This is a genomic window from Aquabacterium sp. (genome assembly GCF_035476535.1).
Taxonomy (GTDB): Bacteria; Pseudomonadota; Gammaproteobacteria; order Burkholderiales; family Burkholderiaceae_C; genus Pseudaquabacterium.
On record NZ_DATILJ010000092.1, the window covers coordinates 1 to 46,263 of the forward strand.

Consider the following 46,263-nt stretch of genomic DNA (forward strand, 5'->3'; position numbering starts at 1 on the left):
TGCTCGAGGATGAAGATCCGGCAGCGCAGCGCCAGCATGTCGTAGACGCCGTCGACGCCGAGTTCGGCGAAGCGCTGCCAGGTCCAGGCCAGTATTTCGCCGCCGGGCCGCCCCAAGGCGAAAGCTCCCCCTCGGGGGGGCGACGCCGCAGGCGTCTTGGGGGTCAGCATCTCAAACCAGCTTGACCAGCTGCTTGCCGAAGTTGCGGCCCTTCAGCAGGCCGATGAAGGCCTCGGGCGCACTGGCCAGGCCCTCGGCGATCGTCTCGCGGTACTTCAGTTGGCCGGTGGCCACCAGCGTGCCGAGTTCGCCCAGTGCATCGGGCCAGACCTCCATGTGCTCGCTGACGATGAAGCCCTCGAGCTTCATGCGGTTCACCAGCAGCAACTGCGGCGCGGCCATCGGGATCGGTGCGCCGTCGTAGCCGCTGATCATGCCGCACAGCGCAATGCGCGAGAACGCATTGGCGTTCTGCATCACCGCATCGAGGATCACGCCGCCGACGTTCTCGAAATAGCCGTCGATGCCCTTCGGGCAGGCCGCCTTCAGCGCCGCCGACAGCTCCTTCAGCCCGGCAAACGCCTTGTAGTCGACACAGGCATCGAAGCCCAGTTCTTCGACCACCTGGCGGCACTTGTCCGGCCCGCCAGCGATGCCGACCACGCGCGCGCCGCGCACCTTGGCCAGCTGGCCCACCGCGCCGCCCACGGCGCCGCTGGCGGCACTGACCACCACCGTCTCGCCGGCCTTCGGGTTGATCAGTTTCACCAGCCCGTACCAGGCCGTGACGCCGGGCATGCCCACCGCGCCCAGGTAGGCCGGCAGCGGGATCTTCGCGGTGTCCACCTTGCGCAGCACGCCGCGCTGCGTGGCGTCGACCACCGCATATTCCTGCCAGCCGCCCATGCCGACCACCTTGTCGCCGGGCTGGAACTGGCCGTTCTTCGAGTCCACGATCTCGCCGACCGTGCCGCCCTGCATCACTGCATTCAGCGGCTGAGGCTGCGCGTAGCTCTTGCTGTCGTTCATGCGGCCGCGCATATAGGGGTCCAGGCTCAGGTAGTGGTTGCGCACCAGCACCTGGCCATCGGTGAGCACCGGCACCGGTGCCTCGACCAGCGTGAAGTTGTCGGCCCGGGCTTCGGCCGCGGGGCGGGAGGTCAGCAGGATCTGCCGGTTGACGAAGGTACTCATGTCATGTCTTTCAAAAGTGAGGAACCAGGCCTGCGCGTCAGGCCTTCATGCGCGAGCGGATGAAGATCAGCACCACGCCGGCCACCGCCGCGCCGCCGCCACCGGTCACCATGGACCAGCCCAGCGCAAAATTCAAGTCTTCGACCGCCACGCCCAGCACCAGCACCAGCAGACCGCCGTAGATCAGGATCCAGACCCAGCGTTCGATGCGGTCGGTGTCGGCGGAGGACATCAGAACCACGCATCCTGCATGTCTCGGCAAGTCGGGTTTCGACTCGCCACAACACCGAGCCAGGCCTCGGCCTTGGGCAGTTCGTAGTCGAAGAAATAACGACAGGCCTGCAGCTTGCCCTGGTGGAAGTTCACATCGGCCGCCAGCCGCTGCTGCGAGACCAGCGCCACGTCCAGCCAGACCCAGGCCAGCACCACGTGACCGAAGGCTTGCAGGTAGGGCGTGGCGTTGGCCAGCGCGTCTTCCGGTACCCCCGTGGACCACGCCGACTTGGTGGCCGCGCCCAGGCGCTGCAGGGCGCCGGCCAGCGCATGGCCGTGTTCGGCGAGGCCCGCCACCTGGCCGGCGCGCTGGATCGTGTCGCTCACTTTGGTGGCCAGCAATTTCAGTCCGGCGCCGCCGTCCATCACCACCTTGCGGCCCAGCAGGTCCATGCCCTGGATGCCGTGCGTGCCTTCGTGGATCATGTTCAGCCGGTTGTCGCGCCAGTACTGCTCGACCGGAAAATCGCGCGTGTAGCCGTAGCCGCCATGCACCTGGATCGCCAGGCTGTTGGCTTCCAGGCACCACTCGCTGGGCCAGCTCTTGGCGATCGGTGTCAGCACCTCCAGCAGCAACGCGGCTTCACTGGCAGCGCCTGCCGCACCAGTGTGCTGCTCGTCGACCAGCCGGGCGCTGTACAGCTCCAGCGCCAGTGCGCCTTCGGCATAGGCCTTCTGGGCCAGCAGCATGCGCTTGACGTCGGCGTGTTCAATGATCGGCACCTGCGCCTGCGCCGGGTCTTTACCCGAAGGTCCGAGCGGCCGGCCCTGCGGCCGCTGCCGCGCATAGGCCAGCGAGGCCTCATAACCCGCCATGCCCAGCATCGTCGCCGCCATGCCGACGCCGATGCGCGCCTCGTTCATCATGTGGAACATGCAGCGCAGGCCTTCGCCGGGCCGCCCGACCAGGTAGCCGATGGCGCCGCCCTGCCCCTGCGGCTTGTAGCGCCCTTCGCCGAAGTTCAGCAGCGTATTGGTCGTGCCGCGCCAGCCGCACTTGTGGTTCAGGCCGGCCAGTGCCACGTCGTTGCGTTCGCCGGTCAGCTCGCCCTGGGCGTCGACGCAATGCTTGGGCACGATGAACAGCGAGATGCCCTTGGTGCCCGGCACAGCCTTGCCATCGGCTCCCGGAATCTTGGCCAGCACCAGGTGGATGATGTTCTGCGTCAGCTCATGCTCGCCCGACGAGATCCACATCTTGTTGCCGCGCAGCCGGAAGCGCGGGCCCAGCGGGTCGGCCTCGGACCCCTGGCCATCGGGCGTGGCGCGGGTGGCCACGTCGGACAGGCTGGAGCCGGCCTGCGGCTCGGACAGGCACATGGTGCCGGACCAGCGGCCGGAGAACTCGTTCAGCGCGAAGACCTGCTTCTGCGTCGCCGTGCCATGGGCCATCAGCAGGTTGGCGTTGCCCACCGTCAGCAGCCCGCTGCTGATGCTGACCGAGGCCTTGGCGAAGAAGGCATTCGCCGCCGCTTCCAGCGTGTAGGGCAGCTGCATGCCGCCGATCTCGTAGTCCTGTGCCGCGCTGAGCATGCCGGATTCGGCATAGGCGTCCCAGGCCGCCTGGGTGGCCGCCGGCAGGATCACGCGCTCGCCATCGAAACGCGGCTCCTCGGTGTCGACCAGGCGGTTGAAGGGCGCGAACTTGTCGCGCGCAATGCGTTCGCAGGTGTCCAGCACCTGGCCGAAGGTCTCGGCACTGTGGTCCGAAAAACGCGGGCGACCGGTCAGCGCGGCCGCGTTCAGCCAGTCGTTCAGCAGGAAATCGATGGTTTGTCGCATGGGTGGGTCGTCTCAATCAGGCAGCGGCTGGAAAAGTGCCCGCATGCCTGCTGCTTCAGGTGGCGTCCGCGGGTACAGGCGGCGCCTCGCCCAGCTTGGCGATGGTGCCCTGCGCGATGGCGATCAGCTTCTCGTTGCCGTCCTTCACCGCAAAGACTTCGCAACGCGCCACCGTCTGCGTGCGGGCCACATGGGCGGCAGCGGCGCGTGCGATGAAACGCTCGCCGATGGCCGGCCGCAGGTAGTTGATCTTGAATTCCGAGGTCACCACCGGCACCCGCATCGCCGTGCCGCCGGCATAGGTCAAGGCGTTGTCGGCCAGGTAGCTGATCACGCCGCCATGCGCGAATCCATGCTGCTGCTGGATCTCCTCGCTCATCGGCACCATCAGCTCGCAATAGCCGGGCTTCAGCGCCAGCAGTTGCGCCCCCAGCAGCACCGAGAACGGCTGCTTGGCCAGCACCTCGCGGCCCAGGTCGAGAAAGCGTTGCTGCTCTTCCGGTGTCATGTTCACCCCCGCTTGCCGCGCTGCCAGGCCACGGCCTACAGCACCTCGAACACACCGGCCGCGCCCATGCCGCCGCCGATGCACATCGTCACGCAGACCTTCTTCGCGCCGCGCCGCTTGCCTTCGATCAGCGCATGGCCGGTCAGCCGCTGGCCACTGACGCCGTAGGGGTGACCCACAGCGATGGCGCCGCCGTTGACGTTGAGCTTGTCCATCGGAATACCGAGCTTGTCGGCACAGTACAGCACCTGCACTGCAAAAGCTTCGTTCAGCTCCCACAGGTCGATGTCGGCCACCGTCAGGCCCAGGCGCTTCAACACCTTGGGCACCGCGAAGACCGGGCCGATGCCCATCTCGTCCGGCTCGCAGCCGGCCACCGCGAAGCCGAGGAAGCGGCCGATGGGCTTCAGATTCTTCTGCTGCGCATAGGTATCGCTGACCAGCACGCAGGCACCGCCGCCATCGCTGAACTGGCTGGCATTGCCGGCCGTCACCACACCGCCGGGCATGGCCGAGCGAATGCCCATGATGCCTTCGTAGGTGGTACCGGGCCGCAAGCCTTCATCGGCACTGACGGTGACTTCCTTGCTGCGCAGGCCCAGCTGCGCATCGGCCACGCCGGCGACCACCGTGATCGGTGCGATCTCGTCCTTGAACAGACCTGCTTCCTGCGCCGCGCAGGCCTTCTGCTGGCTGGCCGCGCCGTAGCGGTCCATGCGCTCCTTGTCGATGCTGTAGCGCTTGGCCACGTTCTCGGCGGTCTGCAGCATGTTCCAGTAGATCTCGGGCTTGGACTTCTGCAGCGCAGGGTCCATCATCATGTGGGTGTTCATTTCCTGCTGCACGCAGGAGATGCTTTCAACACCGCCGGCCACATAGGCATCGCCCTCGCCGGCGATGATGCGTTGCGCGGCCATCGCGATGGTCTGCAGGCCGCTGGAGCAGAAGCGGTTGATCGTGACCCCGCTGACCGTGATCGGCAGCCCGGCGCGCAGCGCAATCTGGCGCGCGATGTTCGCGCCGGTGGCGCCTTCGGGATTGGCGCAGCCCATCAGCACGTCCTCGATCGCGCCGGGGTCGATGCCGGCGCGCTGCACCGCATGCTGCACCGCGTGGCCGCCCAGCGTGGCGCCATGCGTCATGTTGAAAGCGCCCTTCCAGCTCTTGGCGAGCGGGGTGCGGGCGGTGGAGATGATGACGGCGTTGCTCATGCGAGGCTCCTTCGGTGGAAATCAGTGGGAAATCGGGATCAGCCGCCCGCGCTTTGCTGCACGAGGCGGTGGTAGAAGCGGATCAGATCGGCCAGGTTGGCCAGCGAGATGCGTTCGTTCGTGCCATGAAAGCGCGACAGGTCTTCGGCCTTGGCGCGGATCGGCGAGAAGCGGTAGACGTTGTCGGTGAAAGATTCGAAGTGGCGCGCGTCGGTGGCACCCAGCATCAGGCCCGGCGCGACCAAGGTGCCGGGGAACAGCTCACGCACCGTGCGATTGATGGTCTGGTAGCTGGCCGAGTTAGCCGACGACACGCGCGAGGCCGGGAAGCCCCCCGGCAGTTCGGTCACCACGATGGCCGGATCGTCTATCGCCTGTTTGACGTGGCGGATGACGTCGTCCTTGCTGGTGCCGGGCAGCAGCCGGAAGTTCACCGTGGCCTCGGCGCGGCCGGGCAGCACGTTCTCCTTGTTGCCGGCGTTCATCAAGGTCAGCGCGGTGGTCGTGCGCAGCATCGCGTTGGTGCTCTGGCCCTTCTCGAGCTGGCGCATCAGCAGCGGCTCGAACAGCCAGCGGTTGGTCAGCGCCACGCGGCTGAAGCCTTCGAACTCCGGGCCCACGGCATCGAACATCTGGGCGGCCACGCCGGTCAGCGAGGCCGGCATCGGTGCCGCATCGACCCGCTGCATCGCCTGGCTCAGCTGCGCAATCGCCGAGCGGCCGGGCGCCGGCGGCATCGATGAATGGCCGGGCGTGGCCTTGGCCTGCAGCAGCAGCGAGACCGAACCCTTCTCGGCCAGGCCGACCAGAGCGGCCGGCGCCTTCAGTCCGGGCATGATGCCCTCGGTGATCAGCAGGCCCTCGTCGATCGCAAAGTCGAGCTTGACGCCGCGTTGCTGCAGCAGCTTGGCGATCTGCAGCGCACCGCGCTCGCCGCCCACTTCTTCGTCGGCACCGAACACCAGGTAGACGGTGCGCCTGGGCTTGAAGCCGCTGGCGACGAGTTTTTCGACCGCTTCCAGCTCGGCGATCAGGTTGGCCTTGTCGTCCCAGGAGCCGCGGCCCCAGACATAGCCCTCGCGCACCGTGCCGGACCAGGGTTCGGCCAGCCAATCGCCTTCGGTGCCCGGCGCGATCGGCACCACGTCCTGGTGCGCCATCAGCGCGATCGGCTTCAGGCTGGCGTCGCTGCCTTGCCAGGTGTAGAGCAGGCTCAGTTCGCCGATCAGCTCGCGCTTCAGCGCGGCATGCAGCTTCGGGTAGGTGGTCGTCATGTGCGCGTGCAGCGCCTGGAACTGGTCGGCGTTCAGCTTGGCGTCGGTGTACGACGACACGGTGCGCGCGCGGATGGCCACGGCCAGCGATTCGCCCGCCGCGCGTTCGTCCACCGCCACGCCTTGCACAGCCGGTACCTGCAGCTGGCGCGAACCCTGGCGCCAGGTGTTGATCGCCACCGCGATGGCCAGCACGCCCACCAGAGCGATCAGGCCCAGCAGCAGGCGCTTGAGCATTGCGGCCCTCAGTTCACCACGGCCGAGCTGGCCGACTTGTAGACGCTCTGCTTCACGTTGCCGAACACGCGCCGCACCAGCGGCTCGAACTCGCTGATCGGCAGCGCCTCGCCCCGCGGGTCGAAAGCTGGGTTGTCGTACAGCGCGCAGAACTCTTCCGTCCTCGCAAAGTGAGCGTGGCCGCGAAACTGCTCGCGCAGGTCTCGCTCCAGGCCGATGTGGTGGAAGAAGTAGTAGCCCTGGAAGATGCCGTGATGCTGCACCATCCAGAGGTTGGCTTCGCTGACGAAGGGCTTGAGGATGGCCGCGGCGATATCGAAGTGGTTGAAGCTGCCCAGCGTGTCGCCGATGTCGTGCAGCAGCGCGCAGACCACGTACTCCTCGTCGCGCCCGTCCTTCCAGGCCCGCGTGGCGGTCTGCAGCGAATGCTGGTAGCGGTCGACCGGAAAGCCGCCGTAGTCGCCGTCCAGCAGCTTCAGGTGCGCCAGCACACGCTCGGGCAGCTTCTGCGCGAAGGGCATGAACTCCCCGCCGATGAGTTTCCAATCCTCGGCGGTGGACTCTTCCATCCGCGTGAACCCTGCCCGTGCGTTCATGGCCGCTCCTTTTGCAAATCAGGTAAAGGTCTTGCCTTCGGCCGCCAGCTTGGCCAGCAGCGGTGCCGGCTGCCAGAAGCTGGCATCGTCGTTCGGGTTCGCGGCAAATCGCTTCATGGTCTGCACCACGTTGTACAGGCCGACCTGGTCGGCGTAGCACAGCGGGCCGCCCCGGTGCAGCGGGAAGCCGTAGCCGGTGAGGTAGACCATGTCGATGTCGCTGGCCTTGTTGGCGATGCCTTCTTCAAGAATCTTGGCGGCCTCGTTGACCAGCGAGAACACCAGGCGATGCACGATTTCTTCATCGCCGATCTTGCGCGGCGTGATGCCCATTTCCTTGCGGTAGTCGGCAATCATCTGGTTGACCTTGTCCGACGGGATCGCATCGCGCTTGCCGGCCTGGTAGTCGTACCAACCGGCTTGCGTCTTCTGGCCGTAGCGGCCCAACTCGCACAGCAGGTCGGCCGTCTTGCTGTAGCGCAGGCCGGGTTGCTCGACCGCGCGGCGCTTGCGGATGGCCCAGCCGATGTCGTTGCCGGCCAGGTCGCCCATGCGGAACGGGCCCATCGCAAAGCCGAATTTCTCGACTGCCTTGTCCACCTGCGCCGGCGTGCAGCCTTCGTCCAGCAGGAAGCCGGCCTGGCGGCTGTACTGCTCGATCATGCGGTTGCCGATGAAGCCGTCGCAGACGCCGGAGACCACCGCCGTCTTCTTGATCTTCTTGGCGGTGCCCATCACCGTGGCCAGCACGTCCTTGGCGGTGGCCTTGCCGCGCACCACCTCGAGCAGCTTCATCACGTTGGCCGGGCTGAAGAAGTGCATGCCGACCACATCCTGCGGGCGCTTCGTGAAGGCCGCGATCTTGTCGACATCCAGCGTCGAGGTGTTGGACGCCAGGATTGCGCCGGGCTTGGCCACGCCATCGAGCTTCTTGAACACGGTTTCCTTGACACCGAGTTCCTCGAACACCGCTTCGATGATCAGGTCGGCATCCTTCAGGTCGTCATAGCTCAGCGTGCTGCTCAGCAGGCCCATGCGCTGGTCGAACTTGTCGGTCTTCAGCTTGCCCTTCTTGACCTGGGCCTCGTAGTTCTTGCGGATCACGCCGATGCCGCGATCCAGCGCGTCCTGCTTCATCTCGAGGATGGTCACCGGCACGCCGGCGTTGAGGAAGTTCATCGAAATGCCGCCGCCCATGGTGCCGGCGCCGATCACGGCCACCTTGCGGATTTCGCGCACCGGCGTGCTCTCCGGCACATCAGGAATCTTGCTGGCGGCGCGTTCGCCCAGGAAGGCATGGCGCAGCGCCTTGGATTCGGGCGTGAACATCAGCGCCATGAAGATCTCACGCTCGCCGGCCATGCCCTCATCGAACTTGCGCGTTAGCGAATACTCGACGGCATCGATGCACTTGCCTGGCGCCGGGAAGTTCTTGGCCATGCCCTTGACCATGTTGCGCGCGAACTGCAGGTAGGCGTCGGGGTTCGGGTGCGAAACCTTCAAGTCGCGCACCAGCGTCGGCAGCGGCTTGGCGGCAATCTCGTTGGCGAAGGCGATGGCACCGGCCAGCAGATCGCCGTCGATGAGCTTGTCGAACAGCTTCTGGCCGGGTTGCGAGGCCAGCAGCTCACTCTTCACCGGCTCGCCGCTGACGATCATGTTCAGCGCGGTTTCCAGGCCCAGCACACGCGGCAGGCGCTGCGTGCCGCCGGCACCGGGGATCAGGCCGATCTTCACCTCGGGCAGCGCGATCTGCGCGCCCGGCGCGGTGACGCGGTAGTGGCAGCCCAGCGCCAGTTCCAGCCCGCCGCCCATGCACACCGTGTGCACGGCCGCGACGAGGGGCTTGCTGCACAACTCGGCGGCGCGGATCAGCGTCAGCAGATTCGGTTCGGCAATCGCCTTGGGCGAACCGAACTCGCGGATGTCGGCGCCGCCCGAGAAGGCCTTGCCGGCGCCGGTCAGCACGATGGCCTTGACGCCGGCATCGGCCTGCGCACGCTCCAGCCCATCGGCAATGGCGCACCGGGTGTCGAAGCCCAAGCCGTTGACCGGCGGGTTGTTCATCGTGATGACGGCAATGCCGTCGCGGATGTCGTAGCTGGCGCTCATGAGGGATCCCTTTCAGCGGGCGAGAGGAAGAGAAGGAAGAGACGGAAAAAGCACGATCGTTCGATTCTAGGGATCTCCCATCGTCGGTGGATGTCCCTGGAGCGACAAGGCGACGAGCACTAGTGGAAACCCTAGACACCAGCCGACGCCGGCCAGTGGCGGAAGCTCATCTTCCACCCGCCATCCCCTGTCAAGGGCTTGCCCCATGGCCGGGCTTTGCAACGAACCGATACGATGCCCGAAATATCGTACAAAAGGGATGGAGGGGCGATGTCTCAGTTCGAACGACTGTCTCGCCTGAAGGCCCTGCTCAGCACGGGCAGGGCGGTGGCCAGCGTCAAGCTGCAGCAGACGCTTGGCATCTCCCCGGCCACATTGAAGCGCAACATCGCTCACCTGCGCGACCGCATGAACGCGCCGCTGGTCTTCGACCGCCTGCTGAACACCAGTCTCTCGACGGTCCAAAAGTGGGAGATCGGCCAGAAGCGTCCTACGGGCACGGCCTTGAAGCTGCTGCATCTGGTGCAGAAACGCGGTCTGGAAGTCATCGCCTGACCGCGCGGCAGCCGCTCAACCGCCCTTCTTCGCCTGCCCCTCGACATGCGCGCGCAGACGCTCTTCCTGCTCACGAAGCTCGGGCGTGAACTCGGCGCCGAAGTCCTCGGCCTCGAACACCGGGCGGATCTCGATCTCGGACTCGCTTTCCATCGGGTTCGGGCAGCGCCGCACCCATTCGACGGCTTCGTCCATCGACCGCACCTGCCACAGCCAGAAGCCGGCGACCAGTTCTCCGGTCTCGGCGAACGGCCCGTCGACCACGGTTCGCTGCGGGCCCGAAAAACGCACGCGCTTGCCGCGTGCGCTCGGGTGCAGGCCTTCGCCGGCGAGCATCACGCCGGCTTTCACCAGTTCCTCGTTGAATCGGCCCATCGCGGCCATCAGCTCGGTGCCCGGCATCTGGCCGGCCTCGGACTCGCGGCTTGCCTTGACCATCACCATCACTCGCATGTCGGTTCTCCTGTGGGTGGTTGGAACTGCATCTTCAGGCAGCTCTGACACCACGACGAACGGGCTCGCGGCAAATCGACATGCAGCAGGTCGACCCACGCCCCGGCTGCCGGAGGCGGGCGCCATCCTCGGCGACCTGCTCCGGGCCTGTGTGCTGGCGGCTTGACAATGGCCAATGAAGACCCCGTCCCGTATCGAACCCTTGCCCCGATTCCACGTGCGCCTCGGCGGTGTGCTGTACCTGGCCATCATCGGACTTGGCCTGTTCGGGGAGATGTACGTCAGGGGCACGCTGGTCGTGCCGGGTGACGCGGCGGCCACCGCCGGCAAGTTGCTGCAGTCGCAGCCGCTCTGGCGCGCCGGCGTGGCCGGCGACCTGCTGATGCAGGTGCTGGACCTGCCGGTAATGCTGATCCTGTACCTGCTGCTCAGGCCGGTCAGCCGGCCGCTGGCGCTGCTGGCCACCTTGGTCAACCTGGTTCAGACGGCGGTGCTGGCCCTGAACAAGCTCAGCCTGCTGCTGCCGCTGTTGCTGCTGGGAGATGCGACCTACCTGAAGGCATTTCCGGCGGAACAGCTGCAGGCGCTGGCCTACCTGGCCATCCAGCTGCACGGCTTCGGCTTCGGCATCGGGCTGATCTTCTTCGGCGCGGCCTGCCTGATTCGCGGCTACCTGATCTTCGTCTCCGGCTACCTGCCGAGAGTCCTGGGGCTGATGATGCTGGCCGCCGGGTTGAGCTACCTGGTCAACAGCTTCGCGCTGCTGCTGGCGCCGGCCTGGGCGGCTGCCTTGTTCCCCGCCGTGCTGGTGCCGGCCTTCGTCGGCGAGTTGTCGCTGTGCCTGTGGATGATCGCCAAGGGCGGGAGCACGCCAAAGCCGGCCCGCCTCACCGCGCCGGGGCCTTGATCAGGCGGTCGTGCATGCGCTCAGCCCGGCCGCAGCAGCTCGCGCAACTCGTCCGGCCGCAGCGGTGCGCTGCTGTCCTGGCCTTCGAGGATGCCGTCGGCCAATGAGCGCTTGTCGTGGTGCAGCGCGACGATCTGCTCTTCGATTGAGCCGGCGGTGACCAGGCGGTACACGGTGACCGGTCGCTGCTGGCCGATGCGGTGCGCGCGGCCCATGGCCTGGTCCTCGGCGGCGGGGTTCCACCAGGGGTCGACGATCAGCACGTAGTCGGCTGCCGTCAGGTTCAGGCCGAAGCCGCCGGCCTTCAAGGAGATCAGGAACAGGTCGCCCTCGCCGCGCTGGAAAGCGGCCACACGCTTGCTGCGCTCGGCCGACGGCGTGCTGCCGTCGAGGTACTGGTAGGCAATGCCCACCGATTGCAGGCGCTCGGCCAGCAGGGCCAGGAAGTCGGTGAACTGGCTGAACACCAGCGCCTTGTGGCGGTTGGCCACCAACTCGGCCGCGAGTTGTTCGAACTCCTGCACCTTGGCGCCGACCAGGCCCAACTCGGGCGCCACCAGGCGCGGGTCGCAGGCGGCGCGGCGCAGCCGGGTCAGCTCGGCCAGCACATGGAAGGCAGCCTGGCCTTCGCCGACGTCGCTGGCCAGTTCGGCCACCCGCTCCATCGCATTGCGGCGCGACGCTTCGAGGAAGGCGCGCTCTTCCGGCCCGGGCTCGATGCGGTGGATGATCTCGGTGCGTGGCGGCAGATCGGGCAACACCTGGGCCTTGGTCCGCCGCAGCAGGAAGGGCGAGACCAGGCGGCGCAGCCGCAGCCGCGCGGCTTCGTCGCGGCCGCGCTCAATGGGGTTGGCAAAGCGGTCGCCGAACTGGCCGGCCGAGCCCAGCAACCCCGGGTTCAGCAGGTTCATGATCGACCACAGATCGGCCAGGCGGTTTTCCACCGGCGTGCCGGTGAGCGCCAGCCGGAACCCGGCCTGGAAACTGGCCACTGACTTGGCGCGTTTGGTGGCCGCGTTCTTCAGCGCCTGGGCTTCGTCGAGCACCAGCGTGGTCCAGTCGACCTCCGCGAAGGCATCGCCATCGATCTGCGCCAGCGCATAGGAGGCGATCACCAGTTCGCCCGGCCCGACCGATTTCAGCAGCTGCGCCCGTTCGCCCTCGCCGTACAGATGCACACGCAGGCTGGGGGCGAAGCGCTCGGCCTCGGCGACCCAGTTGCCGCACACGGAGGTCGGCGCAATCACCAGCTGCGGCCCGGCTTCGGCGCGCGAGAGCAGCAGCGCCAGCGTCTGCACGGTCTTGCCCAGGCCCATGTCGTCAGCCAGGCAGGCGCCCAGGCCGGCATGGGCCAAGCGCGCCATCCACGCAAAACCTTCGGCCTGGTAGCCACGCAGCTGGGCCTGCAGGGTGGCCGGCGGCTCGGGCTGCAGCGCGGCAGCCTGTTCCAGCAGCGCCTGGCGCTGCGCCCAGGTCTTGTCGCCGGCGAGTGCACTGCCTTCCAGCGTCTCGGCCAGCCAGGCCGCCGCAGCGGCCGGCAGCCGGAACTGCTTCTTGTCGACCTGCCCCATGGCCTGCAGATCGGCCAGCTGCTGGCGCAGCTGTTCGGACAGCGCCAGGTATTCCCCCTCGCCGAGCGCGACGAAGCGCCCTTGCTTCGATTCATGCACCAGCTGCATCAGGCGCTGCAGGCCCAGCACACGCTGCTCGTCGATGCGCAGTTCGCCTTCCACCGCGAACCAGTCCGCACCGCTGGACACCGCAACGTTCAAGCCCTGCGACACCGCCGAGATCACGCGCAGCGGCTTGCCGCGCGGCCAATCGACGCTGGCCACGCCGGGCAACTGCGGCAGGCGCTCGACCACCGCCAGCGCGGCTTCGGGATCGTCGAGCCGCCAGCTGGCTTCGGCCTCGTCGCCCCCGGCCAGGAAGGGCAATGCCTCGAACACCGATTGCAGGTGGGCCACTTCGACCGCCAGGTCGCGCTCGGTCGACAGGTTCAGGCCCTGGTGCAAGGTCAACAGCCGCTCGCGACCCTGGCCCGGCGTCAACAGTGGACCGAAGCTGCCGAAGGGCTGCACCAGCAGGCGCAGCTGCAGGCCGTCACCACTCGGGCTGAGCTGCGCACGCAGGCGCGGCTCGCTGGGCACGGCCTGGCCGGCATCGGCATCACTGTGCAGCTGGAAGTGGCCGGCCAGCACGCGCAAGGCGGCATCGAGCTCGGCCTTGGCATCCACCGGCACCGACCACTGCTTGGCCACCAGTTCCGCCACCCGCCGCTGCGCCGGGCTGATGCGGATCAGCCGCGCCCGGTCCGGCGCTTCGCGCACGATGCGCAGGCTATTGCGGCGTTCGGCTTCGGCGCTGGGGTCGGTGCTGGTGAAACGCTCACCGACCTCGGGTGGACGCTTGGCCTGCAGCGCATCGGCCAGCTTGAAGACGAAGCTCTCGCTGCCATCGGCCGCGCGCTGGCGCTGCACCTCCAGCACCGGCAGCGATTCACGCAGGTCCACCGCCTGCTCGGGCGCATCGGCCAGCACCACCGCGGGATGGCCGATCAAGGCCATCGCGGCACTGGCCACATCGATGGCCAGCTGCGATGGTGCCCAGCGGCTGGCGTCGATGCAGCGGGCCACTGCGGCGTCGCGCGCATCGAGCTGGGCGCTCTTCTTCACGCGCGACAGCGTCACCGGCTTGGGCTTGCCCAGGCCCCGCGCACCGGCCGTGCGCTCCCAGGGTTCGACCTCGACCGGGCGGCCTTCCGCATCGAGGGTGACTCGCCATTGCAGCGTGGCTGGCGCCAGGGCCTGCGCCGCGGCCGGCTTGGTCGGGCCCAGCGCCTCGATCGCCGCCAGCGCATCGCGCCAGGCCTCACGCGCCTGCCCGTAGAAGTGAGCGGCCCAGGGAGCCCCGTCGCCGGCGGCGCGCGGCGGCACGCTGCGGCCCAGGCGCTCGCAGGCCTGGCGCACCAGGTCGGCCTTCCACGGCAGTCCGGCGACATGCAGCGCGCGCACGACGGCATTGACCTCGGCATCGCTCCAGCCGCCGGGCGTGTGACCGACCCAGGCCGCCAGGATCAGGCGGTCGGCGTTGTCGTCGACATCGTCGCGCGGGCGCCAGCCATGCACCGGATTGAAGGCGCCGGGCAGCACGGTCTCGTCACCCAGGCGCGCCGCGACGGCATGCGCCCACAGGCCCCAGCCCTGCTCCGGCGCGGGCTTGCGCGAGCCTGATTCGGCGATGGCGAACTTCATCGCCTGCGTCCACGCCACCGGCTCGGGCTGGGCCAGCAGGCTCAGCGGGTACCACTGCATCAGGCTGGACGGCGCGATGCCGCGCTTGAGATGCAAGGTCTTGGCCGCGTCTTTCAGGACCAAGGCAAACGCCGCCGAGGCTTCCAACCAACGAGCGCCATGGGCCAACTGCGCGGCACGCAGCAGGCCCGGGCCGACGCCGGACAGGCCCGCCAGCGCCGCGTCGCAGCCGGCCGGGTCGCCGCGCTGCAGCCGGCTCTCGGCGATGCTCAGGCGCAGCGTGGGCGAGATGCCGGACGGCGCGCCGGCCACCTTGGCGTCCAGCCAGGCCAGCAGCGGCTGCCACAGCGGTGCATCGCCCTGCCACTGCGGCACGAAGTTCTGCAGCAGGCTGTCGCGCAGCTCGGGCTCGATGCGCTCGAACAGCGCCGGCATGAACGGCGTGTTCAAGGCCTCGGCCATCACCTGCACGCCGGCAGCCGGGCCCATACCGCGCCGCAGCACGCGCCGGAAGACATCGCTGCCCAGGCCGCCGTAGATCACCAGCCGCGCAAACGCCACCATCTCGCGCGGGTGCAGGAAATCCGGCACCGGGGCTTCGTCCGCATGCGCGCTGTAGGTGGTGGAGGCGCGCGCCCAGGCGTCCCAGGCCTGGGCGGCATCTGGGGCGGCCAGCAGGCCGGGCAGCGCTGCGCGGCGCTGGGCCTCAGGCACGTCGATGCCGATGCCGGGTGTGTCGACCAGGCGGCCCGCGGCGCGCAAGACCTTCAGGCCGGCATCGATGTCGGCGGGCGTGAAGTAGTGACCGTGCGTCGTGCGGCATTCGCGCAAGCGCAGGTAGCGTTGCAGCCAGGCCTTGCCACGCGGGCAGCCGGCCAGGCACAGCGCATCGAACAAGGCCTGCAGGTCGGCCTCGCCCAGCGCGGCGGCGGGCTCGGCCACCGGCGGCAAGGTGTCAGCCGAGAGATCGACCGGCACCGGCGCCTGCGCTGCCCGCACGGGCCGCAGCGTGCGCAGGTCGATGGCCTCGCCGCGGTGGTTGACGAACTGGGGCGGCTGAGGCGGAGTCTTCGGTGGGCGGGCCATGGCAGGTCGGTGCGGAAGCCGCCGATTATCGGCAAGGCTTCAGTGCCGACCCGGGCCCTGCGTTACACCTCCAGCCATTCCTTGCGGATGTAGGCGTTGGTCTTCAGTTCGGCCGGCGTGCCTTCGAAGACGATCTGGCCATGGCCCATCACCAGGCAGCGCTCGGACACTTCCAGCGCGATGGTCAGCTTCTGCTCGACCAGCAGCACCGAGACGCCGCGGCGCTTGAGCTCCCGCAGGTACTCGGCCACCAGCTCGACGATCTTCGGCGCCAGGCCCTCGGTGGGCTCGTCGATCATGATCAGGTCGGGGTCACCCATCAGCGTACGGCACAGTGTCAGCATCTGCTGCTCGCCGCCGGACAACACACCGGCCTCGGTGTGCTGGCGCTCCTTCAGGCGCGGGAACATCTTGTACATGTCGTCGAAGCTCCAGCGCGGCTTCGTTTTCCCACGCTTTTCGCCGAGCATCAGGTTCTGGTGCACGGTGAGCTTCGGAAAGATGTCGCGGTTCTCCGGCACGTAGCCGATGCCCAGATGCGCAATCTCGTAGGCCTGGTGGCCCAGGATGGGCTTGTCGCGCCAAGTGATCTGCCCCGAGCCTTCGACCAGGCCCATGATCGTCTTCACCGTGGTCGAGCGACCCGAGCCGTTGCGGCCCAGCAGCGCGATGATCTCGCCCGGCTTCACCTCGAAGCTGACGCCGTGCAGCACATGGCTCTTGCCGTAGAACGCGTGGAGGTCCTGCAACTTCAGCATGTCAGTGCCCCGCCGCTTGTTCGGCCGCTTGTTCTGCCGCCTGCTCAGCGGCCTGCTGGTCAGCCAGCACCGAGCCGAGGTAGGCCTCTTGCACACGCGGATTGGCACGCACCGCCTCCGGCACGTCGTAGGCAATGACCTCGCCATACACCAGGACGGCGATCTTGTCGGCCAGGCCGAAGACCACCCCCATGTCGTGCTCCACCGTCAGCAAGGTCTTGCCCTTCGTGACATCGAGGATCAGCTGGATGAAGCGCTTGGTTTCGCTCTTGCTCATGCCGGCCGTCGGTTCATCGAGCAGGATCACGCTGGAGCCGCCAGCGATGGTGATGCCGATTTCCAGCGCGCGCTGTTCGGCATAGGTCAGGTTCATCGCCAGGTGGTCGCGCCGGCGATCGAGCTTGATCATCGACAGCACTTCTTCGGCGCGGTCGTTGGCGTCCCGCAGGCCGGCCAGGAACTTCCAGAACGCGTACTTGTAGCCCTGCGACCACAGCACCGCGCAGCGGATGTTCTCGAACACCGACAGCCGCGTGAACAGGTTGCTGACCTGGAAACTGCGCGACAGCCCGCGGCGGTTGATCTGGTAGGGCGTGAGCCCGTCGATGCGTTCACCGTGCAGCAGGATCTCGCCGCTGGTGGACCCGAAGCGGCCGCTGATCAGGTTGAACAGCGTGGACTTGCCAGCGCCGTTCGGCCCGATGATGGCCACCCGCTCGCCGGGCTTCACCGCCAGGTTCGCGCCGCGGATGATTTCGGTCTTGCCGAAGTTCTTGCGCACGTCCTTCAGTTCGACGGCGTAGGTGGCGTTGGCGGTGCTCACAGCGCCTCCCGACGTTTGATTTCTTTTTCGATCTCTTCCTGGATCGTGCCCCATTCGCGGCTGAAGCTGCGGCGCGACAGCTCGAACATCGCCACGCCGACGAGCATCACGAAGACCGAGCCCAGCCAGCTGTCGACGCCGCGGGTGTTCAGCGTCGCCCCGATGAAGTTCATCTCGGGGCCGAGTGCCGTGTTCAGCTGCATGTGGTAGACCATCTCGATCATCGCCGCCGCGCCGGCCAGCGCCACCAGGGCAGAGCCACCGAGCGCCAGGTAGGAGGTCCACACCCGCTTGAGTTTGCCGAAAGCGGCCAGCCGCAGGTTCATCATGATCAGGCTGGCGATGCCGCCGGGCGCATACATCACCATGAACAGGAACACGATGCCCAGGTACAGCAGCCAGGCCTTGGTCAGCTCCGACAGCAGCACCAGCGCGATGACCATCAGCACCGCGCCGAGGATCGGCCCGAAGAAGAAGGTGGCGCCACCGAGAAACACGAACAGCAGGTAGGCCCCCGAGCGCCCCGCGCCCACCACCTCGGCGGTGACGATCTCGAAGTTCAGTGCCGCCAGGCCGCCCGAGATGCCGGCAAAGAAGCCGGAAATGATGAAAGCCAGGTAGCGCACGTTCTGCGTGCTGTAGCCGATGAACTCCACGCGTTCGGGGTTGTCCCGCACGGCGTTGAGCATGCGGCCCAGCGGCGTGCGCGTCAGTGCGTACATGGCCGCCGTGGAGATGAAGCAGTACACCGCGATCAGGTAGTACACCTGGATCTGCGGCCCGAAGGTGATGCCCAGCGTGCCGCCCTTGCCGACCACGCGGTTGCCGGTGACGCCGCCCTCGCCGCCGAAGAACTCGGGAATCATCAGCGACATCGACCACACCAGCTCGCCGATGCCCAGCGTGATCATCGCGAAGGTGGTGCCGGATTTCTTGGTCGTCACATAGCCCAGCAGCGCCGCGAAGAACAGCCCCGACAGGCCGCCGACCAGCGGAATCAGGCTCACCGGCAGCGGCAGGCTGCCGGCGCTGACCAAGTTCAGCGTGTGGATCGCCAGGAACGAGCCCATGCCGCTGTACACCGCATGGCCGAAGCTCAGCATGCCGCCCTGGCCGAGCAGGATGTTGTAGGCCAGGCAGACGATGATCGCGATGCCCATCTGCGACAGCATGGTCTGCGCGAAGCCGCTGGTCCACAGCAGCGGCGCCACCGCCAGCACCAGCGCAAAGCCGCCCCAGATCAGCCAGCGGCCGATGTTGAAGGGCTTGAAGTGGAAGTGGGGTCGTTTTTCTTGGATGTGCATGACGTGCTCAACCTTCGCGCGTGCCCAGCAGGCCCTTGGGCCGCAGGATCAACATCAGCACCAGCAGCAGATAAGGCAGGATCGGAGCGGCCTGCGCCATCGTGATGCGCAGCAGCGGCCAGCCCGGCGAGCTGGGGCCGACCTGGCCGCCCATGCGGTTGATCGCGTCGGCCAGTGAAGCATCCACCGTCAGCGGCAGCGTCTGCAGCAGCCCGATCAGCAGCGACGCGACGAAGGCACCCGCCAGCGAACCCATGCCACCGACCACCACCACGACGAAGATGATCGATCCGACCACCGCCGCCATCGCGGGCTCGGTGACGAAGGTGATGCCGCCGATCACGCCGGCCAGGCCGGCCAGCGCGCTGCCGAAACCGAACACCATCATGAACACGCGGGGCACGTTGTGGCCCAGCGACTCGACCATCTCCGGATGCGTCAGCGCGCCCTGGATCACCAGGCCGATGCGGGTGCGCGTGAGCAGCAGCCACAGCGACAACAGCATCAGCAGGGCCACCAGCATCATGAACGCACGCGTCATCGGGAAGCGCGAGCAGCTGGCCGCCTGGCACACCGCATCGGAGGCCGCGCCCAGCGAGATCGACAAGCCCGTGGTCGCGCTTTGCACCACCGTGAAGGCCGGACCTCTCAGCAAGGCCGGCGGGTCGAAGGCCAGCGAGGTGCGCCCCCAGATCAGCTGCACCACTTCCAGCACCACGAAGGACAGGCCGAAGGTGATCAGCAATTCCGCCACATGGCCGAACTTGTGCACCCGGCGCAAGGCCGTGCGCTCGAAGAACGCGCCCGCGATGCCCACGCCCAGCGGCGCCAGCAACAGCGCCGGCCAGAAGCCCACCAGCCCGGTCAGCGAGTACGCGAAGTACGCGCCGATCATGTAGAAGCTGGCGTGCGCGAAGTTCAGCACGCCCATCATGCTGAGAATCAGCGTCAGCCCCGAGCTGAGCATGAACAGCATCAGCCCATAGCTGACGCCGTTCAGGGTGTTGATCAGTACCTGGTCCATATCGCTTGCTCCACGCTCGCATGCATCGGGAGGTCGTTAGGAGCGTCTTTGCCCCCGAGGGGACAGGTCGCCAACGGCGACCAGGGGAGCGCTGTCTGGGTCGAAGGGCCAGGCCCGATCCGGGTTTCCCGGTCGGGTTTGGTCAGCCCCTCGGGGGCGGCCGCCAGGCGGCCGGGGCCTAAACGTTACGGCCGCTTCATCTGGCATGAAGTCGGGGTGCTGGCCACATAGGCGTCGTAGGCCTTCACCGGCTGGAAGCCGTAGCCGGTGTTCTCGACGCTGTACGGATGCTTGGCATCGGTCTTCTTCCACACCGTCACGAACAGGGCCTGCTGCAACTGGTGGTCGCCCTTGCGCATCTCGACCTCGCCGTTGAAGCTCTTGAACTTCAGGCCTTCCATCGTTGCGGCCACCTTGGCCGGATCGGTGGTCTTGGCCTGCGCCATCGCGGTCGACAGCATCGCGAAGGCGCTGTAGGTGGCGAAGGTGTAATAGTCGTCGTTGAACTTGGCCTTGAACGCATCGCCCAGCTTGCCCACTTCACCAGGCATGTTGGAGTGCGCATAGGCCACCACGTAGACCCGGCCTTCGGCGGCCGCGCCCAGCGCGGTGGGCGTGCCGGTGACGCCGGCGTAGTAGGTCAGGAACTTGACGTTCAGACCCTGGTCATTGGCGGCTTTGATCAACAGCGTCAGGTCCGAACCCCAGTTGCCGGTGAGCACCGTGTCGGCACCGGAGGCCTTGATCTTGGCGATGTACGGCGCAAAGTCGCGCACCTGCGCCAAGGGGTGCAGGTCGTCGCCGACGATCTGGATGTCCGGCCGCTTGCGGGCCAGGATTTCCTTGCCGAAACGCGACACCTGGTGGCCGTGCGCGTAGTTCTGGTTGATCAGATAGATCTTCTTGATGTCGGCCTGGTCCTTGACCCAGCTGGTCAGTGCCTCCATCTTCATCGAGGTGTCGGCGTCCAGGCGATAGTGCCAATAGCTGCACTTGCTGTTGGTCAGGTCGGGGTCGACTGCGGCGTAGTTGAGGTAAACGACTTCCTTGCCCGGATTGCGCTCGTTGTGCTTGGCCAGCGCATCCATGATCGCCAGCGCCGCACCGGAGCCGTTGCCCTGCACGATGTAGCGCACGCCCTGGTCGATCAGCGACTTGACGGCGGTCGTGCTCTCCTGCGGGCTGAGCTTGTTGTCGATCGGCACCATCTCGAACTTCACGCCGGCCGGGTTGCTCTTGTTGAAGTGCTCGGCCACAAACTGGAAGCTCTTGATCTGGTTCTGGCCGACCGGCGCCATCAGGCCCGTGAGCGGATCAACCCAGCCGATCTTGACGGTTTCACCCTTCTGGGCATGGACGGCCGCGGCGCCCAACGCCAGCGCGGCGGTGACCGATAGATTCAGCAGAGTTTTTGCGTTTGCCATGGAAGTCTCCGAACAGGAATGATGCAGTGCACCCAACGACCGCGACGGTACCGGATGCAGCCGCGCTTGCGCTTCAGGGACTACCCCACACGTGCTGTCGCGGCAGCGACAGCAGCGCCGCGGCGCCAGCGCGCACCGGCTCAAGCCGTGGGCAGGCGATGATCCTTGAACTGTTCGCGCAGTTTGAGCTTCTGGATCTTGCCGGTGGCCGTGTGCGGGATCTCGCTGACGAAGACCACATCGTCGGGAATCTGCCATTTGGCAATGCGGCCCTCGAAGAAGGCCAGCAGTTCTTCACGCGAGACTTCGGCGCCCGGCTTCTTCACCACCACCAGCATCGGCCGCTCATCCCACTTGGGATGACGCGCCGAGATCGCGGCGGCCTCGTGCACGGCGGGATGGGCCATTGCGATGTTCTCGAGGTCGATCGAGCTGATCCACTCGCCGCCGGACTTGATCACGTCCTTCGAGCGATCGGTGATCTGCATGAAGCCGTCGGCATCGATGGTCGCCACATCGCCGGTGGGGAACCAGCCGCCCTCGCCGTCCACATCGACCAGCGGCGATTCATTCGCCTTGCCGAAATAGCTGTTGATGACCCAGGGGCCGCACACCACCAGGTTGCCGGCGGCCACGCCGTCCCAGGGCAAGGCCTTGCCGTCGTCATCGATGATGGCCATGTCGATGCCGTAGATCACGCGGCCTTGCTTTTCCAGCAGGCGCTGCTGCGCATCGTGCGGCAAGTCCCTGTGCTTGGCCTTCAGCTTGGACAGCGTACCGAGCGGCGACAACTCGGTCATGCCCCAGGCGTGGATCACCTCGACGCCGAAGTCTTCCTGCAGCGTCTTCATCATTGCCGGCGGGCAGGCCGAGCCGCCGATCACCGTGCGCTTGAACGTGCTGAACTTCAGCTTGTTGCTCTGCACATAGGTCAGCAGGCCCAGCCACACCGTCGGCACGCCAGCGCTGAAGCAGACCTTTTCGGTCTCGAACAACTCGTAGAGCGATTTGCCGTCGAGGTGGGGCCCGGGCATCACCAGCTTGCAGCCGACCAGCGCGCAGGCATAGGGCAGGCCCCAGGCGTTGACATGGAACATCGGCACCACGGGCAGCACCACGTCGGCAGCCGAAACATCCATCGCATCGGGCAGCGCCGCGGCGTAGGCATGCAGCACGCTGGAGCGGTGGCTGTACACGGCGCCCTTGGGGTGGCCGGTGGTGCCCGAGGTGTAGCAGATGCTCGATGCGGTGTTCTCGTCGAAGCTGGGCCAGCTGTAGCGGCCGTCCTCGGCCTCCACCAGTTCTTCGTAGCACAGCAGGCCGGGGATCTTGCTGTCGGCCGGCATGTGGGCACGGTCTGTCATCAGCACGAAGTGCTTCACCGTGCTCAGCTGCGGCGCCAGCTTCTCGATCAGCGGCAGGAAGTTCAACTCGAAGCACAACACCTTGTCGGCCGCGTCGTTGGCAATCCAGACGATCTGCTCGGGGAACAGCCGCGGGTTGATGGTGTGGCACACCAGTTCCGAGCCCGAGGCGCCGTAGTAGATCTCGAGGTGGCGGTAGCCGTTCCAGGCCAGCGTGGCCACCCGGTCGCCGGCTTCGCAGCCCAGCCGCGCCAGCGCCTGCGCCAGCTGGCGAGAGCGTTGCGCCACCTCGGCCCAGGTCGTGCGGTGCAGGTCACCCTCCACGCGCTTCGAAACGATCTCGGTGTCCGCGGCATGGCGCTCGGCATGCTGGATCAACGACGAGATCAGCAGCGGCATTTGCATCATCTGGCCCATCAAGGCTGGCATGTTTGTCTCCGGTGACGTGAGTGAAATTTTGGGGTTGCTCTTCGGCGGCCGCGCATGGTGTCACGACCAGGCTTTGCCCCTTGTCGCCCCGACGACATCTGGCACTGCCTACACTCCCGCGCATGAACGCCGTGCTCGACGATCATTCTGCGCCCGTGCCGGCTGCGCAGCCGCCCGACGGAGCCCACCACCTCGAGGAGTCCTGTTCATCATGAAGTTCTTCAACAAGCCCGCTGACCCCGTGCCCGCGCACGACGACCCGCGCTATCCGGTGCGCAAGTCCGACGAAGAATGGCGCGCCCAGTTGGACACGATGCAGTACCAGGTGGCCCGCCACGCCGCCACCGAACGCGCCTTCACCGGCCAGTACTGGGACCATTGGGCCGACGGCGCCTACCGCTGCATTGGCTGCGGCCAGGTGCTGTTCGAATCCGAGGCCAAGTTCGATGCCGGCTGCGGCTGGCCAAGCTGGTGGAAGGAGATCGAGCCCGGGCGCATCGAGCGTCTGGTCGACAGCACGCTGGGCATGACCCGCGTGGAAGTGCGCTGCGCCAACTGCGGCACGCACCTGGGCCATGTCTTCGAGGACGGGCCCGAGCCGAGTGGTGAACGCTTCTGCATCAACTCGGCAGCGATCGACTTCATCCCGAAAACCTGACCCACATCTCGAAGCGCATACACTGCGCCCCGCATGAAAATACTGCTGGATTTCCTGCCCATCATCCTGTTCTTCGCGACCTTCAAGTACGCCGAAGGCAACAAGCAATGGGCGGCTGACTTCGCGACCCAGCACCTGGGCTTCCTGGTTGCCGGCGGCAAGGTCGGACCCGACGAAGGCCCGGTGATGCTGGCCACCATCGTGGTGATCATCGCCACGCTGACCCAGGTGGCCTTCCTGAAACTGCGCGGCAAGAAGATCGACTTCATGCTGTGGGTCAGCCTGGTGCTGGTGGTGGTGCTGGGCGGCCTGACGGTCTGGTTCCACAACGAGACCTTCATCAAGTGGAAGCCCAGCGTGCTGTACTGGGCCATGGGCACCTCGTTCTGGCTCAGCCAGGCGCTGTTCGGACGCAACCTGCTGCGCCTGCTGCTGGGCGAGCAGATGCAGCTGCCCGACATGGTCTGGCGGCGCCTGAACTTCGCCTGGATCGGCTTCTTCGGCCTGATGGGCCTGCTGAACCTGTGGGTGGCCTACAGCTTCGCGACCGACGTGTGGGTCAACTTCAAGCTCTTCGGCGGCATCGGGTTGATGCTGGCCTTCACGGTGGCGCAAGGGCTGTACCTCAGCAAGTACCTCGAAGACGAACCCGCCCCTGCCCCGCCCGAGGAAACGCGTTGAACACGCCGCACATCTCCGCCGGCCAGGTGGAGCAGGCGCTGCGCGAGGCGATCCAGCCGCTGAGCAGCCTGCAGGTCATCGACGACAGCCACCTGCACGCCGGCCATGCCGGCGCGCGCGAAGGATCGCACTTGCGGGTGCTGATCGTCAGCCCGCGCATGGCCGGTCTGAGCCGGATAGCGCGCCATCGCCTCGTGTATGATGCCCTGCGCAAAATCATCCCCCAGGGGATCCACGCGCTGGCCATCGAGGCCCGTTCTCCAGACGAAGCCTGATTTGCCCTCTTACTGTCGCTCGTCGCCGGATTGAACCTCTTCACGCAGCCCGGCTCCGAGGCTGTTCCACCCCCCGAAAGACGCTCATCGCCATGATCCGCAAGACCTTTGCCGCGCGCGCGGCTGTCGCGGCCGCTGCCGCTGCCCTGCTGTTGCCGCTGGCCGTGCAGGCCCAGAACATCGCCATCGTCAATGGCAAAGCGGTGCCCAAGGCGCGCCTGACGCTGCTGGTCGACCAAGCCAAGCGCGCCGGCCAGCAAGTGACGCCCGAGCTGGAAGCGCAGGCCAAGGACCAGGTGGTGCTGCGCGAGATCTTTGCGCAGGAAGCCGAAAAGCGTGGCATCGCGGCGAGCGCCGACTACAAGGCGCAGATGGAACTGGCGCGCCAGAGCATCATGATTCGCGAGCTGTTCGAGGACTTCAAGAAGAAGAACCCGGTCAGCGACGCCGAAGCGCGCGCCGAGTACGACAAGTTCAAGGCCCAGGCCACTGGCACCGAATACCGTGCCCGCCACATCCTGGTGGAAGGTGAAGAAGACGCCAAGGCGCTGATCGCACAGATCAAGGCCGGCGCCAAGTTCGAAGACCTGGCCAAGGCCAAATCCAAGGACCCGGGTTCCGGTGAAAACGGCGGCGACCTCGATTTCGCCAAGCCCGAAAACTACGTGCCCGAATTCAGCAAGGCCATGACCGCGCTGAAGAAGGGCGAGATGACCGAGACACCGGTGAAGAGCCAATTCGGCTACCACATCATCCGCCTGGACGACACGCGCGACGCGCAGTTCCCGGACTTCGAAGGCGTGAAGGGCCAGATCCAGCAACGCCTGGCGCAGAACAAGCTGCAGAAGTTCCAGGACGATCTGCGCAAAGGCGCCAAGACCGACTACAAATTTGCTGCCCAGTGATCCGGCTGGCTTGAATCGAAAGAGGCGCTGCGGCGCCTCTTTTGCTTGGTGCGCCGCACCAGGTCAGTTGACCAGTCGGCCGGCTTCGATGTGCAACTGGCGGTCGCAACGGGCGGCGATGCTGCGGTCATGCGTCACCAGTACCAGCGTCGTGCCGGACTCGCGGTTCATCTCGAACATCAGCGCCATCACGCGTTCGCCGGTGGCGAAGTCGAGGCTGCCGGTGGGTTCGTCGGCCAGCAGCACGGCGGGCTCGACGACGAAGGCCCTGGCCAGCGCCACGCGCTGCTGTTCACCGCCCGACAGTGTGCGCGGGTAGTGGTTCAGGCGTTCGCCCAGGCCGACGCGACGCAGCATCTCGGCGGCCTTCGTTCGCGCGTCGTTGCGGCCGAGTAATTCAAGCGGCAGCATCACGTTCTCCAGCGCACTCAGGTGGCCCAGCAGCTGGAAGCTCTGGAAGACAAAACCGAGCTGGCGTGCACGCAGCGCCGCGCGCGCGTCTTCATCCAGCGAGAACAGGTCGGAGCCCGCAAGCCGCACGGTGCCCTGGGTCGGCAGGTCCAGCCCGGCGATGATGGCCAGCAGCGTGCTCTTGCCCGAACCCGAGGCGCCGACGATGGCGGTGGATTCTTTGGGCCGCAACGCAAAATCGATGTCGTGGAGAATCGTCAGCGTGCCGGTGGAATCGGTCACCTGCCGGGTGACATGCTCGACGGCGATGATGGGATCGGTCATGAACGATGTGAGGTCGCGACGCTTGTCGCGCCGAATGGGACTGCTGCACTGTAGCCTGAGCGTGCTGACCTTGGCTGCCGGACCGGCCTGGGGCGCCGCGCCGTCGGCGCCGGTGGTGCTGGTGGTGGGCGACAGCATCTCGGCCGAATACGGCCTGGCGCGCGGCACCGGCTGGGTCGCCTTGCTCGAGAAGAAGCTGGCCAGCGAGAAGATCAGCGCCCGCGTGGTCAACGCCAGCATCAGCGGCGATACCACCTCGGGCGGCCGCTCCCGCCTGCCGGCCTTGTTGAAACAGCACCAACCCACGCACGTGGTGCTGGAACTCGGCGGCAACGACGCCTTGCGCGGGCTGCCGCTGCAGATGAGCCGCGACAACCTGGCAACCATGGCGCGTGCGGCCAAGGCCACCGGCGCCAAGGTGCTGGTGGTCGGCATGCAGGTGCCGCCGAACTACGGGCTGCGCTACACGCAGGACTTCGCCGCGCTGTTCGCCAGCGTGGCCAAGGCCGAAGGCGCCGCGCTGGTGCCCTCCCTGCTGGCCGGCGTGGCCGATTCGCCGCAGGCCGAGCGGCTGTTCCAGCCCGACCGCATCCACCCGACCGCCGAAGCCCACCCGACGCTGCTGGCCAACGTCTGGCCGGTGTTCAAGCCCTGGCTGCTGCGCTGAACCAGCGCGCTGCGGCGCTTACTGGCGCTGTCCCGGGCGTTGCTCGCTGCCGCGTGACCGGTTGTCGTTGTCGCGCTCGTTGTCGGGTCTGGCACGTACCGCCGCCGGCGGCGCCGCGCGGGTTGGCGGCGGCACCGCGGCAGGCGCAGGCGCTGGTGCTGGCGCCGGGGGTGCACGCAGCGCGGGCGGCGGTGCGGCGGGCGCCGGCGGTGCGACGGTCACCGGCCGATGCGGCGCGGCGGGCGCCATCGGGGCAGCCTCGCGGGTGGGCGGGGCCTCGCGGGTAGGCGGCGCCTGGCGGACCTGTTCATGCCGGGTGCCCGAACCGATTCGCGGCGAGGCTGAATCCGGTCGTGCGCTGCCATCGGCCCGCGCCGGCATGTCCGGCCGCGTTGGAACCGCGGTCGGCGGCGCCTGGGGCACGACGAATCCCGGAGGGGTCTGGGGCACAGCGGCAGGCGGGGCGTGCGGCACCGCCGTCGGCGGCGCCACGGGCACGGCTGTCGGCGCTGTCGTGGGCAGCCCCCGGGGCGGTGCCATTGGCACCGGCGTCGGCACCGAGGTCGCCGGAACCCCGGCCAGACCTGGGCCACGCCGAGGCGACGGTGGTGCCGGCGACACCACGGTCGGCGGCGCCGCCGGAGCCGCCACTGCCGGCACCGGTTGCCGCGACTCGATCGTCACCGGCAGCGGCGCGACCGGACGGCGGTGCAGGAAGGTTTCGGACGACACCGCCGTGACGGCCCCGGGCACGACCTGATTGGCATAGCGGATCGGGCCGCTCGGTTCGCTGCGGTCGGCCACGCGCGGCGGCAGCACCGGCTGGCGCTGGCGATCACCGTCGCGGCCCTCCCGCTCGTCACGCCGCTCGCCCCGGTCACCCCGATCGGCGCGCTCATGCCAGCCCGGATGCGGCCGGTACGGATCCCGCGGCCCGAGCGGCACCCAGGCCACCGGCGGGCCTGTCACACGCCCGCCGACGCGGCCGCCCACCACCACCTGCGTGCCGCCCAACCAGCCGACCAATGCCGGCGCGTAGTGCGGCCGATGCACCCGCTGCCCCGGCGACCAGCACCAGCGCTGCCCCCACCAGACCCAGCGGCCGTAGTGGAAGGGCGCAAAGCCCCAGCGTGCGTTGTCCACCCAGGTCCAGCCCCAGGGCGCTATCCAGGCCCAGTGCCCGCTGCGGTAAGGCGCCCAGCCCACGGCCACCGTGCTCGGGATCCACACACCGCCATATTCCGGGTGGGTCTGCCAGTTGCCGTAGCGATCCAGGTCTTCCCAGCCGGTCATCTCCGGCGAGACATAGCGCGCCGTCGCGCTGCGCTCGGCGCTGGTGTCATCGTAGGCGACCCAGTCGGCGAAGCCGTCGCGCTCGATCTCGCTCCAGTTGTAGTGCGTCACCTGGGCCGGGCCCTTCAGCCACAGCTCGGCCCGCCGGCCGGCGCCGATCAGCAAGCTGCTGTCGCGGCCTTCAAAGCTCAGTTCGCCGCGCCAGCTGCTGGCTTCGCTGGCGTCGTCGCGGCGGTCGATGCGGTAGTGGCCGACCTGGCGCGGGCGGAAGCGCCCTTCCACCGTCACCACTTCTACTTGCGAGAGCAGTTCCTGCGACACCACCTTCAGCGCCAGGCTGCCGGCATTGAGCTGCAGCACGATGGCCTCGTCGTCGAGCCGCCGCAGCTCGAGGTCGGCGTTGCCGTCCAGGCGCACGGTCGTCGAACCGACGCGCAGCTCGACGCGGGCCCCGGCCTCGGTGACCAGGTGGTCGCCGCTGGTCAGCGGCCGATTCGGCACCGCGCTGACCCATTCGTTCTCGGCGCGGTCCAGCAGGCGCACGCTGCCCTGCACTTCCACCAGCCGGCCGACGCGGCCGGGCCAATCACCCGGCACCGCCTCCTGCGCGCGGAGCGCCGCGGGCAACTGCAGCAGCAGGCAGGACAAGACCAGACCTGCCGCGCGATGAATCCAGGGGCTGATCATGAGGGGGCCTCCGGCCGGCTGGCCTGCTGTGTGCATATCCCTGCACAACGCACCAGCCGCTCCGAGCGCTGACGCCGCTGCGGCGGCACGGCGTCATTCGTCGGCGTTCGGGTCCAGTTCGGGAAACAGCACGCTGGTAAACCCGAGTTGGCGCAGGTCGGTCATGCGCGTGGGGTAGAGCCGGCCGATCAGGTGGTCGCATTCATGCTGCACGACGCGGGCATGGAAACCCTCGGCCTCCCGCTCGATGCGCCGGCCCTTCTCGTCGAAACCCGTGTAGCGGATGCGGGCATGGCGCGGCACCACGCCGCGCAGGCCGGGCACCGACAGGCAGCCTTCCCAGCCCTCTTCCATTGCCTCGTCCAGCGGCGTGATCTGCGGGTTGAGCAGCACCGTCATCGGCACCGGCGGTGCATCGGGATAGCGCTGGTTGCGCTCGAAGCCGAAGATCACCAGCTGCAGGTCGACGCCGATCTGCGGTGCGGCCAGCCCGGCACCCTTCGCCGCGGCCATGGTCTCGACCATGTCGGCCACCAGCGCATGCAAGGCGGGCGTGTCGAATTCACCCACCGGCTGCGCCACACGCAGCAGGCGCTCATCGCCCATTTTCAGAATCTCGCGAACCGCCATGCCCGAACACTCCTTTGCGTGAACCGCAATTCAAGCACGCCAGGCCAGCCAGCCGGCGCTCAAGGCCAATGTCAGCAGCGTCACCGGCACGCCGGTGCGCGCATGGCGGCGCCAGTCGATGGCGATGCCGGCCCGCCGCGCCGCATCGACGACAATGATGTTGGCCAGCGAGCCGACGATCAGCAGGTTGCCGGCCAGCGTGCTGACCAGCGCCAGCGTCGGCCCGGCATGCGTGCCCTGCGCCACCGGCAGCAGCAGCATCACCGCCGGCACGTTGGAGACCAGGTTCGACAGCAGCAGCGTGGCGCCGAACAGCGGCACCGGCTCGCCCAGGTGCAGGCCCTGCGCCGCCAGCGCCTGCACCGCCTGTGCGGTGAGCCCGGTGAGTTCCAGCGCGTGGTTGACGATGAACAGGCCGATGAACAGGATCAGCAGCTCCCAGTCGACCTGGCCCATCACTTTGGACGAATGGAAACGCTGGCTCAGCAGCAGCACGCCGGCGCCGACCAGCGCCGCCACGTCGCGCGGCCAGTCAGTAAACAGGAACACCGCCACCAGCGCCAGCGCGACGACCAGGCCCTTGGCCGTCTGCCAGCGGTCGTACTCGGGCGCCTCGGCCTGCAGCAAGGCCAGCTGACGCTCATTTGGCGCGCTATCAAGGATCTCCGGCCGGCCCCGCTGGGCCCAGGCCAGCCAGGCCCACAGCACGCCCAGGCTCAGCACCACCGGCGGCAGCACCTGCAGCAGGTAGCCCGCAAACGGCAGGTGCAGCACCTCGCCGATCAGCATGTTCTGCGGGTTGCCGATCAGCGTGGCGGCCGAGCCGATGTTGGCCGCGCAGGCCAGCGCCAGCAGGTAGGGAACCGGGTCGAGCCGCCGGCGCAGGCAGGCCTCGGCCAGCACCGGCGCGACGGCCAGGCAGACGATGTCGTTCGAGAACACCGCCGACAACACGGCCGAGACAGCGATCACCGCGCCCAGCAGACCCGCCGGCTGCAGCGGCAACGCGGCCATGCGCCGCGTCACCGCGGCGTAGAAGCCGCCCAGCCGCATCTGCGCCGAGATGACCATGAACGAGAACAGCAGCAGGATCGTCGGCAGGTGGATCGCCCGGGCGGCCTGCTCCGGCGTCATCACGCCGCCGCCGACGATGGCGATCGCACCGAGCAAGGCCACGCCGGTGCGGTCCAGGTGCAGGCGCGGCAGGCCGCCGAGGATCATGCCGAGGTAGACGATGGCGAACACCGCCAGCACCAGCCAGGTGCCGGCGCCGTGCGGCAGCGTTTCGGCCATCGTCAAGCGGCGGCCGCCAGCAGCGCGCGCAACCCCGCTTCGTCGAGCACGGTAACGCCCAGCTCACGCGCCTTGTCCAGCTTGCTGCCGGCCTCTTCGCCGGCGATCACATAGTGCGTCTTCTTCGACACCGAGCCCGACACCTTGCCGCCGGCGGCTTCGATCAGCGCCTTCGCTTCGTCGCGGCCCAGGGTCGGCAGCGTGCCGGTCAGCACCAGCGTCTGGCCGGCCAGCGGCTTCGGGCCGGTGTCGGCCGCGCGGCCGTCGTGCTCGGCCCAGTGGATGCCGGCGGCACGCAGCTGTTCCACCACTTCGCGGTTGTGCGGCTGCGCGAAGAAGGTGTGGATGCTCTGCGCCACCACCGGGCCGACATCGTTGACCTCCAGCAGCTGGTCGACGCCGGCCTCCATCAGCCGGTCGATGGCGCCGAAGTGCTTGGCCAGGTCCTTCGCGGTGGTCTCGCCGACCTGGCGGATGCCCAGCGCGTACAGGAAGCGGCCCAGCGTCGTCTGCTTGCTCTTGGCCAGCCCGTCCAGCAGGTTCTGCGCGCTCTTTTCGCCCATGCGCTCCAGTGCGCTGAGCTTGGCCAGGCCCAGCGTGTACAGCTCGGGCAGCGTGCGGATCAGGCCGCCGTCGACCAGTTGGTCGACCAGCTTGTCGCCCAGGCCCTCGATGTCCATCGCACGGCGGCCCGCGAAGTGCAGGATCGCCTGCTTGCGCTGCGCGGCGCAGAACAGCCCGCCGCTGCAGCGGTGGTCCATGCCGCCGCGTTCACGCACGACCGCGCTGCTGCACACCGGGCAGGTCTTGGGCATGCGGAAGTTCAGCACGTAGGCAGCGCGCTCGCCGGGCATGCGTCCCACCACCTCGGGAATCACATCGCCGGCGCGGCGCACGATCACCGTGTCGCCCACCCGCACGCGCTTGCGGCGCAGCTCGAACAGGTTGTGCAAGGTGGCATTGCTCACCGTCGTGCCGCCGACGAACACCGGCTCCAGCTTGGCCACCGGCGTCAGCTTGCCGGTGCGGCCGACCTGGATCTCGATCGCGCGCAGCAGCGTCATCTGCTCCTGCGCCGGGTACTTGTGCGCCACCGCCCAGCGTGGCTCCCGCGAGACGAAGCCCAGGCGCTGCTGCAGGTCCAACCGGTTGAGCTTGTAGACCACGCCGTCGATGTCGAAGGGCAAGGCATCGCGCTTGGCGCCCATTTCGCGGTGAAAGGCCACCAGGCCGGCCGCGCCCTGCACCATCGCGCGGTCGCTGCTGACCGGCAGGCCCATCACGGCCAGCGCGTCGAGCATCGCGCTGTGCGTGGGCGGCAGCTTCCAGCCCTTGACCTCGCCCAGGCCGTAGGCGAAGAAGCTCAGCGGCCGCTGCGCCGCCATCGCCGGATCCAGCTGGCGCACCGCGCCGGCCGCGGCATTGCGCGGGTTCACGAAGGTCTTGTCGCCCTGCGTGCGCTGGCGTTCGTTCAAGGCTTCGAAGTCGTCGCGGCGCATGAACAGCTCGCCGCGCACCTCGATCACCGGCGCGTCATTGCCCTTCAGGCGCGGCGGAATCTGGCCGCCGGCGGAACGGCCGCGGATGGCGCGGATGTTCTGCGTCACGTCTTCGCCGGTTTCACCGTCGCCGCGCGTGGCGGCCTGCACCAGCAGGCCTTTTTCGTAGCGCAGGTTGATGGCCAGGCCGTCGAACTTCAGCTCGGCGGCGTAGTCCACCGGCGCCGCCGCATCGGTCAGTTCCAGCTCGCGGCGCACGCGGGCGTCGAAGGCCTCGGCGCCGCTGGCCTCGGTGTCGGTTTCGGTGCGGATGCTCAGCATCGGCACCGCATGGCGCACCGGCATCAGGCCATCGAGCACCGCGCCGATCACGCGTTGCGTGGGTGAGTCGGCCGTCAACAGCTCGGGATGCGAAGCCTCGATGGCCTGCAGTTCCTGGAACAGCCGGTCGTATTCGGCGTCAGGAATCTCCGGTGCATCGTGCACGTAATAACGCTGCGCGTGGTACTGCAGCAGTTCGCGCAATTCGGCGGCGCGGCGGGCTGTCTTGTCGCTCATGGCTGCAGTGTAGAGTCCTCGCTCGCCCACCGACGCCCGACGCACCGACGATGCCTTTCCTGACTGCCCGGCAACCGACTGCCCGGCGCGCGATCGCCCGGCTCGCCCTCTTCGCCGCGCTGCTGCTGTGCAGCGCGCTCGCCACCGCCGCCACGACTGCGATGCGCCTGCCCGACAGCGTGCGCCCGCTGGCCTACCGCCTGACGATCAGCCTCGACCCGGCCCAGCCCACGCACAGCGGCGAGGTCGAGATCGAGATCGAGCTGAAGCAGGCCACGCGCAGCCTGCAGCTGCATGCCAAGGACCTGCAGATCCGCAACGCCTGGCTGGAGATCGGCGCCAGGCGCCATGCCGCCAAGTCCAGGACGCTGGATCCGGAGCGCATCGAACTGCGCTTCGCGCAGGCCATTCCGGCCGGGCGGGCCAAGCTGGTGCTGGCCTTCAGCGGCAAGCAGCAGGACACCGACGAACTGGGCCTGTTCCACCGCCGCGAGGCCGGCGACTGGTACGCCTACACGCAGTTCGAATCCACCGGCGCGCGGCTGGCCTTTCCGCTGTTCGACGAACCCGGCTGGAAAGTGCCTTGGACGCTGACGCTGACCGTGCCGCAGGCCCTGATGGCGGTGGCCAACACCGCGCCGCGGCGGGAGGAAGCCGCGGCCACGCCGGGCTGGAAGCGCATCGAGTTCGATCCGACGCCGCCGCTGCCAAGCTACCTGCTGGCCTTCGCGGTCGGCCCTTTCGATGTGCTGGACGCGCCGCCGGCCGGTGCACTGCCGATCCGCTTCATCACGCCGCGCGGCCGCGCCGCCGACGCGGCCTTCGCGGCCGGGATCACCGCCCGCATCGTCGAGCGGCTGGAGGCCTACTTCGACCTGCCGCATCCCTTCGCCAAGCTCGACAGCCTGGCGCTCAGCGTGCCCAGCGGCTTCGGTGCGATGGAGCATGCCGGCCTGATCACCTACGGCGCGCCGCTGATGCTGGCCACGCCAGCCGACACCACCGGCCAGTTCCAGCGCAACTACGTCAGCCTGGCGGCGCACGAACTGGCGCACCAGTGGTTCGGCAACCTGGTCACGATGGCCTGGTGGGACGACCTGTGGCTCAACGAATCCTTCGCCTCCTGGCTGGGCGACCGGATCACCGCCGAACTGATGCCGCAGTGGCACTGGCACACCAGCGTGCAGCAGGCGCGGGCCCGCGCGATGCGCACCGACCGGCTGGCCTCCTCGCGCCGCGTGCAGCAGCCGGTGCTGAGCGACGACGACATGGGCAGCCTGTGGGACAGCATCACCTACGAAAAAGGCCAGGTGGTGCTGTCGATGTTCGAGCAGTGGCTGGGGCCGGAGCGCTTTCGCGACGGTGTGCGCCGCTACATCCACAAGCATGCCTGGGGCCATGCCACCGGCGACGATTTCCTCGCCGCGCTCGGCAGCCAGGACCCGGCCCTGCCGGCCGCGCTGCGCAGCTTCACCGCGCAGCCGGGTCTGCCGCGAGTGGCGGTGACGCTGCAATGCGACGAGGGCCCGCCGCGGCTGCAGCTGCGCCAATCCCGCCTGCTGCCCTTGCCCGGCAACGACACCAGCGCGCCGCCGCTGTGGCAGATCCCGATGCTGATCCGCACACCCGCCGGCAGCACGCGGCTGCTGTTCGACAGCCGCGAGGCGGCGCTGGCGCTGCCGGACACGGCCTGCCCGGCCTGGGTGCAGGCCAACGCCGGCGGCGTGGGCTACTACCGCGTGGCCTATGCACCGGCGCTGTGGCGGCAGCTGATGACACAGCCCGATCTGCCGGTGAGCGAAATCCTGGCCGGCCTGGACGACGCGCAAGGCCTGAGCGAAGCCGGCGACCTACCGGTGGCCGACATGCTGGCCATGGCCGAGCACTTTGCAAGCCATGCCGACCGCGCCGTCATCGAACAATCGGCGGAACTGCTACTACATGCGCGCCGGATGGTGAATGCGGCTGAACTGCCGGCCTATGCCGCCCGCTGGCAACGCGCCTTCGGCGAGCGCGCCCGCCAATTGGGCTGGACGGCGGCGCCGGACGAGAACGACGAGGCCCGCCTGTTGCGCGCCTTGCTGGTCGAGGCCGTCGCCGACGACGGCGGCGATGCCACGCTGCGCAGCCAGGCCCGGGCCCAGGTGGACGCCTGGCTGGCCCAGACCGGCGCACTCGATGCATCGTCGCGTGCCGCCGTGCTGGCGAGCGCCGCGCTCGACGGCGACGAGGCGCTGTTCAACGCCTTGCTGGCCGCCGCCCGCAGCGCGCCGGACCGCGCACTGCGTCGCGACCTGTACGCCGCGCTGGGCCATTTCCGTGCGCCCCGTCTGGCGCAACGTGCGCGCGACTTGCTGCTCGACAGCAGCGTCGACTTCCGCGAAGCCAGCCGGGCGGTGATGTCGGCGCACAACCAGGCGCCGGCATTGCGCGAAGGCCTGATGCAGTTTCTGCAGACCCGCCATGCCGAACTCGCCAAGCGCATGGGCCGCGATGATCCTGCCTGGCTGCCCGTTCACCTGAACCAGGCCTGCAGCGACGACGACGCGCAGCGCATCGCCCGCATCTTCACGCCGCATGCCGCACGCTACCAGGGTGGCCGGCTGGCGCTGGCGCAGACGCTGGAGCAGGTGCGGGTGTGCGCGGCCTGGCGCACGCGGGAGACCACACGCGTCGCCGGCCCTGGGCTGCTGCGCGCGCCCTGAGCGCCACGCGGCAGCCCAGGGTCGGCGGACGCGCCGTGGAGGCTCAGCGAGGGTTCAGTCGCGGTTCAGTTGAAAACGCGCCGCGCCGCTGCGGAGCCTGCCGCCAGGTCGCGTGACTCCAGCGCGCGGTACAGCGTCTGCAGGTCGGTGCCGATCGCCGCGAAGGCATGCAGCGTGATCAGGCGGCCCTGGTCGTCGACCATCGTCGCGTCCATGTCGGCGGCCAGGTTGCGCGCGGTGTCGTGCCAGGTCGGGAAGGGTTCGGCGGCTTCCGGCGTCTGCGGCACATCGAGCGACAAGCTGACTTGCCGCACCGCGGCGATGTGCGGGTCTTCGGCCAGCGCGGCCTGCGCGTCGAAGGACAGCACCAGTACCGGCGGCGCGCCCTCGTCGGCCGAGGGCAGCACCAGCCGCCCCGGCAGCACGCCCGGCACGAAGCCGCGCCGGCTGGCGCACTGCTGCAGGTAGCCCACCGACCAGGCCGCGCCGTTGGCCCGCAAGGTCACTGCCAGCTGCGCGTCGTGCTCGCTGGCGAAGGCATCGATCTCGCGCGCGCGCGCCACGACGTCGAGCATGTCCGGCACCTCGACCATGCCGCCGACGCCTTCGGAAAAGTCCTGCAGCTTCTGCACGAATTCGGAGAATTCGATCTGATTCAGTGCGCCGCTGCGATTGGCCATCTGCACGCCGGCCTGGAACTCGCCATAGCGCTGGCCGCTGGCCGGCAATTCCCACTCACCGCTCTCGGCATTCAGGCCTTCGATCAGGAAGGGCTTGGTGCCGGCACGGCGCGACGGCGGCAGGTGCGTCAGCGCCAGTTCACCGCTGACCGGCGCTTCCAGCGTGATCGGCGCGATCGCATCGATCAGCGGGTCCAGCCGGGCGCTGGGTTTGCGCGGCAACACCGTGCGCAACTCGGTCAGCGCCGAGGCTTCCGTTGCCGCCGTGGGCGGCTGGTCCCCCAGCACCGGCTCGACGCGGCCCTTGTCGGCCAGGCCTTCCGGCTGCCGTGGACTGGCCTTGCGCGCACTCCACGCGCCATGGGCAATGACGGCTGCCAGGATCAGCCCTCCCAGTACGGCGAGCGCAGCCATCAAGCTCATGGTCACGCGGCTTCGGCCAGACTGACCGCGGCTTCCATGTCCACCGCGACGATGCGCGAGACGCCCTGCTCCTGCATCGTCACGCCGATCAGCTGTTCGGCCATCTCCATCGCGATCTTGTTGTGGCTGATGAACAGGAACTGCGTGCCCTTGTGCGACATCTCGGCCACCAGCTTGGAATAGCGCTCGGTGTTGGCATCGTCCAGCGGCGCGTCCACCTCATCCAGCAGGCAGAACGGTGCCGGGTTCAGCAGGAAGATCGCGAACACCAGCGCAATGGCAGTCAGTGCCTTCTCACCGCCGGACAGCAGGTGGATCGTCGAATTCTTCTTGCCCGGCGGCTGCGCCATCACCTGCACGCCGGCGTCCAGGATCTCGTCGCCGGTCATCACCAGCTTGGCATTGCCGCCGCCGAACAGGCTGGGGAACATGCGGCCGAACTGTTCATTGACGAGGTTGAAGGTCTTGGCCAGCAGGTCGCGGGTTTCCAGGTCGATCTTGTGGATCGCGTCCTCCAGCGTGGCGATGGCTTCGTTCAGGTCGGCGTTCTGCGCATCGAGGAAGGTCTTGCGTTCGCGTGCCGCCGTCAATTCATCCAACGCCGCCAGGTTCACGGCGCCGAGCGCGGCGATGTCGCGGCTGATGCGGTCGATCTCGCCCTGCAGGCCCCACAGCTTGACGTTGTTGGCGGCGACGTCTGCCGCCAGTGCTTCCAGGTCGACGGCTGCGGCGGTGAGCTGCTCCATGTACTGGGCGCCACCGAGCTGCGCGGCCTGCGCTTCCAACTGCAGCTTGGTGATCTTCTCGCGCAGCGGGTCCAGGCTGCGCTCGAAGCTCAGGCGCTGCTCGTCCGCCTGGCGCAGCTTGGCCGACAGGTCGTCGTAGGTGCTGCGCTGCGCGGCCAGCGCTTGTTCACGCTCCAGCTTCAAGGCCAGCGCGGTCTGCAGGCCGGCTTGTGCAGCCGCATCGTTGAGCGAGCCCAGTTCCAGTTCCAGCTGTTCGCCGGTCGACGCGTTGCTGGCCGACTGCTGCATCGCCGTTTCGATGGCCCGCTGCAGTTCGCCGCGGCGTGAGGCCAGCGCGCGCGCCTGGAACTGCGACTCCTGCGCCTGGCGCTCCAGCGTGCGCAGCTGTTCGCGTGCATCCGTCAGCCGACGCTCGGCGTTGATCACCGCTTCGTCCAGCTCGGCGTGACGCTCCTGCGTGTTCGCCAGCTGCATGTCCAGCTCTTCGAAGCGCGCTTCGCCGGTGGCGCGGCGTTCGTCCAGGCCTTCGAGTTGGGCATCGACCTCGAAGAGTTCCTCGTCGAGCTGGCCACGCCGCTGGCTGGTGGCCTCGGCCTGCTGGCTCAGGCGCAGCAACTCGACATGCAGCTGGTGCGCGCGCGTCTGGGTCTCGCCGGCTTCGCGGCGGGCGGTGACCAGCCGCTGCGTGGCATCGGTGTAGGCCGCTTCCAGACGCACCAGCGCGCTCTTGGCTTCTTCGGCGATCAGCGATTGCGCCCGCAGCTGGCGTTCGAGGTTCTCGATCTCTTGCGCGCGGGCCAGCATGCCGGCCTGCTCGGAATCGGGGGCATAGAAGGCCACAGAGAACTGGCTGACCGCATGACCCTCGCGGGTCATGATGATCTCGCCGTGCGTCAGCTTGTTGCGGTTGGCCAGTGCGTCATCGATGCTGGTCGCCGTGTAGACACCTTCCAGCCAGTCGTTCAACAAGGCCTTCAGGCCCGCATCGCCAAGCCGCAGCAGCTCGGACAGGCGCGACAGCGTTTCGTGCGTGTTGCTGATCGCCGCTTGCGGTGGCGTGTAGAAGGCCAGGCGCGACGGCGGCGGGTCGGCGGCGAAGGCGCGTACGGTCTCGATGCGGCCGACCTCCAGCGCGTTGAGCCGTTCACGCAGTGCCGATTCCAGTGCCGTTTCCCAGCCGGTCTCGATGTGCACTTTCGTCCACAGGCCTTGCAGGCTTTCCAGCCCATGCTGGGCCAGCCAGGGCCGCAGCTTGCCCTGGGTCTGCACCTTTTCCTGCAGCGCGCGCAGCGCGGACAAGCGCGCCGAGGTGTCGGCCTGCTTGCCCGATTCGGCGTTCACCGCATCCTGCTGGGCCCGGCGCTGCTCGTCGAGCGCCGGGGCCTGTTCCTGCAGTTCGTGCAGGCGCGCTTCGGCGAGATCCTTGGCCTCGTCGGCCGTGGCGGTCTGCGTGCGCAATTCGGCCAGGCGCGCCATGTCCGGCGTGGCCAGGCTGCGGGCCTCGGTGCTCAGGCGCTCGCGGCGGCTGCGCAGCTGGCGCGATTGTTCGTCGATGTTGCGGCTGTCGGCGGCCAGCACCTGGATCTGCTGCTGCACCTCGGCCACCTTGCCGCGCTGCTCGTTCGCCCGGCCCTGCGCGCTGCGCACGGCTTCTTCGGTGTCGGGCAGGCGCATCGACTCTTCTTCGGCCTGCGCGGCCAGCAGCTCGGCCTGTTCCTCGGCGGCGGCGATCTGCTCGGCGATGGTCTCGAGTTCGCCTTCGGCCTGGGCGCGGCGGTCTTCCCACTGCGCTGTCTGCGTCTGCAGATCGGCCAGGCGCTGCTGCACGCGTTGCCGGCCTTCGACAACGTAACGGATGCGCTCTTCGAGCCGGCTCACCTCCAGCGAGGCTTCGGCCAGCGAGCCCTGCGCGGTGTGCAAGTGGTCGCTGGCGGCGTAGTGCGCCTGGCGCACGGTTTCCAGCTCGGCCTCGACATGGCGCAACTCGGCCAGGCGGGCCTCCAGGGCATTGGTGGCTTCCAGCACCGCCAGCTTGACGCGCTCTTCTTCGGTGGCGGCGTCGCGGTGCTTCAGGAACCACAGGTGGTGCAGCTTGCGCGTGCCCTCGTCCTGCAGCCCGCGGTACTGGCTGGCCACGGCGGCCTGCTGCTCCAGCTTGTCGAGGTTGGCATTCAGCTCGCGCAGGATGTCGTCGACACGGGTCAGGTTTTCGCGCGTGTCCTTCAGCCGGTTCTCGGTCTCGCGGCGGCGTTCCTTGTACTTCGAGACGCCGGCCGCCTCTTCCAGGAACATGCGCAGCTCTTCGGGGCGCGACTCGATGATGCGACTGATCGTGCCCTGGCCGATGATGGCGTAGGCGCGCGGGCCCAGGCCGGTGCCGAGGAACACGTCCTGCACGTCGCGGCGGCGCACCGGCTGGTTGTTGATGAAGTAGCTGGAGGTGCCGTCGCGCGTCAGCGTGCGCTTCACGGCGATCTCGGCGTACTTGTTCCACTGGCCGCCGGCGCGCGCGTCTTCATTGCTGAACACCAGCTCGACGCTGGCGCGGCTGGCCGGCTTGCGATTGCCGGAGCCATTGAAGATGACGTCCTGCATGCTCTCGCCGCGCAGCTCGCTGGCCTTGCTTTCGCCCAGCACCCAGCGCACCGCATCCATGATGTTGGACTTGCCGCAGCCGTTCGGCCCGACCACGCCGACACGCTGGCCCGGCAGCTGGAACACGGTCGGTTCGGCGAAGGACTTGAAGCCGGCGAGCTTGATCTGGTTCAGGCGCATGCGCGTTGGGGCTATTCCGGCCTCGGATGGCAGCTCACCATCCGCAAGTATTTGATTTCTAAGGATTTATTGCCCACCAACCAATGGGCAAAGCGGCCCGGATGATACCATCGCGCCCCCGCCGAGAACCCGCCTTCACCATGGCCAAGAAACCTGCGCTGAATGAGCGCGCTATGCCACCCAACCCGCCGACCGCGCCCAGCAAGGACCTGCATGTCTTTGCCAACCCGGCGCCGGAGCGGGACTACCTGATCCAGTTTCAGGTGCCCGAGTTCACCTGCCACTGCCCGCTGACCGGCCAGCCGGACTTCGCGCACTTCACGATCGACATGATTGCCGACAAGCTCTGCGTCGAACTGAAGAGCCTGAAGATGTACTTCTGGAGCTACCGCAACGAGGGTGCGTTCCACGAGAAGGTGACCAACACCATCCTCGACGACATCGTCAAGGCCACCGCGCCGCGCTTCATCCGCATCACCGCCAAGTGGTACGTGCGCGGCGGCATCTACACCAACGTGGTGGCTGAGCACCGCCAGAAGGGCTGGAAACCGGCGCCGGCCGTGGACCTGCCGGCGATGCCGATGGAACGTGGCCTGCTGTAGCTGCCGCTGCGGCCCCCCCGGCTTGAAGCGCCGCAGCCCGCCAGCATATGCAGGCGCTGTAGGGCCAAGCACCGTTTGGCGCAACCAAACGGTACCGGCCTTCGTATCATCCGCAACATCGTCGGCCCGTCTCGGGCCCTGGATCGGAGAAATCGCCATGATCCGCAAGCTCATGATGGCCACAGCCGCTGTCGCCGCATTCACTGTCGCTCCGGCCTTTGCCGCACTGGACATCGGCGAGAAGGCCCCTGACTTTTCGATCGATGCATCGCTGGCCGGTGGGGTCTACAAGTTCCACCTGGCCGAGGCGCTGAAGAAAGGGCCGGTGGTGCTGTACTTCTTCCCGGCCGCGTTCTCGTCCGGTTGCACCATCGAGGCCAACCAGTTCGCCGAAGCGACCGATGCCTTCAAGCAGCTCGGCGCCACGGTGATCGGCGTCTCGCACGACGATATCGACACGCTGAAGAAATTCTCCACCACCGAGTGCCGCAACAAGTTTGCCGTCGGCGCCGACGTGGACCAGCGCGTGATGAAGTCCTACGACGCGGTGCTGATGCTCAAGCCCGATTACGCCAACCGCACCTCGTATGTCATCTCGCCCGAAGGCAAGGTGGTCTACCAGTTCACCAGCCTGAACCCGTACCGCCATGTCGCGAACACGATGTCGGCGCTGAAGGGCTGGACGACCACCGCAAAGAAGTGACGCTCCCGGAGCGCCCCTCGTACCAGAAGTACGACGTGGCGGTGCACAAGAGCGGCATCGACGGCTTCGGTGTCTTCGCCGCCGAAGACATTCCGCCGCACCGCAAGATCGGCGAAATCCGCGGCGAATCGATCAGCGTGGCCGAGGCCCGCCGCCGGGCGGAGGGGCGCCAGCGCATCATGATCGTCGAGGTGTCGGCGCGCAAAGCCATCGATGCCTCGGGCTCGCAGGATCCGATGCGCTTCACCAACCACTGCTGCAGCCCGAACGCAAGGCTGACCATCCGCGACGGCCGCATCGAGTTCTACGCGCTGCGGCCGATCACGCCGGGCGAAGAAATCACCGTGAACTATGGCGAGACGCACCACGAAGGCACCTTGAAGTGCCGCTGCGGCGCATCGAACTGCGCCGGCTGGTTGTAGCCCGAGCTCAGGACCAGCGGCCTTCGGCCATTGCGGCCAGGGTGTCGCGGATCAGGTGCCCGGCGATGCTGAAGCGCGGCGGAATGCCCGGCAGCGCATCCGGCGTGAACCAGGCGGCATGCTCGATCTCGCCCGCCTGCGGCACGATCTCGCCTGCCACCCAACGGGCCGTGAACGCCACCATCAAGCTGTGCGGGAACGGCCAGCTCTGACTGCCGTAGTAGCGCAGATCCGTGATGCGCACACCGACCTCCTCGGCCACCTCGCGCACGACGCAGTCCTCGATCGATTCACCGGCTTCGACAAAGCCGGCCAGCGCGCTGTACATGCCCTTGGCGAAGTGCGGCGAGCGGGCCAGCAGCAGTTCACCCTCACGCCAGACCAGCGCCATCATCGATGGGCTCAGCCGTGGGTAAGCGGTGTGGCCGCAGGCCGGGCAGCGGCGCGCACGCTCCTGCGGCTGCAATTCGGTCGGCGTGCCGCAGACGCCGCAGAAGCGGTGCGCACGGTCCCATTCCAGCACCTGGGCGGCGCGGCCCGCCAGCGCCATCAGCGGTGGCGCAAAGGCCATCATCGCGGCGCGCAAGGGCATGCCGCGCCAGCCCGAGGGCACGGTGTCCAGGCGCAGCGCCCAGCAATCCAGGCCGTCGCAGCGGCCCAGGTAGTGGCGGGCCATCGCCTCGGTGAGCACCGGACCATCGCTCACCGGCAGCAAGGTCGGCGATTCACCGTCAAGCACCAGCAACTGGCCGTCGACGAAAGCAAAACACCAGGCCGCGGCGCTGCGGGTCGCGGCGGGTTGGACAGCGGGGTGGAATTCCATGGCCAGCGACTCTAACCAGTTCGCTTCAGGCTGATACATCGCCGGGGCCGAAGTCGCAGCGGGCGTCCGGGATAATCCGGCCCATGAATCCCTTGCTGGGCAAGCTGCACCCCTACCCCTTCGAACGCCTGCGTGAACTCACGCGCGACATCGCGCCGCCCGCGCAACTGCGGCCCATCGGCCTGGGCATCGGCGAGCCCCGCCATGCCACGCCGGAGCTGGTGAAGCAGGCGCTGATCGAAGGCATGGGCGGCCTCGCGGTCTACCCGCCGACGCTGGGCGAGCCGAAGCTGCGCGAGGCCATCGCCGGCTGGCTGCAGCGGCGTTACGACGTCGCTGTGAACGCGGCGACGCAGGTGCTGCCGGTCTGCGGCTCGCGCGAGGCCTTGTTCGCGCTGGCGCAGACGGTGGTCGACAGCGGCCGGCCCGGCGCCGTCGTCGTCTGCCCGAATCCGTTCTACCAGATCTACGAAGGCGCGGCGCTGCTCGCCGGTGCCGAGACCGCCTTTGCCAACAGCGACCCGGCACGCAATTTCGCCGCCGACTGGGGCCAGATCGACGAGGCCACCTGGGCCCGCACGCAGCTGGTGTATGTCTGCTCGCCGGGCAACCCGTCCGGCGCGGTGATGCCGCTGTCCGAGTGGCAGCGCCTGTTCGAACTGAGCGACCGTCACGGCTTCGTGATCGCCAGCGACGAGTGCTACTCCGAGATCTATTTCCGCGACGAGCCGCCGCTCGGCGGCCTGCAAGCCGCCAAGGCGCTGGGCCGCCACGACTTCCGCCGGCTGATCAGCTTCACCTCGCTGAGCAAGCGCTCGAACGTGCCGGGCATGCGCTCGGGCTTCGTCGCCGGCGATGCGGCGCTGATCAAGGCCTTCCTGCTGTACCGCACCTACCACGGCTCCGCGATGAGCACGATGGTGCAGCATGCCAGCATCGCCGCCTGGTCCGACGAGGACCATGTGGTCGCCAACCGGGCGCTGTACCGCGCCAAGTTTGCCGAAGTGACGCCGGTGCTGGCTTCGGCACTGGACGTGCGCCTGCCCGATGCCGGCTTCTACCTGTGGGCGGCTGTGCCGGGCGGTGATGACATCGACTTCGCGCGCGGCCTGCTCGCTCAATACAATGTCACGGTCCTGCCCGGCAGCCTGCTGGCCCGCGATGCCCACGGCAGCAACCCCGGGCGCGGCCGTATCCGCATGGCGCTGGTGGCGTCCACCACCGAATGCCTGGAAGCGGCGCACCGCATCGCCGAGTTCACCGATTCCTATTCACCTCCATCGAGTCCACGCGCATGAGCCAACAACTGCAATCCGTCATCGAACTGGCCTGGGAAGGCCGCGCCAGCCTGGCGCCCGACACCCTGGCGCCGGAGATCCGCGAGGCGGTGAACACGGTGATCGCCGACCTGAACGCCGGCCGCATCCGCGTCGCCGAGCGCCAGGGTGTCGGCCAGTGGACCGTCAACCAGTGGATCAAGAAGGCCGTGCTGCTGAGCTTCCGGCTCAACGACAACCAGGCCATGCGCTCGGGCGACCTGACCTTCTTCGACAAGGTGCAGACCAAGTTCTCGCACATCGATGAAGCCGATATCCGCGCCTCGGGCGTGCGCGTGGTGCCGCCGGCCGTGGCGCGCCGTGGCAGCTACCTCGCAAAAGGCGTGGTGCTGATGCCCAGCTACGTGAACATCGGCGCCTATGTCGATGAAGGCACGATGGTCGACACCTGGGCCACCGTGGGCTCCTGTGCGCAGATCGGCAAGAACGTGCACCTGTCCGGCGGCGTCGGCATCGGTGGCGTGCTGGAGCCGCTGCAGGCCAACCCGACGATCATCGAAGACAACTGCTTCATCGGCGCGCGTTCCGAAGTGGTGGAGGGCGTGATCGTCGAGGAGAACTCGGTGCTCGGCATGGGCGTGTACCTCGGCCAGAGCACGCCGATCTTCAACCGCGAGACCGGCGAGTTCAGCTACGGCCGTGTGCCCTCGGGCAGCGTGGTCGTCAGCGGCGGCCTGCCCAAGACCACTGCCGACGGCACCTCGTACAGCATGTACGCGGCGATCATCGTCAAGCGGGTCGATGCGCAGACCCGCTCGAAGACCAGCATCAATGATCTTCTGCGCCCGTAACATCCAAAAATAGCGGCCAACCAAGAGAGGAATCGGCATGAGCGGCAACATGGAACGGGTGCTGCGGCTGATGGCCGAGAGAAACGCGTCGGACGTGTACCTCTCGGCCAACATGCCGATCCTGATCAAGATCCACGGCCAGGTGCTGCAGCTGTCCGATCAGGTGCTGACACCGCAGCAGCCGCGCCAGTTGCTGTCCGAACTGCTGGCGCCGCGCCAGATGGAAGAGCTGGACGAGACCGGCGAACTGAACCTGGCGATCGGCCTGGAAAAGGTCGGCAGCTTCCGGCTGTCGGCCTTCAAGCAGCGCGGCACCATTGCCGGCGTGTTCCGCCACATCCCGCACAACATCCCGTCGCTGGATTCGCTGAACGTGCCCTCGCTGCTGTCGCAGCTGGTGCTGGAAAAGCGCGGGCTGATCCTGATGGTCGGCGCCACCGGCACGGGCAAGAGCTCGACGCTGGCCTCGATGCTGGACCTGCGTAACCGGCAATTGGCGGGCCACATCCTGACCATCGAGGATCCGATCGAGTTTCTGTTCAGCAGCAAGAAGTCGGTGGTCAATCAGCGCGAAGTCGGCCGCGACACCAATTCGCTGCAGATCGCGCTGAAGAACGCGCTGCGCCAGGCGCCGGACGTCATCATGATCGGCGAAATCCGCGATCGCGAGACGATGACCTCGGCGCTGAGCTATTCGCTGTCCGGCCACCTGGTGCTGGCCACGCTGCACGCCAACAACAGCTACCACGCGCTGGGCCGCATCCTGTCGTTCTACACGCCGGAAGCACGGCCGGTGCTGCTGTCCGACCTGGCCGCGGGTCTGCGCGCCGTCGTCTCGCAGCGCCTGCTGCGTGCCTCCGCCGGCGGCCGGCTGCCGGCGGTGGAGGTGATGCTCAACACCAAGCTGGTGGCCGAGATGATCGAGAAGGGCGACTTCCCCGCCGTCAAGGAGGCGATGGAGAAGTCCATGGCCGAGGGCTCGCAGACCTTCGAGCAGGACATCGCCCGCATGATCACCGATGGCCTGGTCACGCGCGACGAAGGCCTGGCCTATGCCGATTCGCCGACCAACCTGATGTGGCGGCTGCAGAACGACACTGCGCCGGCCAGCCGTGTCGCGCCCAAGAAAGACGAACCCGACACCGCCATGTTCAGCGAATTCAGCGTCGATGTGTACCCCGAAGGCAGCTCGCCGGCGCGCAAGCTGGTGTTCGGACCGGCGGGCACGACATGAGCGCCACGCTGCGCCTTGTCGAAGCGCTGCTCGCGCGCCGCTCGGTCACGCCGGAAGACGGGGGCTGCCAGGCGCTGATCACCGAGCGCCTCTTGCCGCTGGGCTTCCAGTGCGAATCGATGCCCTTCGGGCCGCCGGAATTCCGCGTCAGCAACCTGTGGGCGATTCACCGCGGCGCCTTGCCCGGGCCGACGGTCGTGCTGGCCGGCCACACCGATGTGGTGCCCACCGGGCCGCTGGCGCAATGGACCAGCGACCCCTTCGTGCCCAGCCACCGCGACGGCAAGCTCTATGGCCGTGGCGCGGCCGACATGAAGACCTCGATCGCCGCGATGACGGTGGCGGCCGAAGAGTTCGTGCAGGCGCATCCGGGCCACCGCGGCGCTGTCGCGCTGCTGTTCACCAGCGATGAAGAAGGCCCGTCCATCGATGGCACGGTGCGTGTCGTCGAAGCACTGGCCGCACGCGGTGAGAAGCTCGATTGCTGCATCGTCGGCGAACCGACCTCGGTGGACAGGCTGGGCGACATGATCAAGAACGGCCGCCGCGGCTCGCTGACCGGCCGGCTCACGG

At 67.9% G+C, this 46,263-nt stretch carries 39 protein-coding genes; 15 read left to right on the forward strand and 24 right to left on the reverse strand.

Features of this window, described 5'->3' with window-relative positions:
• Positions 1–171 precede the first annotated feature (171 nt).
• From VLK61_RS09225 to VLK61_RS09260, 8 genes are read right to left on the reverse strand one after another with little or no spacing between them, the layout of a single operon-like run.
• Positions 172–1,194: an NADP-dependent oxidoreductase gene (locus tag VLK61_RS09225; RefSeq protein WP_325420405.1), complete on the reverse strand. Its 1,023-nt coding sequence runs from the start codon at positions 1,192–1,194 to the stop codon at positions 172–174.
• A 37-nt stretch (positions 1,195–1,231) separates the two neighbouring features.
• Complete coding sequence (locus VLK61_RS09230; RefSeq protein WP_325420407.1) at positions 1,232–1,426, reverse strand: hypothetical protein; 195 nt, start codon at positions 1,424–1,426, stop codon at positions 1,232–1,234.
• Positions 1,426–3,249 carry an acyl-CoA dehydrogenase gene (locus VLK61_RS09235; protein ID WP_325420409.1) on the reverse strand — a complete coding sequence of 608 codons (1,824 nt, stop codon included), beginning with the start codon at positions 3,247–3,249 and terminating at the stop codon, positions 1,426–1,428. Before VLK61_RS09235 ends, VLK61_RS09230 begins: the two co-directional genes overlap by 1 nt.
• Positions 3,250–3,304: 55 nt before the next feature.
• A complete protein-coding gene (locus VLK61_RS09240; protein WP_325420411.1) occupies positions 3,305–3,757 on the reverse strand; it encodes a PaaI family thioesterase in 453 nt (150 codons plus the stop codon).
• A 35-nt stretch (positions 3,758–3,792) separates the two neighbouring features.
• Entirely contained in the window at positions 3,793–4,968 is a 1,176-nt protein-coding gene (locus VLK61_RS09245; protein WP_325420413.1) for an acetyl-CoA C-acyltransferase, read from the reverse strand.
• Positions 4,969–5,006: 38 nt separating this feature from the next.
• A complete protein-coding gene (locus VLK61_RS09250; protein ID WP_325420415.1) occupies positions 5,007–6,479 on the reverse strand; it encodes a M20 family peptidase in 1,473 nt (490 codons plus the stop codon).
• A gap of 8 nt (positions 6,480–6,487) precedes the next feature.
• Entirely contained in the window at positions 6,488–7,075 is a 588-nt protein-coding gene (locus VLK61_RS09255; protein ID WP_325420417.1) for an HD domain-containing protein, read from the reverse strand.
• 18 nt (positions 7,076–7,093) lie between these two features.
• Positions 7,094–9,187, reverse strand: a complete 2,094-nt coding sequence (locus tag VLK61_RS09260) for a 3-hydroxyacyl-CoA dehydrogenase NAD-binding domain-containing protein (RefSeq protein WP_325420419.1) — start codon at positions 9,185–9,187, stop codon at positions 7,094–7,096.
• Positions 9,188–9,457: 270 nt separating this feature from the next.
• Here VLK61_RS09260 and VLK61_RS09265 point away from each other — a divergent pair, with 270 nt between their 5' ends.
• Positions 9,458–9,742: a helix-turn-helix domain-containing protein gene (locus tag VLK61_RS09265; protein WP_325420421.1), complete on the forward strand. Its 285-nt coding sequence runs from the start codon at positions 9,458–9,460 to the stop codon at positions 9,740–9,742.
• A 15-nt stretch (positions 9,743–9,757) separates the two neighbouring features.
• Here the strand turns inward: VLK61_RS09265 and VLK61_RS09270 are convergent, their stop codons facing one another.
• Positions 9,758–10,195 carry a YciI family protein gene (locus VLK61_RS09270; protein WP_325420423.1) on the reverse strand — a complete coding sequence of 146 codons (438 nt, stop codon included), beginning with the start codon at positions 10,193–10,195 and terminating at the stop codon, positions 9,758–9,760.
• A gap of 175 nt (positions 10,196–10,370) precedes the next feature.
• Between VLK61_RS09270 and VLK61_RS09275 the strand changes: the two genes are divergently transcribed.
• The gene (locus VLK61_RS09275; protein WP_325420424.1) at positions 10,371–11,102 is read left to right on the forward strand and encodes a DUF4386 domain-containing protein; all 732 of its coding nucleotides are present in this window, start codon (positions 10,371–10,373) and stop codon (positions 11,100–11,102) included.
• A gap of 20 nt (positions 11,103–11,122) precedes the next feature.
• Here the strand turns inward: VLK61_RS09275 and VLK61_RS09280 are convergent, their stop codons facing one another.
• The 7 genes from VLK61_RS09280 to VLK61_RS09310 all read right to left on the reverse strand — a co-directional run bounded on the left by VLK61_RS09280 (position 11,123) and on the right by VLK61_RS09310 (position 22,568).
• On the reverse strand, positions 11,123–15,442 hold the full coding sequence (locus tag VLK61_RS09280; protein WP_325420426.1) for a DEAD/DEAH box helicase: 4,320 nt from the start codon (positions 15,440–15,442) through the stop codon (positions 11,123–11,125).
• Positions 15,443–15,504: 62 nt separating this feature from the next.
• On the reverse strand, positions 15,505–16,200 hold the full coding sequence (locus VLK61_RS09285) for an ABC transporter ATP-binding protein (protein ID WP_325420430.1): 696 nt from the start codon (positions 16,198–16,200) through the stop codon (positions 15,505–15,507).
• 1 nt (position 16,201) lies between these two features.
• The gene (locus VLK61_RS09290; RefSeq protein WP_325420432.1) at positions 16,202–17,023 is read right to left on the reverse strand and encodes an ABC transporter ATP-binding protein; all 822 of its coding nucleotides are present in this window, start codon (positions 17,021–17,023) and stop codon (positions 16,202–16,204) included.
• Complete coding sequence (locus VLK61_RS09295; protein ID WP_325420433.1) at positions 17,020–18,327, reverse strand: branched-chain amino acid ABC transporter permease; 1,308 nt, start codon at positions 18,325–18,327, stop codon at positions 17,020–17,022. Before VLK61_RS09295 ends, VLK61_RS09290 begins: the two co-directional genes overlap by 4 nt.
• A gap of 7 nt (positions 18,328–18,334) precedes the next feature.
• Positions 18,335–19,351 (reverse strand): branched-chain amino acid ABC transporter permease, encoded by a 1,017-nt coding sequence (locus VLK61_RS09300; protein WP_325420435.1) that lies wholly within the window; start codon positions 19,349–19,351, stop codon positions 18,335–18,337.
• A gap of 185 nt (positions 19,352–19,536) precedes the next feature.
• Positions 19,537–20,775, reverse strand: a complete 1,239-nt coding sequence (locus VLK61_RS09305; RefSeq protein ID WP_325420437.1) for a branched-chain amino acid ABC transporter substrate-binding protein — start codon at positions 20,773–20,775, stop codon at positions 19,537–19,539.
• Between the two features lie 140 nt (positions 20,776–20,915).
• Positions 20,916–22,568 carry a 3-(methylthio)propionyl-CoA ligase gene (locus tag VLK61_RS09310; protein ID WP_325420439.1) on the reverse strand — a complete coding sequence of 551 codons (1,653 nt, stop codon included), beginning with the start codon at positions 22,566–22,568 and terminating at the stop codon, positions 20,916–20,918.
• A 211-nt stretch (positions 22,569–22,779) separates the two neighbouring features.
• On the opposite strand from VLK61_RS09310, the gene msrB reads away from it, so the two are divergent.
• The 4 genes from msrB (at position 22,780) to VLK61_RS09330 (ending at position 25,087) form a co-directional block, all read left to right on the forward strand.
• On the forward strand, positions 22,780–23,226 hold the full coding sequence (gene msrB, locus VLK61_RS09315; protein WP_325420441.1) for a peptide-methionine (R)-S-oxide reductase MsrB: 447 nt from the start codon (positions 22,780–22,782) through the stop codon (positions 23,224–23,226).
• Positions 23,227–23,259: 33 nt separating this feature from the next.
• Positions 23,260–23,907 (forward strand): septation protein A, encoded by a 648-nt coding sequence (locus VLK61_RS09320; RefSeq protein WP_325420443.1) that lies wholly within the window; start codon positions 23,260–23,262, stop codon positions 23,905–23,907.
• Positions 23,904–24,182: a BolA family protein gene (locus VLK61_RS09325; protein WP_414636793.1), complete on the forward strand. Its 279-nt coding sequence runs from the start codon at positions 23,904–23,906 to the stop codon at positions 24,180–24,182. Before VLK61_RS09320 ends, VLK61_RS09325 begins: the two co-directional genes overlap by 4 nt.
• Before the next feature lie 92 nt (positions 24,183–24,274).
• Positions 24,275–25,087, forward strand: coding sequence for a peptidylprolyl isomerase (locus VLK61_RS09330; RefSeq protein ID WP_325420445.1), 813 nt, complete (start codon positions 24,275–24,277; stop codon positions 25,085–25,087).
• Positions 25,088–25,150: 63 nt separating this feature from the next.
• Here VLK61_RS09330 and VLK61_RS09335 read toward each other — a convergent pair whose 3' ends face one another.
• Complete coding sequence (locus VLK61_RS09335) at positions 25,151–25,822, reverse strand: ABC transporter ATP-binding protein (protein ID WP_325420447.1); 672 nt, start codon at positions 25,820–25,822, stop codon at positions 25,151–25,153.
• A gap of 34 nt (positions 25,823–25,856) precedes the next feature.
• On the opposite strand from VLK61_RS09335, the gene VLK61_RS09340 reads away from it, so the two are divergent.
• Positions 25,857–26,489 (forward strand): arylesterase, encoded by a 633-nt coding sequence (locus tag VLK61_RS09340; RefSeq protein WP_325420449.1) that lies wholly within the window; start codon positions 25,857–25,859, stop codon positions 26,487–26,489.
• Positions 26,490–26,507: 18 nt separating this feature from the next.
• On the opposite strand, the gene VLK61_RS09345 is transcribed toward VLK61_RS09340, so the two are convergent.
• The 4 genes from VLK61_RS09345 to ligA all read right to left on the reverse strand — a co-directional run bounded on the left by VLK61_RS09345 (position 26,508) and on the right by ligA (position 32,449).
• Positions 26,508–28,469, reverse strand: coding sequence for a DUF6600 domain-containing protein (locus VLK61_RS09345; RefSeq protein ID WP_325420451.1), 1,962 nt, complete (start codon positions 28,467–28,469; stop codon positions 26,508–26,510).
• 93 nt (positions 28,470–28,562) lie between these two features.
• Positions 28,563–29,099 carry a peptide deformylase gene (gene def / locus VLK61_RS09350; protein ID WP_325420453.1) on the reverse strand — a complete coding sequence of 179 codons (537 nt, stop codon included), beginning with the start codon at positions 29,097–29,099 and terminating at the stop codon, positions 28,563–28,565.
• Between the two features lie 30 nt (positions 29,100–29,129).
• Positions 29,130–30,392 carry an anion transporter gene (locus VLK61_RS09355; protein ID WP_325420478.1) on the reverse strand — a complete coding sequence of 421 codons (1,263 nt, stop codon included), beginning with the start codon at positions 30,390–30,392 and terminating at the stop codon, positions 29,130–29,132.
• Positions 30,393–30,394: 2 nt separating this feature from the next.
• Positions 30,395–32,449: an NAD-dependent DNA ligase LigA gene (ligA, locus tag VLK61_RS09360; protein ID WP_325420455.1), complete on the reverse strand. Its 2,055-nt coding sequence runs from the start codon at positions 32,447–32,449 to the stop codon at positions 30,395–30,397.
• A gap of 50 nt (positions 32,450–32,499) precedes the next feature.
• On the opposite strand from ligA, the gene VLK61_RS09365 reads away from it, so the two are divergent.
• The gene (locus tag VLK61_RS09365) at positions 32,500–35,154 is read left to right on the forward strand and encodes a M1 family metallopeptidase (protein ID WP_325420457.1); all 2,655 of its coding nucleotides are present in this window, start codon (positions 32,500–32,502) and stop codon (positions 35,152–35,154) included.
• Between the two features lie 65 nt (positions 35,155–35,219).
• On the opposite strand, the gene VLK61_RS09370 is transcribed toward VLK61_RS09365, so the two are convergent.
• Both VLK61_RS09370 and smc read right to left on the reverse strand, forming a co-directional pair.
• Entirely contained in the window at positions 35,220–36,257 is a 1,038-nt protein-coding gene (locus VLK61_RS09370) for a cell division protein ZipA C-terminal FtsZ-binding domain-containing protein (protein ID WP_325420459.1), read from the reverse strand.
• Positions 36,258–36,259: 2 nt separating this feature from the next.
• Positions 36,260–39,778 (reverse strand): chromosome segregation protein SMC, encoded by a 3,519-nt coding sequence (smc, locus tag VLK61_RS09375; protein ID WP_325420461.1) that lies wholly within the window; start codon positions 39,776–39,778, stop codon positions 36,260–36,262.
• A gap of 140 nt (positions 39,779–39,918) precedes the next feature.
• Between smc and queF the strand changes: the two genes are divergently transcribed.
• The 3 genes from queF to VLK61_RS09390 all read left to right on the forward strand — a co-directional run bounded on the left by queF (position 39,919) and on the right by VLK61_RS09390 (position 41,505).
• Complete coding sequence (queF, locus tag VLK61_RS09380; RefSeq protein WP_325420463.1) at positions 39,919–40,380, forward strand: preQ(1) synthase; 462 nt, start codon at positions 39,919–39,921, stop codon at positions 40,378–40,380.
• Positions 40,381–40,537: 157 nt separating this feature from the next.
• A complete protein-coding gene (locus VLK61_RS09385) occupies positions 40,538–41,083 on the forward strand; it encodes a peroxiredoxin (RefSeq protein ID WP_414636794.1) in 546 nt (181 codons plus the stop codon).
• Positions 41,080–41,505, forward strand: a complete 426-nt coding sequence (locus tag VLK61_RS09390; protein ID WP_325420465.1) for an SET domain-containing protein — start codon at positions 41,080–41,082, stop codon at positions 41,503–41,505. Before VLK61_RS09385 ends, VLK61_RS09390 begins: the two co-directional genes overlap by 4 nt.
• A 7-nt stretch (positions 41,506–41,512) precedes the next feature.
• Here VLK61_RS09390 and nudC read toward each other — a convergent pair whose 3' ends face one another.
• Complete coding sequence (nudC, locus tag VLK61_RS09395; RefSeq protein ID WP_325420467.1) at positions 41,513–42,328, reverse strand: NAD(+) diphosphatase; 816 nt, start codon at positions 42,326–42,328, stop codon at positions 41,513–41,515.
• Positions 42,329–42,411: 83 nt separating this feature from the next.
• Here nudC and dapC point away from each other — a divergent pair, with 83 nt between their 5' ends.
• From dapC to VLK61_RS09415, 4 genes are all read left to right on the forward strand, one after another.
• The gene (dapC, locus tag VLK61_RS09400) at positions 42,412–43,626 is read left to right on the forward strand and encodes a succinyldiaminopimelate transaminase (protein ID WP_325420469.1); all 1,215 of its coding nucleotides are present in this window, start codon (positions 42,412–42,414) and stop codon (positions 43,624–43,626) included.
• Positions 43,623–44,456 carry a 2,3,4,5-tetrahydropyridine-2,6-dicarboxylate N-succinyltransferase gene (gene dapD / locus VLK61_RS09405; protein WP_325420470.1) on the forward strand — a complete coding sequence of 278 codons (834 nt, stop codon included), beginning with the start codon at positions 43,623–43,625 and terminating at the stop codon, positions 44,454–44,456. The genes dapC and dapD overlap by 4 nt, the downstream gene beginning before the upstream one ends.
• A 37-nt stretch (positions 44,457–44,493) precedes the next feature.
• A complete protein-coding gene (locus tag VLK61_RS09410) occupies positions 44,494–45,690 on the forward strand; it encodes a PilT/PilU family type 4a pilus ATPase (RefSeq protein ID WP_325420472.1) in 1,197 nt (398 codons plus the stop codon).
• Positions 45,687–46,263 (forward strand): M20/M25/M40 family metallo-hydrolase (locus tag VLK61_RS09415; protein ID WP_325420474.1); only part of this gene is annotated, 577 nt, incomplete at its 3' end. The genes VLK61_RS09410 and VLK61_RS09415, both read left to right, overlap by 4 nt.

Bases quoted from the DNA above. Each gene is read 5' to 3' on its own strand.
- VLK61_RS09410 (WP_325420472.1), top strand. From the start codon at position 44,494: ATGAGCGGCAACATGGAACGGGTGCTGCGGCTGATGGCCGAGAGAAAC.
- VLK61_RS09320 (WP_325420443.1), top strand. From the start codon at position 23,260: ATGAAAATACTGCTGGATTTCCTGCCCATCATCCTGTTCTTCGCGACC.
- VLK61_RS09285 (WP_325420430.1), bottom strand. From the start codon at position 16,200: ATGCTGAAGTTGCAGGACCTCCACGCGTTCTACGGCAAGAGCCATGTG.
- dapD (WP_325420470.1), top strand. From the start codon at position 43,623: ATGAGCCAACAACTGCAATCCGTCATCGAACTGGCCTGGGAAGGCCGC.
- VLK61_RS09365 (WP_325420457.1), top strand. From the start codon at position 32,500: ATGCCTTTCCTGACTGCCCGGCAACCGACTGCCCGGCGCGCGATCGCC.
- VLK61_RS09245 (WP_325420413.1), bottom strand. From the start codon at position 4,968: ATGAGCAACGCCGTCATCATCTCCACCGCCCGCACCCCGCTCGCCAAG.
- VLK61_RS09265 (WP_325420421.1), top strand. From the start codon at position 9,458: ATGTCTCAGTTCGAACGACTGTCTCGCCTGAAGGCCCTGCTCAGCACG.
- VLK61_RS09260 (WP_325420419.1), bottom strand. From the start codon at position 9,187: ATGAGCGCCAGCTACGACATCCGCGACGGCATTGCCGTCATCACGATG.
- VLK61_RS09280 (WP_325420426.1), bottom strand. From the start codon at position 15,442: ATGGCCCGCCCACCGAAGACTCCGCCTCAGCCGCCCCAGTTCGTCAAC.
- VLK61_RS09270 (WP_325420423.1), bottom strand. From the start codon at position 10,195: ATGCGAGTGATGGTGATGGTCAAGGCAAGCCGCGAGTCCGAGGCCGGC.
- VLK61_RS09255 (WP_325420417.1), bottom strand. From the start codon at position 7,075: ATGAACGCACGGGCAGGGTTCACGCGGATGGAAGAGTCCACCGCCGAG.
- smc (WP_325420461.1), bottom strand. From the start codon at position 39,778: ATGCGCCTGAACCAGATCAAGCTCGCCGGCTTCAAGTCCTTCGCCGAA.
- VLK61_RS09225 (WP_325420405.1), bottom strand. From the start codon at position 1,194: ATGAGTACCTTCGTCAACCGGCAGATCCTGCTGACCTCCCGCCCCGCG.
- VLK61_RS09345 (WP_325420451.1), bottom strand. From the start codon at position 28,469: ATGATCAGCCCCTGGATTCATCGCGCGGCAGGTCTGGTCTTGTCCTGC.
- VLK61_RS09295 (WP_325420433.1), bottom strand. From the start codon at position 18,327: ATGCACATCCAAGAAAAACGACCCCACTTCCACTTCAAGCCCTTCAAC.
- VLK61_RS09275 (WP_325420424.1), top strand. From the start codon at position 10,371: ATGAAGACCCCGTCCCGTATCGAACCCTTGCCCCGATTCCACGTGCGC.
- VLK61_RS09340 (WP_325420449.1), top strand. From the start codon at position 25,857: ATGGGACTGCTGCACTGTAGCCTGAGCGTGCTGACCTTGGCTGCCGGA.
- def (WP_325420453.1), bottom strand. From the start codon at position 29,099: ATGGCGGTTCGCGAGATTCTGAAAATGGGCGATGAGCGCCTGCTGCGT.
- VLK61_RS09330 (WP_325420445.1), top strand. From the start codon at position 24,275: ATGATCCGCAAGACCTTTGCCGCGCGCGCGGCTGTCGCGGCCGCTGCC.
- VLK61_RS09370 (WP_325420459.1), bottom strand. From the start codon at position 36,257: ATGAGCTTGATGGCTGCGCTCGCCGTACTGGGAGGGCTGATCCTGGCA.
- VLK61_RS09335 (WP_325420447.1), bottom strand. From the start codon at position 25,822: ATGACCGATCCCATCATCGCCGTCGAGCATGTCACCCGGCAGGTGACC.
- VLK61_RS09305 (WP_325420437.1), bottom strand. From the start codon at position 20,775: ATGGCAAACGCAAAAACTCTGCTGAATCTATCGGTCACCGCCGCGCTG.
- VLK61_RS09385 (WP_414636794.1), top strand. From the start codon at position 40,538: ATGATCCGCAAGCTCATGATGGCCACAGCCGCTGTCGCCGCATTCACT.
- VLK61_RS09235 (WP_325420409.1), bottom strand. From the start codon at position 3,249: ATGCGACAAACCATCGATTTCCTGCTGAACGACTGGCTGAACGCGGCC.
- VLK61_RS09355 (WP_325420478.1), bottom strand. From the start codon at position 30,392: ATGGCCGAAACGCTGCCGCACGGCGCCGGCACCTGGCTGGTGCTGGCG.
- VLK61_RS09230 (WP_325420407.1), bottom strand. From the start codon at position 1,426: ATGTCCTCCGCCGACACCGACCGCATCGAACGCTGGGTCTGGATCCTG.
- VLK61_RS09310 (WP_325420439.1), bottom strand. From the start codon at position 22,568: ATGCCAGCCTTGATGGGCCAGATGATGCAAATGCCGCTGCTGATCTCG.
- VLK61_RS09240 (WP_325420411.1), bottom strand. From the start codon at position 3,757: ATGACACCGGAAGAGCAGCAACGCTTTCTCGACCTGGGCCGCGAGGTG.
- nudC (WP_325420467.1), bottom strand. From the start codon at position 42,328: ATGGAATTCCACCCCGCTGTCCAACCCGCCGCGACCCGCAGCGCCGCG.
- msrB (WP_325420441.1), top strand. From the start codon at position 22,780: ATGAAGTTCTTCAACAAGCCCGCTGACCCCGTGCCCGCGCACGACGAC.
- VLK61_RS09250 (WP_325420415.1), bottom strand. From the start codon at position 6,479: ATGCTCAAGCGCCTGCTGCTGGGCCTGATCGCTCTGGTGGGCGTGCTG.
- VLK61_RS09300 (WP_325420435.1), bottom strand. From the start codon at position 19,351: ATGGACCAGGTACTGATCAACACCCTGAACGGCGTCAGCTATGGGCTG.
- dapC (WP_325420469.1), top strand. From the start codon at position 42,412: ATGAATCCCTTGCTGGGCAAGCTGCACCCCTACCCCTTCGAACGCCTG.
- ligA (WP_325420455.1), bottom strand. From the start codon at position 32,449: ATGAGCGACAAGACAGCCCGCCGCGCCGCCGAATTGCGCGAACTGCTG.
- queF (WP_325420463.1), top strand. From the start codon at position 39,919: ATGGCCAAGAAACCTGCGCTGAATGAGCGCGCTATGCCACCCAACCCG.